This is a genomic window from Pseudomonas knackmussii B13 (assembly GCF_000689415.1).
Taxonomy (GTDB): Bacteria; Pseudomonadota; Gammaproteobacteria; order Pseudomonadales; family Pseudomonadaceae; genus Pseudomonas; species Pseudomonas knackmussii.
On sequence record NZ_HG322950.1, the window covers coordinates 4,853,483 to 4,908,764 of the forward strand.

Genomic DNA, 55,282 nt, shown 5'->3' on the forward strand with positions numbered 1-55,282 from the left:
TACTGACCGCCCGCGACCTGACCCGCCACTACGAGATCTCCCAGGGCCTGTTCAAGCCGACCGCCCTGGTGCGCGCGCTCAATGGCGTGTCCTTCGAGCTGGAAGCCGGCAAGACCCTCGCCGTGGTTGGCGAATCCGGTTGCGGCAAGTCGACCCTGGCGCGCGCCCTGACGCTGATCGAGGAGCCGACCGCAGGCTCGCTGCAGATCGCCGGCCAGGAAGTGAAAGGCGCCAGTGCCGAGCAGCGCAAGCAACTGCGCCGCGACGTGCAGATGGTCTTCCAGAACCCCTACGCCTCGCTCAACCCGCGGCAGAAGATCGGCGACCAGCTCGGCGAGCCGCTGCTGATCAACACCAGCCTGTCGCGCGCCGAACGTCGCGAGCGGGTGCAGGCGATGATGCAGCAGGTCGGCCTGCGCCCCGAGCACTACCAGCGCTACCCGCACATGTTCTCCGGCGGCCAGCGCCAGCGTATCGCCCTGGCCCGCGCCATGATGCTGCGGCCCAAGGTGCTGGTGGCGGACGAACCGACCTCGGCGCTCGACGTGTCGATCCAGGCGCAGGTGCTCAACCTGTTCATGGACCTGCAGCAGGAGTACGGCACCGCCTACGTCTTCATCTCGCACAACCTGGCGGTGGTCGAACACGTCGCCGACAGCGTGCTGGTGATGTACCTCGGCCGCCCCGCTGAAATGGGGCCGGCGCACAAGCTCTACGAGCGCCCGCTGCACCCCTACACCCGCGCCCTGCTGTCGGCCACCCCGGCAATCCACCCGGACCCGAACAAGCCGAAGATCCGCATCCAGGGCGAGCTGCCCAATCCGCTCAACCCGCCGAGCGGCTGCGCCTTCCACAAGCGCTGCCCCTACGCGACCGAGCGTTGCAAGGCGGAAGTCCCGGAACTGCGCCTGCTCGACGAACGCCAGGTGGCCTGCCACCACGCGGAGCAGTTCCTCGGCTAGGCAACGCCTGGGCTGAGTGTCTAGTCCTGAAATAGGTTTACACCTCTCAGGCCATGCTCCAGACCTCAGAACGCCCGATGCACCGCATCGGGCGTTTTGTATTTCAGGGCCAGGTGAGGGCGCTCGCGGTTATAGATGTCGACGGCTTCACGCACCATGCGGCGCGCCTGCGCGAGGTCGGCGGGAGGATGCTCCAGCAACTCGTTCTTCAGGATGCCGTTGACGCGCTCAGCCAGCGCATTCTGGTAACAGTCGTAGCCGTCGGTCATCGAGCAGATTGCTCCGTGCTGCGCGTGCAGGCGTTGGTAAAGCCCCGAGCAGTACTGAATTCCTCGGTCGGAGTGATGCACCAGGGGTTCCTGCGTCGTGCGGCGCCGCAGGGCCTGGCTGTAGGCATGGGCCACCGACTCGGCGTGCAGGCTGTCGTGGACGTGATGGCCGACGATCTTGCGCGAATAGGCGTCGGTGACCAGGCTCAGGTACAGCGGGCCGCTCTGGCTGGGCAGATAGGTGATGTCGGCAACCCAGACGCGCTCCGGCGCATCGGGCAAGACCTGTTGCGGCCCTGGCTTGAGCAGATTGGGATGGCGATGGAACCGGTGAAAACTGTGGGTGGTCTTGTGGTACGCCCGCTTGGGTCGAACCAGCAGGCGGTGCTCGGCCAGCACCCGGAACAGGCGATCGCGCCCAACTCGCAACGCGGCTTCCGCTTGCTGCTGCAACAGATAATGCAGCTTGCGTGCTCCCAGGCGCGGCTGACGCATCCGTACCTGCCGCACGAACTGGGCGATCTGTCGATCCTGCTGGCTGCGCTGATCCGCCGCCCGGTTGCGCTGGTAGTACGCCTGGCGGCTGATGCCCATGAACTGGCAAGCCCTGCTAACACTCAGCGCTTGGACTTGCCTTTGCGTGAGGACTTGCCGGGACGCTTTTTTACGATCGAAACGCCGTAGTCATTCTTCAGCACATTCACCACGGCCTCGAAGAACTGCGCCTTCTGGCTCATCACCTCAAGCTGCTGCTCGAGTTCCTTGATGCGTTGTTCCGGGGTCAATGGCAATTTCGGGGTATTCATATCCGGGCTCCGAGCCTTTCGAAGGGAGGCGCCCTGGTTCCAGTCCTGCCGGCCATGCTTGCGTAACCACACCAGCACCGTCGAGCGGCCCTGGATGCCATAGCGGGCCTGAGCCTCCTTGTAGCTCATTTCTCCTTTTTCGACCTGGTCGACCACCGCCAGTTTAAAAGCCAGCGTGTAATCACGCTGGCTGCGACGAACACCTTCTGCCATCGGGGGCTCTCCTGAAATAAGGGCGAAGGTGTAAACCTTATTCAGGACGGGACAGAGAAACGAAAAAGGCGGCTGGCGCGTATGTGCCAGCCGCCTTTTTTCATGCCCGTCAGAACTTGCCGTGACGCCCCTCGCCGCGGGCGAAGCGCTGCGCGCCGGCCTGCGTCTCGCCACTGCGGATGACCATCAGGCCGCCCTGGAACTCGTTGGCCATCGCCACGTCGAGCGAGTGGTTCCACTGCGTGTAGACGCTGTCGCGGTCGGCGAGCATGCAGCCCTGGGGAAACTCGGCGATCTCCCGTGCCAAGTCCTCGGCCGCGGCGCGCGCCTCGCCCTTGGCCACCACACGGTTGGCCAGGCCCATGTTCAAGGCCTCCTGCGCGGCCACCGGGCGGCCGGTAAGGATCAGGTCGAGCGCCCGTCCCTGGCCAACGAGACGCGGCAAGCGCACGGTGCCACCGTCGATCAGCGGCACGCCGAAGCGCCGGCAGAACACCCCGCACACCGCGTCCTCGGCCATCACCCGCAGGTCGGCGAGCAGCGCCAGCTCAAGGCCGCCGGCCACGGCGTAGCCCTCGATGGCGGCTATCAGCGGCTTGGACAGGTGCATCCGGCTCGGCCCCATGGGCGCGTCACCTTCCATCTCCAGGCGATTGCGCCTTTCACTGTCTTCGGCGACTGCGGTGAGGTCGGCGCCGGCGCAGAAGGTGCCGCCCGCGCCGGTGAGCACCGCGACGCGCGCCTCGGGATCCGCCTCGAAGGCGCGGAAGGCTTCGCTGAGCGCGTCCGCCGTGGGCCGGTCGACGGCATTGCGCGCCGCCGGGCGATCGATGATCAGGGTGGTTACCGGGCCATTCTTCTCGACGATCACACTCATGGCGGACTCCAGGGCTGACGGAAAAAGCGAAGGCCGGCTTGCGCCGGCCTTCCACCTTACTGCGTCGCGTCGCGGGCGGCAGCCCTCTGGCCGTTCCGCCCGTCCGCTTGTCCCGATCAGCCGACGTATTTCTGCAGGTTGGCCATCATCTCGCGCAGCGCCTCGACGTTGTCCGCCGGGTGCACGGCGTCCTCGAAGCTGGTGATCTGCTGCCAGTGGGCAGCCACATCCTCGGCATCGAAGCCTTCGCGCGGATCGAAGCCGAAGCCCAGGCTGCGCTCCCAGCGCACCTTGCCCATCCAGCCGCCGCCGACCTCGAACAGGCCGGAGGTTTCCTGGCACTGCTCGCTGCCCAGGTACACCACCAGCGGGCTGACCAGCTCGGGCTTGAGCTGCTCGAACACCTGCGGCGGGATCAGGCCTTCGGTCATGCGGGTGCCGCCGGTGGGGGCGATGGCGTTGACGAAGATGTTGTTCTTGCGGCCTTCCAGCGCCAGGTTGCGGGTCAGGCCGTAGAGGCCGAGCTTGGCCATGCCGTAGTTGGACTGGCCGAAGTTGCCGTAGATGCCCGAGGTGGACGCAGTGAAGATCACCCGGCCGTAGCCCTGCTCGCGCATCAGCGGCCAGGCGGCGCGGGTCACCTTGTAGGCGCCTTCGACGTGGACCTTGTAGACCAGGTCCCAGTCGGCGTCTTCCATCTTGTGGAAGGTCTTGTCGCGCAGGATGCCGGCGTTGTTCACCACCACGTCGATGCGGCCGAACTCTTCCACGGCCTGGCGGACGATCTTGTCGCCGTCGGTGACCGAGTCATGGTTGGCGATTGCGGTGCCGCCGGCGGCGCGGATCTCCGCGACCACACGGTCGGCCGCCGAGGCGTTGGCGCCTTCGCCATGGGTGCTGCCGCCCAGGTCGTTCACCACCACCTTGGCGCCATGCTTGGCGAACAGCAGGGCGTGGGCACGACCGAGGCCGCCGCCAGCGCCGGTGACGATCACGACCTTGTCATCGAAACGCAGGGCATCACTCATGGTTGGAACTCCGTGGCAGGTAAGTATTTATCGAGTGTCGGGCAAGCGAATTTCGGTCACAACCAAGACGCCGGACCTGAATGGTGCTCGATAACGCGAGGGGATGATGCCGGCGCACCGGCACCCGCCCCACGCGGGTTTCAGGCGCGCTTGGCGAGCGGGGCGAGGCGTTCGCGGAACGCCAGGTAGTGCGCCAGCACCTGCTCCGGGGCCTCGGTCTGCGGGTAGTGGCCGATGCCCTCGAGCATCACCGTGTCCGGCTGGGGAATCAGCTCGCGGTAACGCTCGACCATGTGCGCGCCGGAAATCGGATCGACCGGCCCGTCGATCAGGCGTAGCGGCACGCGGGTCTTCTGCATGGCGCCGACCCAGCGCTCGCGGTGTTCGCGGCGGTCGAGGATGTAGTGGATCAGCCGGTGCATCACCTTCGGCCCGTCGTTGAAGGCGATCAGGCTCCAGAACGCGTCCAGCTCATCGCTGCTGGGCTGGGTGCGCGGACCGAACACCTTGGCGAAGTTGGCGGCCAGCTTGGCGCGGTCGAAGAAGCGTCCGAAGAAGCCGCCCAGCGGACTGAGCAGCAGCTTCTGCGAGAGCACCGCGCGATGCGTCTCGGGGAACAAACCGCCATTGAGGAACACGCAGGAAGCGAGGCGGAATTTTCCGTTCTCGTGCCGCGCCAACAACTCCTGCGCAACGCTGTTGCCGTAGTCGTGGACCAGCAGGTGCACCGGCTCGTGCACGTCCAGGTGCCGCAACAGGGCTTCCTGCAGATCGGCCTGTTCGAGGATGCGGTAGTCATGCTTGCGCGGTTTCGCCGAGTCGCCGAAACCGAGCATGTCGCAGACCATCACCCGGTAGCGCGCGGTCAGCGGCTGCCACAGGTAGTGCCAGTCCCAGGCGGCGGTGGGAAAACCATGGATCAGCAGCAGCGGTTCGCCGCTGCCGGCCGACCAGTAACGGATGGCGTGGCCGTTGAAATCGAAGGTGCTCCCCTGGGCGCGCCAGTCGCCCAGGGGAATGCCGGCCAGGCCCATCACTCGGCGTACCCGGGCATCTGCTGGTCGAGCTTGCGCAGCAGCGCCGGCCAGGCCAGTTGCCCGCCCATGCCCTGCTTGCTGCGGGTGACGCCGGCGACCATCGCCTTGGCGCCATCGAGGATCTGCTGCGGAATGTGGATAAGTTCGACACCACCGCTCTGCGCCATGATCTGCGCCTCGCAGGCGCGCTGCAGGGTGAACATGCCGAGGAAGGCGTCGGCGATGGTCGGGAAGGCGGTGAGCAGGCCGTGGTTGGGCAGGATCATGAAGTTCTTGTCGCCCAGGTCGGCCTGCAGGCGGCCTTTCTCGTCATGGTTCAGCGCCACGCCTTCGTAGCCGTGGTAGGCCAGGCTCGAGAGCACGAACAGCGACTGCTGCGACAGCGGCAGCAGGCCCTGCTTCTGCGCCGAAACGGCGATGCCGGCGGCGGTGTGGATGTGCAGCACGCAATCGACGTCGTCGCGCACTTCATGCACGGCGCTGTGGATGGTGTAGCCGGCCGGGTTGATGTCGTAGGGGCTATCCATCAGCTTCTTGCCGGAGAGATCGACCTTCACCAGGCTGGAAGCGGTGATCTCGTGGAACATCATGCCGTACGGGTTGATGAGGAAATCGTGGGTGCCCGGCACTCGCGCGGAGATGTGGGTGAAGATCAGGTCGTCCCAGCCGTGCAGGGCGATCAGCCGGTAGCAGGCGGCGAGATTCACGCGGGTCTGCCATTCGGCCTCGGATACCTGGTCCTTGACGGAAGGAGCGGGAGTGGCGGCATTCATGGGGGCTGTCCTCATCGGTTGTTGTTGTTCGATGGGGGCAGTCTAGTGAGACGTGGATGACGGAACTGTCGGGGGTCTGACAGTCCCATCCTATGAATGATGAGGAATTCCAGGATGCGTAGGATGGGTTGAGGTACGAAACCCATGCGGCATGGGTTTCGCTCCGCTCAACGCCATCCTAACAAGCTACAGGCAGAGCGCCACGGCCGGCGCCAACAGCAAGTTGAACAACCCGGTAAGGACCATCAGCAGCCCCGCGGTGGAACCTTCCTCGCCACCAAACTCATAAGCCCGGCTAGTGCCGGCACCGTGCGCGCCGACACCCAGCAGCGCGCCGCGGGCGAGGGTCGAGCGCAGCGGCAGCAGCTTCATCAGCAGGCCGCCGGCCAGGGCGCCGAACACCCCGGTGATCATCACGAAGGCAGCGGTTAGCTCCGGCACACCGCCGAGGTCGTGGGACATCTCCATCGCCAGCGGCGTGGTGATCGAGCGCGGCACCAGCGACAGCGCCACCTGGTTGTCCAGCGCCAGCGCATTGGCCAGCGCCCAGGAACTGCCGATGGCAACTGCAGAACCGGCGAACATACCGACTAGCAAGGCCGGCCAGTTGCGGGCGAGCAACGCACGCTGCTGCCAGATCGGCACGGCGAACGCCACGGTGGCCGGGCCGAGCAGCGCCACCAGCCAGTTGGTGTCGCGGGAATAGTCGGCGTACTGCGCGTGCAGCGGGATCGCAACGGCGAACAGCAGCGCGGGGACGAACACGATGGGCGCGAATCCGTACCAGCGCACGCGCTGGTAAAGCTGACGGCTGAACAGGTAGCCGCCCAGGGTCAGCGCCAACCAGAACAGGGCTTGCTTATCGAGACTCATGGCGCAACCTCCAGCGGTACATCCCTTCGACCGACAGCGCGGTGACCAGCATCACCAGCAAGGTGCTGCACATGATCACCAGGAGAATCTTCCAACCCTCGCTGCGCAGCAGCGGGCCATAGTCCAGCAGGCTCATCAGCGCCGGGATGAAGAACAGCAGCATCTCCGCCAGCAGCAGACCGGCGCCGCCCTGCAGCAGGCTCGGGCGGATCGCCCCGCTGGCGAACAACGCGAGCAGCAGGCCCAGGCCGATCACCCCGCCCGGCAGCGGCAGGCCGGCGGCCTTGGCCAGCCATCCGCCGAACCACCAGATGGCGGTCAGTGCTGCGAGTTCGAGGCTCAGACGAGCGATGCGACGGATCATTTCGGGTGCCTGCCTGGCATGGGTTCGGGATGGCGTTCAGGATAAGTCCGGGGCTACCATCCCCAAAACGAATTGTTCGAATCGGAGTCATTCCAGAATGGAATTCCGCCAGCTACGCAGCTTCGCCGAAGTGGTGCGCCAGGGCAGCTTCACCCAGGCGGCGGTGCGGCTGCACGCCAGCCAGTCGGCGATCAGCAAGCAGGTCGCCCAGCTGGAGCAGAGCCTGCGCGTGCAACTGCTGGAGCGCAGCGGCCCGCACGTACGCCTGACCGCCGCCGGCGAAGTGGTGCTGCGCCGCGCCGAAGAAATGCTGCGCCTGCAACGCGAGCTGCGCACAGAACTCGACGACCTCAGCCAGATGAAGCGCGGCGAGCTGCGCCTGGGCCTGCCGCTGCTCGGCGCCGACGCCCTGTTCGCCTGGCGCTTCGCCGAATACCGCAAGCGCTATCCACATATCCAGGTGCATCTGGTGGAAGGCGGCAGCAAGAGCCTGGAGCAGGCGCTGCACGCCGGCGAACTGGAATTGGCCGGAGCGCTCACCCCGAACGATCCGGGTTTCGACTGGCAGCCCTTCTGCAACGAGCCGCTGGATGCGCTGCTGCCGGCGGAGCACCCGCTCGCCGGGCGCGACAGCATCGTCCTCGGCGAGTTGGCCGACACCCCCTTCCTGCTCTATCAGCAGAGCTTCACCCTCAACGACCGCCTGCTGCGCGCCTGCCACGAGGCCGGCTTCGAGCCCCGCGAAGGCGGCCGCAGCGGCCAGGCGGACTTCCTCGGCGCGCTGGTTGCCGCCGGACAAGGGGTGGTGTTGCTGCCGAGGGCAGTGGCGAAGGAAGTGGAAAGGCCGGGGGTGAAACGGGTGCTGCTGAGCGAGCCGGACCTGCGCTGGGACATCTGCTTCATGTGGCGCCGCGGCGCCTATCTATCGCACGCGGCAAAGGCGTGGCTGGCGCTGCTGGAGGAGTTTCCGTTGCATCCGCGCCCGTGAAGCCTGCGGTGTACTGCCCTTCGTAGGAGCGGACCTTGTCCGCGAAATCGCGCGTATGGCGCGCTCCGTCGGGGAAACACCGTGCTTGGCCATTCGCGGATGAGATCCGCTCCTACAGACTGCGCGGCGACTTAGACCAGCTCAGGAAACTCCGCCATCAACCGCGGCCACTCGCGCTGCGCCTCGACATCGCCCGCGAGCAGTTCGAACCCGGCGAACTCGAAAGCCGGCGAAACCGTGCAGCCCACCAGCACGTAATCGCCCAGGCAGCGTGCCGCCTGCCAGGCGTAGGCAGGCACCGCGCGTTGCGGCAGGCTGCCCGCGCCCACCGGTCCGAGGATTTCGCGACAAACTTCGGCTTCCGACGCCTCCGCCACCAGCAGTTCGAGCGAACCGCCCTCGTGCCAGTGCCAGAGTTCGTCGGCGTCGACCCGGTGCCAGCGGCTCACCGCACCGGCGGGCAGGAGAAAGAAGATCGCCGAGGATTGTGGCCGGCCCGACGTGTCTGCCAGGCGCGACTCGAAGACGCGGCGATAGAAGCCGCCCTCCGGATGCGGGGCGAGCTGCAGGGTCTCGATCAGTTGGCGGGCGCGCGGGTGCATCAGCCTTTCAGCGCGGCAATGAAATCGGAGATCCAGGGCTCGGCGTCGGTTTCCGGGGTGACCGTCTCGCTGGCGTCCAGGCGCAGCATCGGCAGCACTTCACGCACGCCAAGCTCGCCATAGAGCTCGCGCACCTGCTCGCCGCCGCCACAGAAGGTGTCGCCGTAGCTGGAGTCGCCCAGGCCGATCACCCCGCCGGGCAGGCCGCGCCAGTTCGGCAGGCGGTCGCGGATGGCGTAGTACAGCGGCTGGATGTTGTCCGGCAGCTCGCCCAACCCGGTGGTAGAGGTTACGGTCAGGAAGGCCTGCGGGTCGGCGGCGACCAGCGCTTCCAGCGTGGCGCGCGGCTCGAACCAGGTTTCCAGGCCGGCGGCTTCCAGCAGGCGCTTGGCGTGGCGCGCGACCTCTTCGGCGGTGCCGTAGACCGACCCGGACAGAATGGCGACTTTCATAGGGACTCCAATGGCGTACAAAGGCGGCCATTATGACGCAATCGAGCCGCGGCGACCCGGCAGAGAATTGTACGAGCCCGGAATAAAATTGTACAAAACACAAATCTCGTACAAGAAAATTTATCCAAGATTATCGATTCGCTGACAAAATGCGCCAGCATTCAAGGAGTTTCACCCTTTTTGATGCGGCATTGGGCGCAAAACGATTTGTACAAATCTTCTTGCTGGTATACGTTTTATCCCCAGTAAGCCGCTAGGTCTTTCACCTTCGATAACGGAAATCGCATGGCCTCGAGTCTCCCTCCGATACTCATCACCGGCGCCAGCCAGCGCATCGGCCTGCATTGCGCGCTGCGCCTGCTCGAAGCCGGCCAGCCGGTGATCGCCAGCTACCGCAGCGAGAAGCCCGGCGTGGCGCAGCTGCGCGAGCACGGCGCGACCTGCCTGCAGGCCGATTTCGCCGACGAAGCCGGCATCCTCGCCTTCATCGAACAGGTGGAGGCCCACACCGACAGCCTGCGCGCGATCATCCACAACGCCTCGGACTGGGTACGCGAGACGCCCGGCCACGAGGCCGACGCCTTCCGCGAGCTGTTCAGCGTGCACATGCTCGCGCCCTACCTGATCAACCTGCACTGCGCGCCCTTGCTGGAGCGCTCGCAGCCGGCTGACATCATCCACGTCAGCGACGACGTGGCGCGCAAGGGCAGCGCCAACCGCATCGCCTACAGCGCCAGCAAGGCCGGCCTGGATAACCTCACCCTGTCCTTCGCCGCGCGCTTCGCGCCGAAGATCAAGGTCAACGGCATCGCCCCGGCGCTGATCCTGTTCAACGAAGGCGACGACGACGCCTATCGCCAGCGCACCCTGGCCAAGTCGGCGCTGGGCATCGAGCCCGGCGCCGAAGTGATCTACCAGAGCGTCCGCTACCTGCTGGACAACCCTTACGTCACCGGTACTACCCTGACCGTCAACGGCGGGCGCCACCTCAAATGAGCGCCCTCCCGGCGCGAGGAAAACGAAGAACATGAGCGACTCACTGTCCGCGCACTACCGCGAGATACTCCTGGGCCTGGGCGAAGACCCCGCCCGCGAAGGCCTGCTCGACACGCCCAAGCGTGCGGCCAAGGCCATGCGCTACCTGTGCCACGGCTACGAATTGAGCCTGGAGGAGATCGTCAACGGCGCGCTCTTCGCCTCGGACAACGACGAAATGGTCATCGTCCGCGACATCGAGCTCTACTCGCTGTGCGAACACCACCTGCTGCCCTTCATCGGCAAGGCCCATGTGGCGTACATTCCCACCGGCAAAGTGCTGGGCCTGTCGAAGGTGGCGCGCATCGTCGACATGTTCGCGCGCCGCCTGCAGATCCAGGAGAACCTCACCCGGCAGATCGCCGAGGCGATCGAGCGCATCACCGGCGCCGCCGGCGTGGCGGTGGTGATCGAGGCCCAGCACATGTGCATGATGATGCGCGGCGTGGAGAAGCAGAACTCGCAGATGTTCACCTCGGTGATGCTCGGCGCGTTCCGCGAGTCGGCCAACACCCGCCAGGAATTCCTGCAACTGATCAAGCGGAGCCATTGAAATGACGCAGCTGGAGCCGGGCATGGCGAGAATCCGCATCAAGGATTTGCGCGTGCGCACCTACATCGGCATCAAGGAGGAGGAAATCCTCAACAAGCAGGACGTGCTGATCAACCTGACCATCCTCTATCCCTCGCAGGAAGCGGTGCAGGTCAACGACATCGAGCACGCGCTGAACTACCGCACCATCACCAAGGCGATCATCGCCCACGTCGAAGAGAACCGCTTCGCGCTGCTCGAACGCCTGACCCAGGAGCTGCTCGACCTGGTCATGGCCCACCCGGCGGTGCACTACGCCGAGGTCGAGGTGGACAAGCCGCACGCCCTGCGTTTCGCCGAGTCGGTCTCCATCGCCCTCGCCGCCCGCCGCTGAACCGGCCGGCGGCATCGGCCGCGCGGGCGTTGCTGGCGCCCGTTCCGGCTCTTAGAATCTGCCCAGCCCCGAATCGCCCCTTCCGACCTCCCGCGACGACGCGCTAGCAGAAGAGCCCGAGCCATGAGCAAGCCAGAACATTCGATCACCGACCTCAGCCAGGAACAACGCACCGAACTGGAGGCCGCGGCCTTCCGCACGCTGGTGCAGCACCTGCGCAACCGCAAGGACGTGCAGAACATCGACCTGATGAACCTGGCCGGCTTCTGCCGCAACTGCCTGTCCAAGTGGTACAAGGCGGCCGCCGACGACATCGGCCTGGAACTGAGCGCCGAACAGGCCCGCGAAGAGATCTACGGCATGCCGTACGCCGAATGGAAGGCCAAATACCAGAAGGAAGCCTCGCCCGAGCAGCAGGCCGCCTTCGACACAGCCAAGAAGCATTGACGAGTTCGCCTTGATGACCCTCACCGATTTCCGCGCGCGCCTGCGCAGCGAGCAACACCTGTTCACCGATACCCTGGCATTTATCGCCGAGCACTACAGCTACACCCCGAGCGCCTTCAGCAACGGCGCGGTGGATAACCCCGCCGGGCAGAACGAAGGCTCCTGCAAGACCCTGGGCTTCGCCATCCTCGAAGGCCTGAGCCAGGAGGAAACCCTGCTGGCCTTCGGCGAGCATTACCGCGCGGTCCGCGAGACCCCGGAAGGCACCGACCACGCCAACATCCGCGCCCTGCAGACCACCGGCCTGGCCGGCGTGCGCTTCGAGCGCCAGCCGCTGTCGCGCCGCGGCTGAGGCCGAGCCGAAACGAAAGAGCCCCGAACATGCGGGGCTTTTTCTTGGGTGGTGGATACCGGGATCTCCCTCCCTGTAGGAGCGAGCTTGCTCGCGAACCGCACGGCACGATGCTCCCTGTAGGAGCGGCCCATGGCCGCGATCGCGAGCATGGCGCTCGCCGACAGGTTGGAATCGGTGCGGGGATTTTCGCGGATTAATCCGCTCCCACAGGACGCCGCCGCCCACCCAGGAAAAAGCCCCGACCAGCGGGGCTCCGTCCTGCACGCCGGCACTTGGGGGCCGTTACAGGGAATCGAGGTAGCGCTCCACGTCCAGCGCCGCCATGCAGCCCGCGCCGGCCGAGGTGATGGCCTGGCGGTAGACGTGGTCGGCGACGTCGCCGGCTGCGAACACGCCTTCGATGTTGGTCGCGGTGGCGTTGCCATCACGGCCGCCGTTGACTACCAGGTAACCGTCCTTGAGCGCCAGCTGACCTTCGAAAAGCGAGGTGTTCGGCGTGTGGCCGATGGCGACGAACAGGCCGTCGACCTTCAGCTCGTCGCTGCTGCCGTCGTTGTGGCGCAGGCGCACGCCGGTGACGCCCATGTCGTCGCCCAGCACTTCTTCCACCTGGGCGTTGACCTGCAGGACGATCTTGCCCTCGGCCACCCGCGCACGCAGCTTGTCCTGCAGGATCTTCTCGGCACGGAAGCTGTCGCGACGGTGCACCAGGGTGACCTTGCTGGCGATGTTGGCCAGGTACAGCGCTTCCTCGACCGCGGTGTTGCCGCCGCCGACTACCGCCACCTCGCGGTTGCGATAGAAGAAGCCGTCGCAAGTCGCGCAGGCCGAAACACCCTTGCCCATGAACGCCTCTTCCGACGGCAGCCCGAGGTAACGGGCGCTCGCGCCGGTGGCGATGATCAGCGCGTCGGCAGTGTAGGTGCCGCTGTCGCCTTTCAGCACGAAGGGCTTGCCGGCCAGGTCCACGGCGTTGATGTGGTCGAAGACGATCTCGGTCTCGAAGCGCTCGGCGTGCTCCTGCATGCGCTGCATCAGCGCCGGGCCGGTCAGGCCATGGGGATCGCCCGGCCAGTTGTCGACTTCGGTGGTGGTGGTCAGCTGGCCGCCGGCCTGGATACCGGTGATCAGCAGCGGCTTGAGGTTGGCGCGGGCGGCGTAGACGGCAGCGGAATATCCGGCGGGACCGGAACCCAGGATGATCACGCGGGCATGGCGAACTTCGGACATGACTGACTCCTCGTCGGAAAGAAAAGGGAGCTGCCGAGTACCTGGGGGAAGGTAGGAAGCAGTGGCAGCTCCCGCTAAACGCACAATCGCGAGGAGGACAGCATCGAAAGGAGAGGACGATGCTGCCGTGGGCTAACCCATGGGCAAAGACTGACAGAATTTCCCTACAACCCCTTTGAGATATGTCAGGGACTTTCCGGATTGCCGGTCGCCTCGGTCGCGACTGAAACTGTGGCGCAGCGTACTGCCTGGGCGCAGATCGGCGAAATGCCGAAATTCAATGCCGACAATAGAGCTCCGCTATTCCAGACCCAGGGCCGACTAGACTCTAGGAGCCCCCTCCGACCTGCACTCTCGGAATGACCCTACGCGCGCGCCTTCTCTGGCTGTTCCTTCCCCTGCTCGCCGCCAGCCTGGCGGGGGTCTGGCTGCTCTCCGGCTGGATCCTGCTGGACCGCTTCGACCGCAACGACCGCCAGCGCCTGTATGACGACGTGCGCATCCTCAGCGCCCGCCTGGACTTCGAGAAGAAGCGCTACCTGGACATAGTGCGGACCTACGCCTGGTGGGACGCCAGCTACCGCTACATGAACCACCCGACGGAATCCTTCGTCGAGGAGAACCTCGACCTGGACCTGATCGGCCACCTGGGCTTCGACTTCGTGGTGTTCCTCGACACCAAGGGCCAGCGCGCCGGCGAACGATGGAATCAGCAGCGCCTCGAGAATCACAGCGCGCTCGACGGCTCTTCGCCGCCCCTCGCCCAGCTGCAGAATGACATCATGCGCAAGGTCATGACCCTTGGCGCATTGGAAATGACGGCAGGCCCGGGGCATAGCCTGAGCCAGTGGCTGCAAATCGACGGCGTACCGCTGATGCTGATGAGCGTCCCCATCAGCGATAACACCGGCCTGGCGCCGCCGCGCGGGGCCCTGGTCGCCGGGGTCGTGTTCGACGACGAGCGCCGGCAGCGTCTGGAAGAACAGCTCGACGCCCAGTTGCAACTGCTGCCCGGCACGCCGCCCGGGGAAGGTTGGCGCGCCCTGGGCACCATCGGCCCCAACGGCACCACGCTGGTCGGCCCGCGCGAGCTGGCCAACGGCAGGCAGCGCGGCGCCCTGCTCTACCTCGATTCCCGAGGCGAACCGCAATTTCGCGTCGAGATCAGCCAACTGCGCCAGGCCTACGAGCAGGGTCGCGAGGCAATCCAGCTATTCCTCGGCATGGCGCTGCTCATCGTCCTTGCGGCGCTGCTGCTGGCCTATATCGCCCTGGAACTGTGGATCATCCGCCGCGTCCAGCGGGTCAACAGCGAAGTGGCGGCCATCGGTGGCGAGTCAGCCCCGGCCCGCCTGAGCGACATGGGCCACGACGAGATCGGCCAGTTGGCCGGCGAGCTGAACCAGATGCTCGCGCGCCTGGAACGCAGCGAGGCACGTGACCGGGTCATCCTCGAAAGCATCCGCGATGGCTATTTCGAGACCGACGGCCAAGGGAACGTCATGCAGGTCAACGCCGCCTTCTGCCGCATGCTCGGCTACAGCGTCGAAGAGGTGGTCGGCCGCTCCTATCGCCAGTTGCTCGACCCACAGGACATCGAGCGCGCCCGCGACCTGCGCGAGCAGGTCCTGCAGGGCGAAGCCGAGACCGGCTTCATCACCCCGATCAAACACCGCGACGGGCGCCGCATCAGCTTCGAGACCCGCGTCTCGCCGGTGCTCGACGCCCAGGGCCAGTTCGCCGGCATGCGCGGCATCCTGCGCGATATCAGCCTGCAGGTGGCCTACCAGCAGCGCCTGCTCGACCTCGCCTACCGCGACACCCTCACCGGCCTGGGCAACCGCAAGGCCTTCTCCGAGCAATTGCCGCAGGCGCTGCAGCGTTGTGCCCCAAAGAGCAACGTGGCGCTGCTGTATATCGACCTGGACCACTTCAAGCCGGTCAACGACCAGTTCGGGCACGCGGCCGGGGACGCCGTGCTGGCGGAGGTCGGCAAGCGCTTGCGGGAAAGCCTGCGCCAGCCCGACCTGGCGTTCCGCCTGGGCGGCGACGAGTTCGCCGTGCTCGTCGAGAACGCCGACACCACCACCGCGGATCGCCTGGCCGCGCGCCTGCTCGAGAGCCTCAACGCCGACTACCATGCCGCCGGCCAGTGCCTGGACTTCCTCTCCGCCAGCATCGGCATCGCCCTCTATCCGGGCGACGCGGGCGAAGCCGAAGCGCTCATCCAGGCCGCCGACAGCGCCATGTACCAGGCCAAGCTCGAGCGCAATCGCTTCGCCCGGCACACACCATCCTGAGGCGCGTCTAACGACCGGCAATACAGCCGGCTCGCGGCGCTGCGGGCTCCCTGCTAAGGTCGCAGCCTGGATTTCCAAGGAGATGCTTCATGTCGACCCTGAGCGGCCCGCAATACCTCGGCGAAGGCCTGAAACTGATGATGCGTCCGGGCCTGCGCCTGTTCGTGCTGCTGCCCCTGACGGTGAACGTGCTGCTGTTCGCCGGCCTGATCGGCTTCGCCGTGAGCGAATTCCGTCACTGGGTGGACTGGTTCATGCCGAGCCTGCCGCATTGGCTGGACTTCCTCGAGTACATCCTCTGGCCGCTGTTCGTCCTGCTGGTGCTGCTGATCCTGTTCTTCGGCTTCAGCCTGGTGGCGAACCTGATCGCCTCGCCGTTCAACGGTTTCCTCGCGGAAAAGGTCGAAGTAGTGGTGCGCGGCAAGGACGAGTTCCCCGAATTCAGCTGGAGGGAACTGGCCGCCATGGTGCCGCGCACCGTCGCCCGCGAAATGCGCAAGCTGGGCTACTTCCTGCCGCGCGCGATCGGCCTGTTCATCCTCAGCCTGATCCCCGGCGTGAACCTGATCGCCACCCCGCTGTGGCTGGTGTTCGGCGTGTGGATGATGGCCGTGCAGTACATCGACTACCCGGCAGACAACCACAAGCTCGGCTGGCACGAGATGCTCGCCTGGCTGCGCAGCAAGCGCTGGAGCTGCATGGGTTTCGGCGGCGTGACCTACCTGGGCCTGCTGATCCCGGTGGTGAACCTGGTGATCATGCCTGCCGCCGTGGCCGGCGCAGTGCTGTTCTGGGTGCGCGAAGAGGGCGATAAAGCGCTCGTCAAATGAGCGCGCCTCCGGGCGGCGCTTCGGCGCCGCCCGCACGACATCCTGACTATTCGATGGCGATGCTGATGGTGTGCGGCACCTTTTCGCCGCGCCGCGCCGAGGCGCGCATCTGGAAGACCTGCACGCGGTATTCCCCCGATGCCGGCAGCGCGCCGCTCCAGTCCGTGCCGACGCTGCCGCTGCCCAATGCCTCCGCCTCGCCGGGCTTGCTGCCCGGGGCGAACACGTTGAAGTTGGCGTTACTGCTGCCGCTGATCTTCACCGTCATCCGCTGGCCCGCCTTGGCCGACAGGGTGTATTCGATGCTGTCGTAACCGCCGAAAGTCCCTTTGAGCTGCGCGTTGCTGGCGCCCTTGGCGAAGTGCACCGGCACCGTCGTGACCTTGTCGGCGCCCAGCGCGATGGGCGAGAACAAGGCGATGAGCATCGAAAGGAACAATGACTTCTTCATGGTCCGGGCTTCCCTGGGCTGTATGAAGGCGCTGCGGCCAGGAACGCTCCTGGCTGCCTGGACTCCCCAGCGTAGCCAAGGAGTCCGGGCCTGGCGACGACCGCTCAGGCGGTGAAGCGCAGGGCGGCGGTCAGGTCACCCATGGGCAGCTGGCCGCGGGAAATCATGGCGTCGTCGCGCAGCTTCAGGCCGTCGAGCTTCTCCAGGTCGAACACCCGGGTGATAAGCCGCAGGATCGATGCAGTGTCGTAGACCGTATGGTCCACCGTGCCCTTGCGCGCGAAGGGGGATACCACCAGCGCCGGCACCCGCGAACCGGGGCCCCAGCGGTCGCCCTTGGGCGGCGCCACGTGGTCCCACCAGCCGCCGTTCTCGTCGACCGTGATGACGATGACCATGTTCGCCCACTGCGGGCTTTCCTGCAGGTGCTTCACCGCGCGCACGATGTGCCGGTCGCCGCTGGCGATGTCGGCGTAGCCCGCGTGCATGTTGAGGTTGCCCTGCGGCTTGTAGAAGGTCACCGCCGGCAGCTTGCCGTCACGGGCGTCGGCGAAGAATCGGTTGCTCGACGGATCGTCGCCCAGGCCAGCGTCGCGCAGGCGCCGCGCACGCTCCTCGGCATGTTCCGGGCCCTGCTGGACGAAGTAGTTGAACGGCTGGTGGTGGTACTGGAAATTCGGGATCTTCGGGATGCCGCCGGAGTTCTTGTACTGCTCCAGCGTCGCCGCCCAGGCGCCGGCGTACCAGGCCCAGTCGATGCCCTTGCGGCTCAGCTTGTCGCCGATGTGCTCGTGCTTCTGCGGCACCATCACGTTGGGTTGATCCGGTAGCGCGTAGTCCGGGCGCTGCGGATCGCGCTGCACCGTCGGCCAGTACGGCGGCATCATGGTATTCACGGCGAAGCCGTCCGGCGTCAGTGCGCTCGGCCCGAATTTCGGTGCGCCACCCGTAACGCTGGCTGGCGAGCCTTCCTGCGGCTTGAGCCGCGGATCTGCCGGGTCGTCGCTCATCAGCTCGGCGATCTGCGTACGGGCCGGCGAATTTCGCGCATCCGGATACACTGGCGGAGCCGCCGCGATCAGGTACTGGTGGTTGAGGAAGGAGCCGCCGAAGGCGCCCTGGAAGAAGTTGTCGCAAAGCACGTACTCACGCGCCAAATCCCACAGCCGCAGGCTGTATTGCGTCTGCGCGTAGTAGCCCATGGGCAACGCGCCGGAGTCGGCCCAGGCGACGAACATGTCATTGCGGCCGCCGTTGATCTGCATCTGGTTCTGGTAGAACACGTGCCAGAGGTCGCGGGTCACCAGGCCCAGCGGCAGGTCCTCGCCCTGCGGCCCCTTGAGTGCGAAGGGCGCGTTCGGCAGGTTCTCCTGGTACTGCACGCCCTCGGCGTAGCTCACGCCTTCCAGGGTCTGGCCGAGTTGCAGCACACCCCCATAGACCTTGGGCAGTTTTTCCAGGACGCTCCCATCGCGGTCGCGCTGCTGGTAGCCCTCGGGCTTGAGCGAGGAGAGCGGCTTCTCCACCCCGGGGAAGTCACCGAACAGGTTGTTGAAGCTGCGGTTCTCGGCGTAGATCACCACCACCGTCTTGATCTGCTCGCGCAGCGTCTTGTCCAGTTCCGCGCCGTTCAACTCGCGTGCGGCCTCGGCGGCCTGGGCCGGGCTTTCGCCGACCAACCCGACCAGCGCGGCGCCCGCACCGAGCGCGGCGGCGCCGCCGAGGAAGCGCCGGCGGCTGGCGTCGGGCAAGGCGTCCGGGTTGTCGTTGGCAGCGTTGTCGTTGTCGTGCTTGTCGCTCATCGCGCAGTCCCCCAAGGCCATTGATCGGCGGCACTCTAGCAGCGCTTTGTGACGACGCGGCTAACCCGCGCGTTTCAAGAGCCCGGCCAGCACCGTCATATGGATGTCACCCGAAGTTCACATCGGCTACATGACGGCAACGGACACTGCCTCAATGAGCACGACTCCCCTGCGCATCGCGCTGATCAGCGAAACCTTCCCGCCGGAAATCAATGGCGTGGCCAACACCCTCGGGCGCCTGGCCAGTGGCCTGATGCAACTCGGCCATCGGGTGCAGGTCGTCCGCCCGCGGCAGAGCGTCGACGACGGCCGCCACAGCGACGACGAACTGCTGCTGACCCGTGGCTGGCCGCTGCCCGGCTACCCGGGCCTGCAATGGGGCCAGTCGTGCCTGCACAAGTTGCTGCGGCACTGGCGACGCCTGCGCCCGGACGTCCTCTACATCGCCACCGAAGGCCCGCTCGGGCTGGCCGCGCTGCGTGCCGCCAAGCGCCTGCGGATTCCGGCACTGAGCGGCTTCCACACCAACTTCCAGCAGTACAGCGCGCACTACGGACTGGGTCCGCTGACGCGCCTGGTGACCGCTTACCTGCGCTGGTTCCACAACCGCACGCTGCGCACCCTGGTGCCCAGCGCCAGCCAGGCGCTGGAGCTGGAACGGCGTGGTTTCGCCCATGTCGTGCAACTCGCTCGCGGGGTGGATGGCCGACTGTTCCAACCCGGTCGCCGCGACGATGAGTTGCGCCGCCAATGGGGCTTGGGCGAACAGGACATCGCCGTGCTGCATGTCGGTCGCCTGGCCGCGGAGAAGAACCTCGGCCTGCTCGGCCGCGCCTTCCGCCAGTTGCGCGCGGCGCACCCGAATCTGCACATGCGCCTGATCGTGGTCGGCGATGGGCCGCAACGTGCGCAACTCGCCCAGGAACTGCCGGATGCACTGTTCTGTGGGTTGCAACGCGGCGAGGAACTGGCCCGCCACTACGCCAGCGGAGACCTGTTCCTCTTCCCCAGCCTTTCGGAAACCTTCGGCAACGTGGTGCTGGAAGCGCTCGCCTCCGGGCTGGCAGTCGTGGCCTATGACCAGGCCGCAGCCGGCCAGCACATCCGCCACGGTCACAATGGCGTGCTTGCCCCACCGGGCGACGAGGCCGAGTTCATCGATGCCGCCAACTGGTTGCTCGAAGACCGCGAACGCCTGCGCCGGGTGCGCCTGAATGCGCGCCAGCACGCCGGCCGCCTGGAGTGGTCGGGCATCGTCGAACGGTTCGAGGGTTACCTGCTCGACGCCAGCCATCGGCTCCCGGGCGCTGCGGTGGAACCGCAAGCCGCGCCGGGCGCCGACGTCGCGCGCAAGTGAATCAGGCGAAGGGCTTGGGCTCGGCGGCGAACGACAAGCTCATCGCTCCGGCGCCCAGGTTGATGCCGCCGGTGGGGCTGAGCATTGCCAGGTGCACGGCGATACCGCGCTCGCGGCAAGCGCTCTCCAGCGCATCGAAACCCGGCAGGTCGCGCAGCGCCGATGGATCGCCGGCATAGCTCAGGCACATGTGCGGCGCCAGCAACTCGCCCGCCTCGACCCGCGCACGGGCGAAGTTGAGCAGGCGCTCGGCGGACTTCTCGTAGTTCGGCGAGACCGAAACCGGCTTGTCCTCGCCCTGCACCAGGCTCAGCACCGGCTTCATGTCGAGCATCGAACCTATGCCGAGGAAGGCGCCGCGCAGGCGGTCGCCGATGCTGCTGCGGTCGCCCTTCTGGAAGCCGCGGCGGCGGATGTGGCCCAGGTCGCTGGCGACCAGGAAGGTGTTCATCTGGTTGCTCAGTTGCTCCAGACGGGTGCGGATGGCGTTCGGATGGCTGTCTTCGCCGAGCAGGCGTACGCCTTCGGCGACCAGCACGGCCAGGCCGGCGAAGACCGTCTGGCTATCCACCACGCGCAGGGCGAAGGGGCCGTTGACGCCGGCGGCGGTGCGCCGTTCGCGGTAGTTCTGCAGCAGGCCGAAGGAAGCCTGGGTGGCGTTCTCGAAGATCGGGCTGCGGGCGCTGCTGACGGTCAGGCAGATGACGTAGTCGAAGTCGGTGACCAGTTGCTCGAGGAACCACTCCTGGGTTTCGGCGGGGGTCAGCGGCACGCTGCCGTCTTCCGGCGCGACCTTGGGCAGGTCCTCGGAATAGAAGCGCAGGGTGGTGTCGGGGTCGCGGTCATCGATGATCCGCTTCTCGCCCACTTTGATGCCGATGGGCAGGACGCGGATGTTGTTGGCAGCGAGGAATTCGGGGGGCAGGTCGCAGGTCGCATCGACCACCAGGCCAATCCGCATGGCTTACTCCTTTTGGCCGCTGGCCGGCCTATTGTTGTGTGATCGCGGTCATAACAATGCCCGTTTCCGACCTTTAAGTCAGCACATCGGAAGGCGTGCGTAGGAAAAGTTTTGTAAACGCGTCAGTAAAATTCCCGACCCTATGACAAAAGAAACCGCCCAGGGGAAAAAACCCTTGGGCGGTTTTGTCATTCCGTGTCGATCAGGCCAGCGACATCAGCGCATCGCGACTGAACGGCTTGATGTCTTCCAGGCGACCGTCACGCACTTTCAGCGCCCAGTCCGGATCGACCAGCAGCGCACGGCCGACGGCTACCAGGTCGAACTCCTGCTTGTGCAGACGCTCCAGCAGACCCTCGATACCGGAGGGTTGCGCGACCTCGTCGGTCTTGCCGAAGAAGGCCAGGAACTCGCTGCCGTCCAGGCCGACGTTGCCCACGGTGATGGTCGGCTTGCCGGTGAGCTGGCGGGTCCAGCCGGCGAGGTTGAGGTCGGAACCGTCGAACTCCGGAATCCAGAAGCGGCGAGTCGAGCAGTGGAAGATGTCGACGCCGGCTTCGGACAGCGGCTGGAGGAAGGCGTCCAGCTCTTCCGGGGTCTGCACCAGGCGGGCGCTGTAGTCCTGCTGCTTCCACTGCGAGAAGCGGAAGATGATCGGGTAGTCCGGGCCCACGGCTTCGCGCACCGCGCGGATCAGCTCGATGGCGAAGCGCGAACGGTTGGCCAGGCTGCCGCCGTACTCGTCGGTGCGCTTGTTGCTGCCGTCCCAGAAGAACTGGTCGATCAGGTAGCCGTGGGCGCCGTGGATCTCCACGCCGTCCATGCCGATGGCCTTGGCGTCGCGAGCGGCCTGGGCGAAGGCGGCGATGACTTCCTGGATGTCCTCTTTGGTCATTTCATGGACCAGCACCTGGCCGTCCTTGACCTTGCCGCTCGGGCCGTAGCCGGGGACGCTGGCGTCCGGCTCCACGCCCAGCCGGCGCACCGAGCCGACGTGCCAGAGTTGCGGGACGATCTTGCCGCCCTCGGCATGCACGGCGTCGACCACTTCCTTCCAGCCGGCCAGGGCGTCTTCGCCATAGAAGCGCGGCACGTTCGGGTAGCCGTTGGCGGCCTTGTGGCCGACGGTAGTGCCCTCGGTGACGATCAGGCCGACACCGGCGGCGGCGCGACGGCGGTAGTACTCGACCACCTGCGCGTGGGGCACGCCGTTGGGGCTGAAGTTGCGGGTCATGGGGGCCATGACCACGCGGGTCGGCAGCTCCAGGTTGCCCAGGCGGAAGGGCTCGAACAGGCTCTCTACGGATGCGCTCACGAAGGTTCTCCAGGACGTCCAGGCGACCGGTCGTCTCGTACTGTGGGTGAAGGGTTTCAGGCCTTGAGCACCCGCTCCAGGCGGGCAATGAAGGCTTCCATGGGCTTCAGCGATGCACTCACTTTCAGCCGCGACAGCACGCCCTGCCAGGCATTGCTGACGAAGTCGGCGAGGTTGTCGCAGTGTTCGTCGGCCGGCAGTTCGCCCGCCTGTTGCGCCTCGTGCAGGCAGGCGCGGAGGATGTCCGTGCCACGCTGCAGGATGTCGTCGACCTTGGCGGCGAGCGCCGGCGACAGCTCGGTCAGCTCGAAGCTGAGGCTGCCGATGAAGCAGTGGTACTCGAGCTTTTCCTTGCGCGCGAAGTGCGCCATCAGCTCGCCGTAGTAGCTCAGGATCCGCGCGCGCGGCCCCAGCGCCGGATTGCCGAGGGCCTCGGCGTAGCGCTGCAGGCGCGGGCCGTAGAGGTGTTCCAGGGCCTGCAGGGCGAAGTCTTCCTTGCTCTCGAAGTAGTGATAGAAGGAGCCCTTGGGGATGCCGGCGGCCTGGACGATGTCCTGCACGCCGGTGCCGTGGTAGCCGCAGCGGGTCATCGCCAGGGAGCCCTTGGCGAGGATCAGGTCACGCTTGTCGAGTCGGATGCTGTTCATGGGCGCAAGAATATGACCGGTCGTCTCGCCCCGCCCAGCACTATTGATATCGGTGATTGAGCCCCACAGCGTGCTCAGCGCTCGGTGGTGTCTTCGGGCAGCAATTCCGCCACGCACTCGCGGAGCAGATCGCGCAGACGTGCAACGCCCGGCTCGGGTTCGGACTCGGCGCGGTGCAGGCACAGGCCGAGCGGCTGCAGGGTCGGCAGGCCAAGGCTTTCGGCATCCAGCACGACGACCCCTGAAGGCAGGCCGAGCGGCGTGCGCAGGCCCACACCCAAGCCAGCGGCCACTGCCGCCCAGATGCCGGAAAGCCCGGCACTGGTGAAGGCCACGCGCCAGGCGATGCCCGCGCGATCGAGCGCAGCCGTAGCCGCGCTGCGCAATAGACAAGGGGCCTCCAGCACCACCAGCGGCAACGGCCGTTCGCCTGCCCAGGCCTGACCTTCGACAGAACCGATCCAGCACTGCGGCACGGCACCCAGGTGCTCCAGGTGCGCAGTCCGTTCGCCGGTGTCCCAGGCCAGGGCCAGATCGAGTTCGCCGTTGCGCACGCCACGCAGCAACTCCTGGTTGCGCGCGGTGCGCACCTCGATACGCACCTTTGGATGAGCCCGGGCGAAGCGGCCGAGCAACGCCGGCAACAGCGTCTCGCCGAAGTCTTCCTGCATGCCCAGGCGCACTCGCCCTTCGAGTGCTGCGCCACGCAACGCGCTGGCCGCCTCGTCGTTCAGTTCCAGCAGGCGGCGGGCATACGCCAGCAGCGTCTCGCCCGATTCGGTGAGCGCCATGCCCCGCCCTTCGCGGCGCAGCACCGGCGTGCCGGCCTGCTCCTCCAGCTTCTTCAACTGCGCACTGACGGCCGAGGTCGAGCGCCCCAGGCGATCCGCTGCGCGGGCGAAGCTGCCCAGCTCTATGCCGGTGACGAAGGTGCGGAGCACGTCGAGATCGAAGTTCACCCGGGCCATTTCAACAATCCTGCTTTATCGAACTATCAGTTAAATATTTCCCGATTTTCGGGACAAAACTGACGCGCTAGCCTGACTTCGTCAAGTCACCCAAGCAGGAGAACCCAGCGATGTCCCTTCCACCCCAAGCAACCTCCCGCCTGCAGCAGCAGGCACCGAAGCTGGCGCAGCTCACCGAACAAGTGCTTTTCGGCGACGTCTGGCAACGCAACGAACTCTCGCCGCGCGAACGCAGCCTGGCGACGGTCGCCGCGCTGGTGGTGCTGGGTCGCGGCGAACAGTTGCCCTTCCACTTCGAGCTGGCGCAACGCAACGGCCTGTCCCGCGAGGAACTGGTCGAACTGATCACCCACCTGGCCTTCTATGGCGGCTGGCCCGTCGCCGCCTCGGCCCTCAACCGCCTCGACAGCCAGGAGGAATGACGCCATGCCCTTCGCCCGCATCGCCCTGCACAAAGGCAAGTCGCCCGAGTACCTGCGCGCCCTCGCCGACAACGTCTACCGCGCCCTGCACGAAGCCTACGACGTACCGGCCAACGACCGCTTCGTGATGATCCACCAACTCGATCCCTGGGAATTCCACTACGACCGCAACTACCTGGGCGGGCCGCGCTCGGACGATTTCGTGCTGATCGCGATTACCGCCGGACGCCCGCGCGATACGCCGACCAAGCAGGCGTTCTATCGGCGACTGGTGGAGTTGCTCGGCGAGAGCCCCGGCATCGCCGGCGAGGACGTGATGGTGCAGGTCACCACCAGCAGCAGCGAGGATTGGTCGTTCGGCGGCGGACGCATGGGCATCTTCGCCCTGCCGGCCGAGAACGGCTGAACGCAGGCGGCGATTCGCGGGAAAGAAGGAATTCCGGCGGGAAGGGCATGCGCGCCACGCCCGCCGGCAGAGAGTCAGCCCAGGGCTTTCTCGATGGCCTGGATCAGCGCCGGGTCTTCCGGCGTGGTGCGCGGGCTGAAGCGGTGCAGGACGCGGCCGTCGGGCGCGAGGAGGAACTTCTCGAAGTTCCAGGTGATGTCGCCGGGGAATTCGGCGCCCTCGCCGGCGAGCAGGCGATACAGCGGATGCCGCTCCGAACCGTTCACATCGAGCTTGCCCGACATGGGGAAGCTGACGCCGTAGTTCAGCGAGCAGAACGACTGGATCTCCGCCTCGCTGCCCGGCTCCTGGCCGGCGAACTGGTTGCACGGCAGGCCGAGCACCACGAAGCCGCGATCGCGATATTGCTGATAGAGCTTTTCCAGCCCGGCGTATTGCGGGGTCAGACCACACTTGGAGGCGACGTTCACCACCAGCACTACCTTGCCCTTGAGCGGGGCGAGCGGCAGATCCTTTCCGTCGAGGCCATGCAGAGTCAGATCGTGAAAAGCGCTCATGGAGTACTCCTTGAAGATGATTCGGCACAGCGAAGTGCCCTGCGTCCGGCCGGACAATCGGTCCGCGCGACGCATCCCAGTCGGTTCGGGAAAAAAGACCCTGCGTCCGTGCATGCGAAAGGCGCCCGCAGGCGCCTTTCGTGGATGAAGCTTAGCAGCTTCGACCGGGCTTCATCGGGCCATCAATCGACCCGACGAAATACAGTCCCGGCAATCAGTGGTGGTGACCACCTTCGCCGTGGATGTGACCGTGGGCGACTTCCTCGGCGGAAGCTTCGCGGACGTTCACTACCTTCACCTTGAAGTTCAGGCGCTGGCCGGCCAGCGGGTGGTTGCCGTCGACGGTGACGTCGTCGCCGTCGATGTCGCGGATGGTGACGATCTGCATGCCGCCGTCCGGAGCGGAGGCGTGGAACTGCATGCCGACTTCCAGTTCGTCGACGCCTTCGAACATTTCGCGGCTCAGGGTCGCGACCAGCTCGGCGCTGTATTCGCCGTAGGCGTCGCCCGGCTCGATGGAAACTTCCAGTTCGTCGCCGACCTGCTTGCCTTCCAGGGCCTTCTCCAGGCCGACGATGATGTTGCCCGCGCCCTGCAGGTACACCAGGGGAGCGCCGCCAGCGGAGCTGTCGATGACCTCACCTGCATCGTTGGTCAGGGTATAGTCGATGGAAACCGCCTTGTTGGCTGCGATCTGCATGGTGAAGAACCTTTCCGAAAAAGAAGTAGAGCGCGCAAGTCTACGCCGGCCCGGGGACGAAAGCGACCCGAGGGCAGACGGATGGCCCGCCCGCGAGCCCCCGCGGCTGCTTGACTTCCGTCAGGACGAGGACGGCCACTGGGTGGCAGTGTTGTCCTGCGGCCATACCCAGCATCTGCGCCACGAGCCACCGTGGCAGTCGCGGCCCTGGGTGCTCGATCCGACGCAGCGTGCCGCCCAGATCGGGCAGCCCTTCCCCTGCGGTTGGTGCGCACGCGAAACCGACCCGACGACAAAGGAATGAGGTGAAGATGACGGCGCGCAACATCCTGGTGATCAACTGCGGCAGCTCGTCGATCAAGTTCGCCCTCGCCTGCGAGGCTCGTGAGGGTTTCATTCTCCACGGCCTGGCCGAACGCTTGGGCGAACCCGGCGCCGTGCTCGCCTGGCAGCAGGGTGACTTGCGCGACAGCATCGACCTGCAGGGCGCCGGCCACGAAGCCGCCCTCGCCCACCTGCTGCCGCTGGTGGAGAAAGCGCTGGACGGCCCGCTGCACGCCATCGGCCATCGCGTCGTGCATGGCGGCGAGCGCTTCACCCAGGCTTGCCGCATCGACGCCGAGGTCCTTCGGGCGATCCGCGACACCGCGCCCCTGGCGCCGCTGCACAACCCGGCCAACCTGCTCGGCATCGATGCCGCCATGGCGCTTTATCCACAGCTGCCGCATATCGCCGTGTTCGACACCGCCTTCCACCAGAGCCTGCCACCGCGCGCTTACCGCTACGCCGTGCCGGAGCCGCTATATAGCGAGCAGCACGTGCGCCGCTATGGCTTCCACGGCACCAGCCACCGCTACGTCTGCCATCGCGCCGCCGAGATCAGCGGCCTGGCCCTGGGCGACAGCAACTGGCTGTCCGCGCACCTGGGCAACGGCAGCTCGACCTGCGCCATCGCCAACGGCCAGAGCCGCGACACCAGCATGGGCCTGACCCCGCTGGAGGGCCTGATGATGGGCACCCGCAGCGGCGACGTCGATCCGAACCTGCACAGCCACCTGGCGCGCACCCTGGGCTGGAGCCTGGAGCGCATCGACCACATGCTCAACCACGACAGCGGCCTGCTCGGGCTGTCCGGCCTGTCCAACGACATGCGCACCCTGGAGCACGCCCGCGACCAGGGCCACGCCGGCGCCGCGCTGGCCATCGAAGTGTTCTGCTATCGCCTGGCCAAGTCGCTGGCCGCCATGACCTGCGCCCTGCCGCGGCTGGACGGCATCATCTTCACCGGCGGCATCGGCGAGAACTCGCCGCTGGTGCGCAACCTCACCGTGCGCCACCTGCATGTGCTGAACCTGGAACTCGACGGCGAAGCCAACGCCCGCTGCGTGCGCGGCGTCGAAGGGCCGATCCACCTCGCCGGCCACCCGCGGGTGCTGGTGATCCCGACCAACGAAGAACGCCAGATCGTCCTCGACACCCTGGCCGTGCTCGGCTGAAGATTGCGCCTTCGCCCCACAAGGGCAGCTCGAACCCGAACGGCTTAAGGAGCCCGGATGCACACCTTCTTCATCGCCCCAACCGGCTTCGGCGTCGGCCTCACCTCGATCAGCCTCGGCCTGATCCGCGCCCTGCAGCGCGCCGGCCTGAAGGTCGGCTTCTACAAACCCATCGCCCAGCCGCAACCCGGCGACGACGGCCCGGAGCGCTCCAGCGAGCTGGTCGCCCGCACCCACGGCCTGAAACCGCCGACACCGATGCCACTGAGCAAGGTCGAACGCATGCTCGGCGACGGCCTGCTCGACGAGCTGCTGGAAAACATCATCCGCGAGTTTCAGGCGACCGCCGAAGGCCAGGACGTGATGATCGTCGAAGGCATGGTTCCGACCCGCCACGTCAGCTACGCCGCGCGCGTCAACTTCCACCTTTCGAAGAGTATCGACGCAGAGGTGATCCTGGTTTCCGCGCCGGAGAACGAGACGCTCAACGAGCTCTCCGACCGCCTCGATATCCAGGCCCAGCTGTTCGGCGGCCCGCACGACCCGCAGCTGCTCGGGGTGATCCTCAACAAGGTCCGCGATATCGACGAAGAAGGCCGCCCGCTGGAAGGCGAAGCCGGTGCGCAACGCTACGCCCAGCGCCTGCGCGAACATTCGCCGCTGATGCGCAATGGCGACTTCCGCCTGCTCGGCTGCATCCCCTGGCAGGACGACCTGAACGCCCCGCGCACCCGCGACGTCGCGGAGTTGCTCAATGCCGGCGTGATCAATGCCGGCGAATATGAACAGCGGCGGGTGCAGAAGATCATCCTCTGCGCGCCCTCGGTGCCGAACATCGTCCACCTGCTCAAGCCCGGCGTGCTGGTAGTGGTGCCCGGCGATCGCGACGACGTGATCCTCGCCACCTGCCTCGCCGCCATGAACGGCGTTCCGCTCGCCGGCCTGCTGCTGTGCAGCGGCCTGGCACCGGACGCACGCATCATGGAGCTGTGCCGCAGCGCCCTGCAGGGCGGGCTGCCGGTGCTCTCGGTGAACACCGGCTCGTTCGACACCGCCGGCGACCTGACCGGGATGAACAAGGAAATCCCGGTGGACGACCGCGAGCGCTCCGAGCGCGTCAGCGAGTACGTCGCCGGGCACATCGACTTCGACTGGCTGCGCCAGCGCTGCGGCGCGCCGCACGAACCTCGCCTGTCACCACCGGTATTCCGCTACCAGTTGACCCAGCGCGCGGCCCAGGCCCACAAGCGCATCGTCCTGCCCGAGGGTAGCGAGCCGCGTACCGTGCAAGCGGCAGTGATCTGCCACGCCCGCGGCATCGCCCGCTGCGTGCTGCTGGCCAAGCCCGATGACGTACGCGCGGTGGCGCAGATGCTCGGCATCGCCCTGCCGGAGGACCTGGAGATCATCGATCCGGACCAGGTCCGCAGCCGCTACGTCGAGCCCATGGTGGCGCAGCGCAAAGGCAAGAACCTGAACGCGCCCATGGCCGAGCAGCAGCTGGAAGACAACGTCGTGCTGGGCACCATGATGCTCGCCCTCGACGAAGTGGACGGCCTGGTTTCCGGCGCCATCCACACCACCGCCAACACCATTCGCCCGGCGCTGCAGCTGATCAAGACCTCGCCCGGGTACAACCTGGTGTCCTCGGTGTTCTTCATGCTGCTGCCCGACCAGGTGCTGGTGTATGGCGATTGCGCGGTGAATCCCGACCCTTCGGCCAGTGACCTGGCGGAGATCGCCGTGCAGAGTGCCGAGTCCGCGCAGGCCTTCGGCATCACGCCGCGAGTGGCGATGATCAGCTACTCGACGGGCGAGTCGGGAAGTGGCGCGGATGTCGACAAAGTGCGGGAAGCAACACGCATCGCGCAGGAAAAACGCCCCGATCTGTTGATTGACGGACCCTTGCAGTATGATGCCGCCGCCATCGCCAGCGTCGGCCAGCTGAAGTCCCCCGACAGTCCGGTGGCCGGCCGCGCGACCGTGTACGTGTTCCCCGACCTGAATACCGGGAACACCACCTACAAGGCGGTACAGCGCAGCGCCAACTGCATAAGCATCGGCCCGATGCTGCAAGGCTTGCGCAAGCCGGTGAACGATCTGTCTCGCGGCGCCCTGGTGGAAGACATCGTCTACACCATTGCTCTCACCGCGATCCAGGCCGACACGCAACACCCATGAACCCAGGAGGGCCGCTCCGCCGAGCGGCCCAGGCCAACGCCGGCACAGGAAGGTGCCACCCGAAACGCCAAGGGGCCGGGACCCCAACCACGCGCGGCGACTCCGCCGGCGCCCATGTACAAGGAACGCTCGATGCTCAATTTCCTTCCCCACGCCCTGCGAGGTTCGCTGGCCGGCCTGCTGCTGGTGATCAGCACCCTGTGCTGGTGCCTGCCGCTGCTCAGCATGTCCCTGCTCAAGCTGGTGCTGCCCTTCTCCGCCGCGCAGTCGGCTCTCAGCAAGCTGATGAGCCTGATCGCCGAGGGCTGGATCGCCTGCAACAAGGGCTGGATGAACCTGGTGCAACGCACCGGCTGGCAGGTCCAGGGCCTGGAAGGTCTGCACTACGACCATTCCTACCTGGTCACCAGCAATCACCAGAGCTGGGTCGACATCCTCGTCCTGCAGTACCAGCTGAACCGCCGCATCCCGCTGCTGCGCTTCTTCCTCAAGCAGGAGCTGATCTGGGTCCCGGTGATCGGCCTGTGCTGGTGGGCGCTGGATTTCCCCTTCATGAAGCGCTACAGCAAGGCCTACCTGGCCAAGCACCCGGAGAAAAAGGGCCAGGACCTGGCGACCACGCGCAAGGCCTGCGCCAAGTTCAAGCGCATCCCGGTGTCGGTGTTCAACTTCCTCGAAGGCACCCGCTTCACCCGCGCCAAGCACGACGAGCAGCAATCGCCCTTCCCGCACCTGCTCAAGCCCAAGGCCGGCGGCATCGCCTTCGTCCTCGACGCCATGGGCGAGCAGCTGCGCACGCTGGTCAACGTCACCATCCACTATCCGGACGGCAGCCCGACCTTCTGGTGCCTGCTCTCCGGCCGCCTCAAGCGCGTGGTGGTGCGTTTCGAGGAGCTGGAGATCCCGCGCCAGTTCATCGGCAAGAGCTACGACCAGGACGAGGGCTATCGCGCAGAGTTCCAGCAGTGGGTGAACCAGCTGTGGGAGCGCAAGGAGCAACTGCTGGCGCAGCTGCACCGCGAGTACCCGGCCAGCGCCTGAGGATTTTCTGGATTCCCGCGTTCGCGGGAAGGACGCAACGGATTCGACCAGTCGTCATCCCCGCGGACGCAGGGACCCAGCAAACAGCACAAACGAAGAAGCCCGCCAATCGGCGGGCTTTTTCATGCAGCGCTATTACTGGTACTGCTGCTGCGGCGCGGCGGTGCCCTGGGCGCCCGGCAGGGCTTTCAGGTTCACTTCGACGCGACGGTTCTGCGCGCGGCCATTGGCGTCGGCGTTGCTGGCGATCGGCTGGTCCGGGCCCATGCCGCGGGTGCTTACGCGGGTGCCATCGACGCCTTGCGAGGTCAGGTAGGCGGCCACGCTCTGCGCACGGCGCTGCGACAGGTCCATGTTGTGCTGGCGACTGCCGGTGCTGTCGGTGTAGCCGACGATCTCGATGCTGTTCTGGTTGAACTGCTTGAAGGAGTTCGCCAGGTTGTTCAGCGGGGTGTAGAAGGACGGGGCGATGTTCGCCGAGTCGGTGGCGAAGGTGATGTTGCCCGGCATGATCAGCTTGATGTCGTCACCCTGGCGCTGCACCTCTACACCGGTGCCCTGCATCTGCTGGCGCAGTTGGGCTTCCTGCTTGTCGGCGTAGTAGCCGTAGCCGGCACCGGCCAGGCCGGCGACGGCGGCGCCGATCATCGCGCCCTTGCCACGGTTGTCGTGGTTGATCGCGGCACCGGCGACAGCGCCGGCCAGCGCGCCCAGACCACCGTACTTGGCAGCCTTGCTGACACCGCCTTCCTGCGGCACCTGGGTGTTCGGGTCGTAGGGATTCTGCGCGGCGCAACCGGCCATGAGAGCGAGGACGGTGGCGGCAGCGACCATCGAGAGACTACGTGGGGTGAACATGAAGGACGACTCCTCGAATTGCGGTACGCCCGTTCTCGGGCGGCAGGTTAGAGCACAAGGTGTGCAAAAGATTCCATAGGAAAATTAAGCGCGAATGAAGGGATTTTCCCGCATCTCGTCGCCAAGACGGGTATCCGGGCCGTGGCCGGTAACGACAGTGGCCTCCTCGTCCAGGCTGTACAGGCGCTGCTTGATCGAGCGCTCGATGGTGGCGTAGTCGCCACCCCACAGGTCGGTGCGGCCGATACCGCGGCGGAACAGGGTGTCACCGGCGATCAGCAGCTTTGCACCGGGGAACCAGAAGCTCATCGAGCCCGGCGTATGCCCCGGCGTGTGCAACGCCACGCCGCAGCCGCAGGCCAGCTCCTCGTCGTCCTTCAGCCACTGATCCGGCGACGGCACCGGCTTGTAGGGCACGCCGAACATGCGGCACTGCATTTCCAGGTTGTCCCAGAGGAACTGGTCGCCCTGGTGTAGGTGCAGGGTCGCGCCGGTCTTCTCCTTCATCTGCCCGGAGGCCAGGAAGTGATCCAGGTGCGCGTGGGTGTGGATGATGCTGACCACCTTCAGGCCCAGGGCCTCCAGGCGAGCCAGGATCAGCTCGTGGTCACCGCCCGGGTCGACCACGATGGCCTTCTTAGTCACCGGGTCGCCGATGATGGTGCAGTTGCACTGCAACGGGCCGACGGGGAAGGTTTCGCGGATCAGCGCGGGCTGGGCGGCGTCCATGGGGAGGTCCTGAAAAGTGAGACAAGGCGCGAAGCGTGACGGCAAAGCCGCATCACTTCAACTCCTCCAGACTCCGGACGTGCGAACGGCGAGCCCCGCCACGCCAGCGGCGACGCGTCACAGACGAGGAAAAGCCGTCGAGCAGGTTCGAAGTTTTTCCCGTCGCCGCAACTGGTTTCAGTCGCCGCGATAGTCGGTGGGCAGCTTCCCGGTCCACTTGCGGAAGGCGCGGCGGAAGTTCGACGGATCGTTGAAGCCGAGCAGCAAGGCGATTTCGTAAAGCGGCAGGTGGGTGGTCGTCAGGTATTGCACGGCCAGGCGCTTGCGCACGTCGTCGAGCACCTGCTGGTAGGTGGTGCCCAGGCTCGACAGGTGCCGGCGCAGGCTGCGCCCGCTGGTGTGCAGCTCGCGCGCCGCGCTGTCCAGGTCGGGGAACTCGCCGGGCCGCGCCAGCAGCAGGCGGCGGATGCGGGTCAGCAGGCCTTCCTGCACGTCGATGCTGGCGAGCAGGGCTTCGCACTGCTGTTCGCACATCTGCACCGTCGCCGGGTTGGCCAGGGCCATCGGCCGGGTCAGGTATTCGTGGGGCAGACTGATGAAGTGGTATGGCTGGTCGAAGGCCACTGCGCAGCCGAACACCTCGGCATAGCGCTCGGCATAAGCCGGCGCGGAGAACGCGAAGCCGACCTCGACGCCCTGCAACGGCTCGCCGACCAGGAAGCGCGCGATGGTGTGCAGGCTGGTCATCAGGCCTTCGCTGGCGAAGCGCTGCATCGGCCCCAGCGGAATCGACTCGCTGGCGCGCAACTGCGCACGGCCATGCTCTTCGATCCGTTCCAGGTCGAAGGCCAGGCCGAGCACACGGTAGTACTTCAGGGCGAAGTCGATGGCCCGCTCCAGGTTGGCGCTGGAGAGCACCGCGTAACCGAGGATGCCGTGGGTGGAGACGTTCAGCCGCTGCCCCAGCAACAGGCCGAAGGCAGGCTCGCCGCAGTGCGTCAGGGCAGCGCCGGCGAGCAGGTTGAAGTCGATGAAGGACAGGCGCCCGGCCGGGCTCTGCAGCACCTCGGGGCGCACGCGGGCCAGTTCGAGCAGGCGCTGGCGCGGCACGCCGAGCTCCTCGGCGAGATCCAGCAAGGCCTGGGCATAGGCCACCGGAACGAGTTCGGCGGTGAAGGTGAGCGGTTGCTTCATGGCTTTTTCTTGTTATCGCCACTGGCCGGATATGACCGAAATGTTGGCAGAAGATAACCTTGTGACACTAGTCCGGCAAGCCCAAAGTAGCTGCCATGGACACCCACAACAATGGAGCCGTCATGGCCAGCACGACCCCCGCAGGACTGGAAATCAAGCCCCGGCACATGGACTTCGAGCTGCCCGATCCCCTGCCGCGCCACTGGCACGGCGGAGACGCCTTCCGCTCCCATCTGTTCGACGCCATGTCGGTGCTCTTCCCCGACGGCGAGCGCTTCTTCATCGACTCGGTGCGCAACTTCCGCGAGCAGATCAGCGACCCGGTGCTCAAGGAGCAGATCCGCGGTTTCATCGGCCAGGAAGGTCACCATAGCCGCGAGCACCTGACCTACAGCCAACGCCTGCGCGACCTCGGCTATGACATCACGACCATCGAGAAGCGCGCCCAGGCGCGCATCCGCTTCACCCAGAAGAAATTCCCCGCAAAGCGCCAGCTGGCTGCGACCGCCGCGCTGGAGCACATCACCGCGATCATGGCCAACGGGCTGTTGACCGACCCACGCACCATGGAAGGGGCAGATCCGGTGATGCAACGCCTGTGGCGCTGGCACGCCCTGGAGGAAACCGAGCACAAGGCGGTGGCCTTCGACGTCTACAACCAGGTCTGCGGCAACCGCGACCTGCTGCGCCGGGCAATGCGCATGGCGACCTTCTTCTTCGTCCTCGATACCTTCCGCGGCCTGGTGCACATGCTCAAGAAGGACGGCCTGCTGTGGAACTGGCGGGTCTGGCGCGACGGCCTGAAATGGAGCTGGGGCAAGCACGGCGTGTTCCGCCCGCTGGTGCGCGAATACCTGGACTTCTTCAAGGACGACTTCCATCCCTGGCAGCACAACAACCTCGACCTGCTGTACCAGGTGCGCAAGGAATACGACCCGCAGCCGCTGGCCCATGCGGGCTGATTCCCCTCCTCCGTCGACGCCCCGGACTGCCGGGGCGTTGTCATTTCAGGAGCCTTGCCTCTCGTAGGAGCGAGCTTGCTCGCGAATCGCCCGACACGAATGCCTAGTCTGTAGGGCGAATAACCCCGAAGGGGTTATCCGCCATTTTCGTGCCGGGCGGCGGCGCATAACCGCGAACGCGGTTATGCGCCCTACGGGTGGATCGGCGCGGGGCTTTTCGCGGACGAATCCGCTCCGACGCCGGACAGCCCTCGTCGCGAGCAAGCTCGCTCCTACAGGGCGGGCGCAACGAAAAAAGCCCCGGACACCCCGGGGCTTTTTGCATCGTTCATCCACGTCAAGCGTGCAGGAAGCGCAACGCATCCGCAGCCGACTCCTGGGGAATCTCCTCCATCGGCACATGCCCGACTCCCGCGTAGGTCTTCACCTCGATGCCCGGCAAGTCGCGCTGCCATAGCGGCACGTGGCGCGGCGAGATCCAGCGGTCGCGCTCACCCCACATCAGCAGCGTCGGCGCCTTGATCCGCGCGACTCGCTCCGGGGCGGTCGGCAGCTCCTCGCGGTTGGCCTTCACCAGCACGCGGAAGATATCGATCATCGCCCGCCGATTCCCCGGGCGGCGGCTGATGTCGTAATAGCGGTCGACCACCCCCGGCTGGATGCGCCTGGCGTCGCCGTAGACTTCCTTGATGCCCTGGGCCACCAGGGCGCGCGGCATCCAGGCCGGCATCAGCAGGCCGGCGCCAGGCAGCACCGCGCTGGCGATCATCAGCGGCACCTTCTGCATGTAGTAGCCGGCCGGATCGACCAGGATCAGCCGCTCGACCCGCTGCGGATGCTGCGCCGCGTAGTTCCAGGCGATGTAGCCGCCGAGCGAGTTGCCGGCGACGGACACCCGGTCAAGGCCCAGGCGATCGAGGAACTGGGCGAACACCCGGACCAGGCGCTCGCCGCTGTATTCGCGATCACGCCCGGCACCGGTCAGGCCGAAGCCCGGCACGTCCAGGCGAACGATACGGAAGTGCCGGCCCAGTTCGGCCACCCAGCCGTCCCAGGTATGCAGTGAAGCCATCACCCCGTGCACCATCACCAGCACCGGTTTGTCGTGGCTGCCTACGTCGCGGTAGTGGATGCGGAACCCATCCACTTCGATGAAGCGCGAGCCGGTTTCCGGCGCGGCGTAGCGGGCGATCAGGGCGTCCAGCGGCAGGGCGCCGAAGCCGAAGCGGGCGAAACCGGCCGCCAGCGGCGGCTGCAGGGCGTAGGTAGCGGACATGGGGCACTCCGGTGCTTGTTGTTCTTGAGGCCCGATCACACCACAGCGCGACGCACGACGCGCCCAACCTAGGGCTGGGGCGCAGACCTGCAGAGGCTGTTCACCAGCAGGTCGCCGAGCACCCGCTTGACCTCGCCGATGTCGTGCCCGGCAGGGTCGCCGAGCAGCTCGTGGGAGGCCGACTCCATCGCCCAGAGCAGCGCCAGGTAGGTCAACGGCGCATGCTGCAAGCCATCGGCGAGGAAGCGCTCTTCGAGCAGCGCCTGCAATTCGCGCAGTGCCTCGCGGCGATGGCCTGCCAAGGGCGAGCCGGCGCGCAGCGCTTCCTCGTGCATCAGGCGGATGATCGGCCCCACGGCCAGGTGATAGTCGAAGAAGCGCTCGATCATCGCGCGCAGCCAGGCCTCGCTGCTGCCGGCGACGGTACGCATCTCGCGGAAGCGCATGAGCAGCAGCTGCACCGCCGTGCGGTAGATGCCTTCGAGCACGTCGAGCTTGCCGTCGAAGTACTTGTAGAAGGTGCGCCGCGACACCTTGGCCGCCGCCAGCAGGTCGTTCACCGTGGTCTCGGCCAGGCCCCTGGCGACGAACACCGGGATGCTCGCCAGCTGGATGTTGGCGCGTTGCAGATGGTTGACCAGCGGCCCCTCGGCGTTACCTTCCTGGCGGGCCAATGCTCCGTAGCCACCCAAGTCCTCGAACACCGCCAGCACCGCTCCGGATTCCTGTCGCGTCATGTCCCCTCCACCCAACCAAGGCGCGGGGTGACGGCGACCGCGCCCGTCGCTAACCTAGCCTTCCGCCCTTCGCGCAAGGAAAGCCCGTTCGTGCCGAACCTATCACGCCGCCTGCTCTGGCCGCTGGCCATCCTTTTGCTGGTTGTCGGCCGCAGCGCCCTGGCTAGCGGCGAGCTGTACTACCTCGGGCAACCCATTCCGGATATCCAGCGCGCCTGGACCAGCGAGGACTACCAGAAGCTGATCGATGCCCTGCAGGCGCTCGACAAGACCCAGGCCAACGCCCTGCCCCGGCGCAGCGGCGAGTTCACCGGGCCGATCTACCAGCGCATGGTCAGCGAAGACAACTTCCGCCCGCAGATGAACATCTACGCGCCGCTGGAGTTGCGGCAGAACGAGGCGCGCGAAGTGCTGTTCAAGCTCAAGGAGCTGATGCGCCTGTACTTCGACTTCCGCGCCGCGATGCAGCCCTACGGCGCCGAGGCGCTCGGCCTGATGAGCTACTCGCTGCGCGAACAGGCGATCCTGTTCAATCTGACCGTCGAATTCTGGATGACCCTGGCGCAGAGCGAGCAGCGCAACCCGGTGCGCCTGAAGGGCATGCAGGAAGCCAAGGCGGCGGCTTCGATGCTGACCAGCAGCGCCCTCGACTACCTGGGGCTGACCGCGCAGTTCGAGCGCCAGGACCTGGTGCTCTACAGCGCCGAGCTGTCCAAGCAGATGCCCGAACTCTTCGTCCACCTGCCCGGCGAGGTGCGCGGCCAGATGCTGGCTCGCGTGCAGCAGTTCGCCGAGCAGCATCCCTACCCCGAAGTGCGCGGCAACATGCATGACCTGCTGCCGGTGCTGCAGAACATCCAGGCCGATGTGCAGCGCCAGCTGGCGGCCCCAGTCAAGGGTGCGGCGGCACCGCCGACCCTGGACCTGAGCGCACCCAAGGAATAAGCGCGGGATCTAGCGCAGCAGGCCCAGGCTCTTGGCTCGCGCCACAGCCTGGGTGCGACGCTCCACGCCCAGCTTGTCGTTGATGTGGCGGGCGTGGCTCTTCACGGTGTGCAGCGAGATGAACAGCCGCTCGCTGATTTCCTGGTTCGAGCAGCCCTGGGCGATCAGCTCAAGCACCGCCAGTTCGCGGCCGCTCAGGCAGTCGGCCTGGGCCACTCCGCGTTCGCTTTGCTCCGGCAGGCGCTCCTGCAGTGCGCGTTGCAGCGGACAACTGGCGCGGCCGGCGAGTTGTTCGCGTAGCCACTCAGGTTCCTGGGTCAGCAGCACCTGCAAAGGCAGCAAAGCGCCGCCAACCGCGGCTTGCAGGCAGTTGCCCAAGGCCTCGCGCGCTTCGCTTTCGCGTCCGCCCTGCAGCAGCAAGAGCACCAGCAACGCCTGTGCATAACTCGCTGGCAGCGTGGTGCCGGCCTGCTGTGCAGAAGCCGTCAGGGTGCGCAGGCGGCGCTCGGCTTCTTCCGTGCGCCCTTCCAGACCGGCCAGCAGCGCCCGCAGCAACTCGATGCAGTAAGGCAACTGCGGATTGCATTCCGGCGGGGTGGCGGGCTGTTCGCCCGAATAGGTTTCCCCCAGGCGCTCGAGCCAGGCGCCGGCCAGTTCCAGCTGGCCCTGGGCGAGCCACAGCTCGCACTTCACCAGGGTGATGACCGAGAGGTAGTAGACCGGCGGCACGTCCCAGACGTGCATCAGCCGCTCGACCTCCGCCAATTGGGCGAAGGCCTGGGTGAAATTGCCCTGGCGCCCTTCGAGGCTGGCCAGTACCGCGTAACCGATGACCAGGTTGACGTCGCGGCAGCCGCGCCCTTCTTCGATGCCGGCGCGCAGCCATTTGCGCGCGTCCTCCGCCTGCAGGCTCAGGCAGCGCAGGTAGCCCTGGTAGACCAGCAAACGTCCGCGCAACGCGCATAGCGTCTGTGCGCGGGCAAACCATTCAGTCGCGCCAGCCCCTGCTCAAGTTCGGACTCGGCCCTTCGTACCTCGCCACGCGCCTGCAGCACGCGGGCGCGGTCGTAATGCACCAGCGCCTCGAGCAACGGATTGCCGACGCGCTGCGCCAGCTCCAGCGCCTCGCGGTTCAGGCCGCGCGCGCGCCACGAATCGCCACGGACGATGGCCAGGTTGGCCAGGCTGGAGAGGCACATCAGGCGCGGTCCGGAACGCTCCGCAGGCAGATGTTCGATAGCCTCTGCGCAGTGCCTTTCGGCGAGTTCGATGTCGCCCCGTCCTCGGGCGATGATCCCCGCCAGCGCTTGCCACTGGGCCAGCAAATCGCGCTGTGTGGCAGCGTCGGGAGCCGGCAGGAAGCGCGCCAGCTGCGCGGCCAATTCTTCGGCAGCGTCGAGTTGGCAGGCCAGCGCCAGCGCCCAGCCGTACAGCACCACCAGTCGCGGGGCGCTGGCCAGCAGGCTGTCGGGGAGGTCCATCTTCCAGCGCAGCAGGGTGGCGACGTTCTGTTCGGCGAGCAACTGCTCTTCGGAAAGACTCTGCACCAGGCTGGCCGCAACTTCCGGATGGCCGGCACGCAGGGCCTGGTCGACCGCTTCGTCGAGCAGCCCGCGGGAACTGAACCAGCGGCACGCGCGCAGGTGCAGCGCCGCCGCGGAAGGACCGGCCGCCGGCAGATCGCGGGTCAGCAGCAGGTCGGAAAACAGGTGGTGATAGCGGAACCAGACGCCCTGGTCGTCCAGCGGCACGAGGAAAACCTGGTGACGCTGCAGGTGGCGCAGGATCTCCGCACTTTCATGGCTGTCGAGCAGGACGTCGCACAGCTCGGCGCAGAAGCGCTCGAAGCGCGCGGTCTGCAGCAGGAATGCCTGGACCTCCGCGGACTGCTTGTCGATCACCTCTTCCAGCAGGTAGTCGCGGATTAGCTCTTCGGCACCGGTGAGCGGGACTTCGCAGCCCTGCGCGGCCCCTTCGGGATGCGCCAGCAGCCAGAGGCGCAATCCGGCAATCCAGCCTTCGCTGCGTTCGATCAGGCGCTCGATGACTTCGCCACTGACTCGCGAGCCGCTGGCGGTAACCAGTTCGAGCATTTCCTCGGCGGTCAGGCGCAGGTCCTGCTCGTTGAATTCGAGCAACTGGCGCGACAGGCGCAGGCGCGCCAAGTGCCAGTCCGGCCGCTGGCGACTGGTTATCAGCAGCACCAGGCCGGCGGGCATGTGGTTGAGCAGGAACTGCAGGCAGCGGTCGAGGACCACGCCCTGTGCCAGGTGATAGTCGTCGAGCACCAGCAGCAGCGGCGTCTTGGCGCTGAGCTGTTCCGCCAGTTCGTCGAGCAGGCCATCCAGCCAAGCTTCGAAGGCGAACGGCTGGTGGCGCTGGCGCATCTTCAGGATGGCCAGGGCGTCATCGCCCAGGCTCGGGAAGTATTGACGCAGCCCTTCCAGCAGGCGTTCGAGGAATCGCCCAGGGTCGCAGTCGCGCGCGCTCAGGCCGAGCCAGAGGCTGCGCCAACCGTCGTCGAGGGATTCGCAGAATTCGATGGCCAGGGAGCTCTTGCCAAAGCCGGCCGGCGCCGAGACCAGCAGCAACCGCCCATCGAGCCCGGTGCGCATGCGTTCGCACAGGCGCGGGCGATAGACGTCCCCCGCCGGCAGCGGCGGGCGATAGAAACGGCTGCCGATCGCAGGTGCAGACGCCTCCTGGCGGATTGGCAGAGTCGAGAAGTCGGTCATTGCGCCTGGCTCTTGCTCTAGCTCTTCTAATGGAACATCAGTCGCCGAGACTAGTCGCTTGCCCAGTCCATTTGAAGTCGAATTTGTTACCTGTCGCGGCGCTTTTCCACTCATTTCTTCAGAACTTGCCTACAAACGCACGCCACCTTCAAGTAACTGAACCGACTAGACAAGCAGAAATTCCCTCATTCGATAAGGAAATAGCGCCCTATCAGTAGGTCCGGATCGTCTACGGAAATCAGAATCCTGGCAAATGACAGCCGAAAAAAAACCGGCCCGAAGGCCGGTTTTTCAGCAAGTGACCTCGCCCTTAGCGCACGCCGTCCTGACGCAGCGCAGCCGGGGTGAAGTCGCTTTCCGAGGCGGTGTAGTTGAAGTCGTAGGCCGACTTCTCCTCGTTCTTCAGGCCCAGCACCAGGTAACGGCCGGACAGCAGGTCGTACAGGGTCTCGGCGGTGTACCACGGCACCTGGTGGTCGTAGTAGTACTGCGAGAAGGCCTCGGCCACGCGCCACAGGGTGCCGCGACCGTCGTAGTGGTCGATCTCCACGGCTTGCCAGGTGTCCTCGTCGATGTAGAAGTCACGCTTGGCGTAGATGTGGCGCTCGCCCGGCTTCAGGGTCGCAGTCACGTGCCATACGCGGTGCAGCTCGTAGCGGGTCAGGTCCTGGTTCAGGTGGCCGGGTTTGACGATGTCGGCGTACTTCAGCTTCGGATCGTCGAGCTTGTAGTTGTTGTACGGGATGTACAGCTCCTGCTTGCCGATCAGTTTCCAGTCGTAGCGATCCGGCGCGCCGTTGTACATGTCCAGGTTGTCGGCGGTACGCAGACCGTCGGCGGCGGTGCCGGGGCCGTCGTAGGAAACCTGCGGGGCACGACGCACGCGGCGTTGGCCGGCGTTGTAGAGCCATGCCAGGCGCGGTTCCTTGACCTGGTCGAGGGTCTCGTGGACCAGCAGCACGTTACCGGCCAGGCGTGCCGGCGCGGTGACTTGCTGCTTGAAGTAGAACAGCACGTTGCTCGGCTTGCTCGGGTCGTAGTCCTTCAGGTCGGTGCGGAAGACGAATTCGTCCTGGAAGTACACCGGCGAGAAGGTGCCGTTGACCTGCGGGGTCATCTGGGTCACCAGACGGCGCACGTGGCCGCCACGGTAACGGGTGATGTGGTTCCAGATGACTTCCAGGCCGCTTTGCGGAATCGGGAAGGGGTTGGCGGTCTGGAAGTTCTGCAGGCCGTTGCCGCCTTGTACCAGGGTGGCAGTGGTCGCGTTCTTCTTGGTCGCTTCCAGCACGGCGTCGGGCATGGTCGCGGTGCGGTGCGACGGGTACACCGGCATCTTGTAGGTGTCGGGGTAGCGCTGGAACATGGCCAGCTGGCCGGGGGTCAGCTTGTCCTTGTACTTGTCGGCGGTCTGCGCAGTGATGGTGAACAGCGGTTTTTCACTGGCGAACGGGTCGGAGAGGAAACCCTTGCTGTCGGCGGTGCCGGCAGTCTTGGACAGGCCGCCAGTCCAGGCCGGGATGCTGCCGTCGGCGTTGCCGGCCTTCTCGGCGCCCACCGGGGTCAGGGTGCTGCCCAGCTTGGCGGCGTCGCCGGCGGATACCGCCGCGAACACCTGGGTGGCCAGCAGGCTCAGAGCCAGTGCGCTGGTCTGCAGCAGAATTCTTTTTGTTCTCATTATCGCGTCGTCCTCGAGTGGGTCGTTACTGCTCGCGCGGCCTCCGTGGTGCCGCACTCGCGATCTCCGGTCTGCTATGGGCCCGCCGGCTCGCGCCGGCGGGCGTTTCGCTTAGAAGTTCATGCCAACGCTGAGCGCGACGTAGTCGCGGTCGTCGACGGTGGAGTACTTGCCGTCGAAGTAGTTGGTGTAGGAGAGGCTGGCGGTGTAGGTGTTCAGGTAGTCGGCATCCACACCCAGGCTGATGGCCTTGCGGCCTTCCTCGAAGTTGCCGCCCGGGCCGGGGGAGTAGCCGTCGACATCGTGCGACCAGGCCACGTTCGGCTTCAGGTTCACGCCGGCGAAGACGTCGTTGTAGTCCCAGATCGCGCGAGCGCGGTAGCCCCAGGAGTCGGCGGTGGTGAAGCCTTCGCTCTCGCAGTTGCGGCTGACGTTGTTGGCGTTGGTAGTACCCAGGGTGCTGGCGTTCAGCGCCTGGCAGGTCGGCGCGCCGTTGAGGGTGCCGGCCAGCGGGCCGGGGCCGAACACCGGGTCACGACCGTAGCGCGCCTTGGACTGGCTCTCCAGGCCACCGACGTGGGTCCAGCCCACTTCGCCGACCAGGGTCAGACGTTCCGCGCCCATCACCTGGTCGATGAACTGGGTGAAGGTGGTCTGCAGCTGGGTGATTTCCTTGCGCTCGTAGCCGTGGATGTCCTGGCCGGCCTGGCCGTTGAGCACCGAGGCGTTGCTGTAGACGTGGTTGCCGCCGATGGCCACCGGGTCCAGACCCGCGTAAAGGATGTCGGTGGTGTTCAGCTGCACAGGAGCGTTCGGCCGGTAGCTGATTTCACCTTGCCACGCGGTGCCGGTGGGCAGCGTGGTGGAGAAGCTCAGGCCATACAGGTGGATGTCTTCCGGATACTCGATGAAGTAGCTGGAGTTACCCGCCATGGCCACTGCACCAGCTTGCGCGGCCAGCGTCGGGCTGATCGCCGCCAGGCTGGTGATGCGGCTATTGATGGCGTTGACCTTGGCGACCGACGCACCGCTGCCGCTGAAGATCGGCAGGCGGGTGTGGTAGTTCATGTAATAGCCGCCGAACTCGGTGTTCAAGGCATCGGCGAAGTACTTCAGCGACAGGCCGTACTGGCCGCTGTCGCGGGCATCGCGATCCGGGCCGCGCGGCACGATCACACCTTCGCCGTAGGCCGACTGGGTCACCGCCAGGTTCGGGCCGAGCAAGCCGTTCAGGGCGTTGATCGAGGCGCGGTTGTTGCTCAGCACCGCCAGGTTGTTGGAGCAACCGTCGGCAACCACGTCAGGCTGGGAGAAGAAGGTGCCGCAGTTGTCGACCACCGTCTGGTCCCACTCCAGCTGGTAGAAGCCTTCGGCGGAGAGGTTGTCGGTGAGGTTCTGCGACAGATAGAACATGTTCACCGGCACCAGGGCTTCCTTGATCTCGGAGCCCGGGCGGCGGAAGGCGGAGACGTCCACCGGGTTGATCACGCTGATGCCGTTCTGGATGAAGGTGCTCTCACCCCAGTTCACCACCTGCTTGCCCAGGCGCACGTTACCCGGCAGTTCGCCGATGGTGTACTTGTGGTAGATGAAGGCATCCAGCAGTTCGGCGCCCTTGCCTTTGGCGGCGGTCTTGCGGCCGCTGTCCTCGATCGGCTTGAAGTTGGTGTCGTCGTCCTCGACGGCCATGTCGTACCAGTACTTGCCGCGCAGGAAGACGCCGGTGTCCTGGTATTTCAGTTCGAGGTCATGGATGCCCTTGAAGATCTTCGAGAAGGCGTCACCGGACTTGTAGTTCAGGTGGCCGTCGTCGGAGGTCTGCGACAGCCCCTTGCCGCCGTTGTTCACCCCGATCAGGTTCTTGTTCGGGTTCTGGGTCGACCAGCTGGCCCCGATGGACAGCGAGGAGTCGAAGGAGCCCTCGATTTCCCCAATGTTGAAAGTCACCGCGGAAGCCGGGGCGGCGAGCGAAGAAGCCAGGCTGACGGCCAGCGGCAAACGCGCCAGGCGCCAGATTTTCCTCATTGTTGTCATCGACGCTACTCCATGTGTTTTTTGTTATGAGTGGCGCCGACTATAGCCAGCCCCCCGATACCCTTGATCCCTCGAAAGTGTGATTTCGCACTCGAACCGGTCAGCGAGGCGCGGACTAGAGGGGGCGGCGATTGCAACAGAAATGAAACGGGCCGCGCCAAGCGCTTGCTTGGGCGGCCCGTGGGCTGTGGCGGGGCTCAGACGGTAGAGAGGAACTCGCTGCCGGACTCCTGCCAACGGGCGATATCGACGCGAATGCGCTTCTTGTCGAGCTTGCCGACGCTGGTCTTGGGAACTTCAGTAACAACGGCGATCTGCGACGGAATCGCCCACTTGTTGATATGGCCCTGCTCGACGAAAGGCTTGAGGTGTTCCTTCAGGCCCTTGGCGTCCAGCTGCTGGCCATCGACGAGCACCAGCAGGGCGAACGGACGCTCGCCCCACTGCGGGTCGGGTACGCCAACCACCGCTACTTCACGTACCGCCGCATGGCGGCTGATGAGGTCTTCCAGCTCCAGCGAGGAGAGCCACTCGCCGCCGGTCTTGATGACATCCTTGATGCGGTCGCGGATGTCGATGTAACCCATGCCGTCGAGCGTCGCGACGTCGCCGGTGTGCATCCAGCCGCCGGCCCACAGCTCTTCGCTCTTCTCCGGCTCGTTGAAGTAGCCCTGGGTCAGCCAGGGCGCACGCAGTACCAGCTCGCCCTGGGTCTCGCCGTCGTGCGGCTTGAGCTCGCCGTGCTCGTCCATGATGGCGGCGTCCACCATCGGCACCGGCACGCCGGCCTTGATGCGATAGGTGGTGCGCTCGTCCTCGCTGCCGGCCATCAGCTCGTCGTTGAGGTAGGCGCAGGAAATCAGCGGGCAGGTTTCCGACATGCCGTAGGCGGCGGTCAGCTGCACGCCACGGGTCTTGGCCGCCTCGTAGAGCGCACGGTTCAGTGCGCTGCCACCGATGATCACCTTGAGCCCGCCGAAGTCGTGGCCCTTGGCGCTGGGCGCGTTGAGCATCATCTGCAGGATGGTCGGCACGCAGTGGGAGAAGGTCACCTGCTCCTCGCGGATCAGCCGGCAGAGCATGTCCGGCTCGTAACGGCCCGGGTACACCTGCTTCACGCCGAGCATGGTCGCCACGTACGGCACGCCCCAGGCATGCACGTGGAACATCGGGGTAATCGGCATGTAGACGTCGGCGTTACCCATCAGGCGGATGCTGTCCAGGCTGCCGATGGTCGAGGCCATGGCCAGGGTGTGCAGCACCAGCTGGCGATGGGTGAAGTACACGCCCTTGGGATTGCCGGTGGTGCCGGTGGTGTAGAAGGTGGTCGCCACCGAATTCTCGTCGAAGTCGGGGAAGGCGTAGCGCGGGCTGGCTGCGGCGAGCAGCGCCTCGTATTCGCCGACGCAGTCGGGCAGCGGGCTGCTCTTGTCCGCGCCGTCGGTCAGCAGAAGGGTCTTCTGCACCGTGGTCAGCTGGCTGGCGATGCCCTGGTAGAGCGGCACGAACTCGGCGTTGACCAGCACGAAGCGGTCCTCGGCGTGGTTCATGGTGTAGAGGATCTGGTCCGGCGAGAGGCGGATGTTGATGGTGTGCAGTACCGCGCCGATCATCGGAATGGCGAACATGCACTCCAGGTAGCGGTGGCTGTCCCAGTCCATCACGGCGACGGTATCGCCGGCCTTCACGCCGGCTTCGCTGAGCACGTTGGCCAGGCGCGCGACCCGCTCGTTGAAGGTGGCGTAGTCGTAGCGCACCAGATCCCGGTAGACGATCTCGCGGCTGCGCTCGTAGCGCGCCCCGGAGAGCAGCAGGCTCTTGATCAGCAGGGGGTACTGGTAGGCATTGCCCGCGGCGGGGAGGAGTCGGGTCTTGAGCATCGTCGGCTTACCTGTCGGATCTTGTACGGGAGAAAGAATGCTGCCGACTCTAGGGCCCAGACCATGACCGTTCATCCATCCAAAGAGTGATTTGCGGGTGACTCTTTGGCGCGATCCGGTCACGCGGTAGAATCGCCCCCGCCCGGTCGTTCACGACCGTCCCCAGAACAAAAGCCAAGAGGTAGTTTTGCCATGTCCGAAATCGTCATCGTCAGCGGCGCCCGTACTCCCATGGGCGGTTTCCAGGGCAGCCTGGCCGCGGTGTCCGCCGTCGACCTGGGTGCCATCGCCATCCGCGAAGCGGTCGCCCGCGCCGGTATCCAGGCCAGCGATGTCGAGGAAGTGATCATGGGCTGCGTGCTGCCCGCCGGCCTCAAGCAGGGCCCGGCCCGCCAGGCCGCGCTGAACGCCGGCCTGCCGAGCGCCGCCGGCTGCACCACCATCAACAAGCTGTGCGGCTCGGGCATGAAGGCCGTGATGCTGGCCCACGACCTGCTCAAGGCCGGGACCAACCAGGTGATGATCGCCGGCGGCATGGAGAGCATGTCCAACGCCCCCTACGTCCTGGAGAAAGCCCGCACCGGCCTGCGAATGGGCCACGGCGAGATCAAGGACCACATGTTCCTCGATGGCCTGGAAGACGCCCGCACCGGTCGCCTGATGGGCTCCTTCGCCCAGGAAACCGCCGACCAGTACGGCGTGACCCGTGAAGAGATGGACGCCTACGCCATCGAGTCGCTCAAGCGCGCCCAGGCCGCCATCAAGGACGGCTCGCTGGCCAGCGAAATCGTTCCGGTGACCGTGACCACCCGCAAGGGCGAGGTCGTGGTGAAGGACGACGAACAGCCGCTGACCGCCAACCTGGACAAGATCCCGGGCCTGAAGCCGGCCTTCAAGAAGGACGGCACCATCACCGCCGCCAACGCCAGCTCGATCTCCGACGGCGCCTCCGCACTGGTCCTGATGACCGCCGAGGAAGCCGCTCGCCGTGGCCTCAAGCCGCTGGCCAAGATCGTCGGCCACGCCACCCAGAGCCAGGACCCGAGCGAGTTCACCCTCGCCCCGATCGGCGCGATGACCAACCTGTTCAAGAAAACCGGCTGGAACAAGGACGACGTCGACCTGTTCGAGATCAACGAAGCCTTCGCCATGGTCACCATGCTGGCCATGCGCGAACACGGCCTGGACCACGCCAAGGTCAACGTCTACGGCGGCGCTTGCGCCCAGGGCCACCCGGTCGGCTCCACCGGCTCGCGGATCATCATCACCCTGATCAACGCCCTGCAGAAGAAAGGCGGCAAGCGCGGCGTGGCCTCGCTGTGCATCGGCGGCGGCGAAGCCACCGCGGTAGCCATCGAACTGCTGTAAGGCTGTTACCGGTAACGCGAAGGGCGCGGCCAGTTGGCCGCGCCCTTTTCGTTTCAGCCGGTGGCACTGGCCGCATGCGGCGCGGTGCGCGGGAACACCAGGGCGGCGAGGAAGGTAACAACGCCGAGCACGGCCAGCAGCAGGTAGAGCCCGCCCAGCCCCTGGCGCGGCTCGACGTAGGCGATCAGCGGAATGGCCGCCGCGCTGGCACCGAAGGACACGAAGTAACGCAGGGCGAACACCCGCGCCTGCCACTGCGGCGCGACGAAGTTGGCGACCATCGCGTCGTTCACCGTTACCTGGCCGAACACCACGAACATGAACAGCGCGCCGCACAGCGCCACCGACCAGCCCTGGGCGTAGGCCAGCGCCACCAGCAACGGGGCCTGGCACAAGGTCATCAGCAGGAACGGGCCCTTGAGGCTGAAGCGGTCGAGCAGGCGCCCCATGGTCAGCTGCGCCACGGCGCCGAAGGCGTAGGCCAGGCTGATCACCACGCCGAGGCTTTCCGGCGAGGCGAGCAGGTCGTGCAGGCGCACCTGGAACAACCGTGGATAAGTCACGGTGCTGGCGTTGAACACTACCCCGCCGGTCAACGTCACCAGCGCAAGCACGCCGAACACCAGGCGCATCGAAACCGCCTGCCCGCCCTTGCCGCGCGGCGCGCTGTGCTTCACCTGCACCGGCGCCTCCTGGCGAACCTGCCAGGCGAAACCCAGCCCGACCAGAATGGCCAAGGCGCCGGGCAGGATGAATGCCGCTCGCCAGCCGAAATGCGCGGTGAGGAAGCCGGTCAGCAGCGCAGCGAAGGCCACGCCGAGGTTACCCCACATGCCGTTGATACCGATTTCGTGGCCGCGATTCTGCGCGTGCGCCACCAGCATCGCGGTGCCCACCGGGTGGTAGATGGCGGCGAAGACGCCGACCAGCGTCAACCCCAGCGCGAGCATCGTGGTGGACTGGCTCAGCCCGGTGAACACCGCAGCCGCGCCAATACCGAGGAAGAACAGCAGCAGCATGTGCCGGCGATCCCACTTGTCGCCCAGCCAACCGGCCGGCAGCGAACAGGCGCCAAAGGCGATGAAGCCACCCAGCGAAAGGCCGATCAGCTCGGCGTAGCTCTTGCCGAAGCTCTGCGACATGCCCAGCACCGCGGCGGGGAAGATCAGCATGAACATGTGGTCGAGCACGTGGGCGGCGTTGACGTAGCGGATGATGGTGCGGGGAAGGCTCATGATGGGCTCGCGCTTTCTGGCAGTTGTCCGGCCATGCTAGGTTGGCCGCCATCCGCATATCTGACAGAAAAGTCATCGGACCGGACATGCTCATCGACTACCCCTTCGGCGAGCGGCTCACCGCCATCGCCCGCGACTACCAAGACGGCGCCCACGTGGAGCCGCATCGGCACAGCCAGGCGCAGCTGCTCTACGCCGCCGAAGGGCTGATGCGCCTGGTCACCAGCCAGGGTGCCTGGGTCATTCCGCCGACCCGCGCGGTGTGGATTCCACCGCAGGTCGAGCACGAGATCTTCATGTCCGGCGCGGTGCGCATGCGCACGCTCTATCTCGCGCCCAAGTTCGAACCGGCAGGCCTGGAGGGTTGCTGCGTCCTGGCGGTGACACCGCTGCTGCGCGAACTGATCCTGCGTGCCATCGACGCCCCGCGAGGTGAGGCGGCCGAACTGGTGGAGCGCCTACTGCTGCTGGAGATCGCCAGCCTGCAGCACCTGCCGCTGGCCCTGCCCTTCCCCGCCGACCGCCGCCTGCGCGGCATCTGCCTGGCGCTGCTGAAGCGCCCGGAGCATCCGCACACGCTGGAGGACTGGGGACTGGAAGTGGGCGCCAGCTCGCGCACCCTGGCGCGGCTGTTCCGCCTGGAACTGGGCATGAGCTTCCAGGAGTGGCGCCAGCAACTGCGCCTGACCGAAGCGCTGCCGCGCCTGCTGGCCGGCGCCAGCGTGCAGCGCATCGCCGCCGAGCTCGGCTACGGCAGCGCACGCGCCTTCAGCGCCATGTTCAAGCGCCTGGTCGGGGAGAACCCAAGGGAATACGTGCAGGGACTGAAGAAGGAACAGCTTTCGTAGGAGCGGATCTTATCCGCGAAAACCCATGCACCGCTGCGCCCCCTGTAGGAGCGGGCCATGCCCGCGATCGCGGACAAGGTCCGCTCCTACAGGAGATGGACGTTCCCGCTCAACGCAGCGAGGTAAACGCCAGCTTGACGCCCAGCGCCACCAGCACCGCGCCCATCAGCCGATCGAACCAGTGCCCCATGCGGGCGAAGCCGGCGCGCACGCGCTGCTGGCTGAACAGCAGCGCGACGAAGCTGAACCAGACCGCCGTGGCGCAAGCCAGGTAGACCCCGTAGCCAGCCTGGATCGCCAGCGGCGTGTGCGGGTTGATCACCACGGTGAACAGGGAGAGGAAGAACAGCGTCGCCTTCGGATTGAGGCCGTTGGTCACGAAGCCGCTGACGAAAGCACCGCGCGAGCTGCGATCCACCTGTTCAAGCAATGCCTGCTCGGCACCAGCCGGCGCCGGGCGGGCACGCAGGGCCTTGATGCCGATGTAGAACAGGTAGGCTGCGGCGGCCCACTTGAGCACGTTGAACAGCATGATCGACTGGGAAACGATCAGGCCGATGCCGAGCAGCGAGTAGGTGACATGGATGAAGATGCCGCAGCCCACGCCCAGCGCCGTCCAGGTGCCGGCGCGGCGGCCGTGGGTCACGCTTTCGCGCACCACCACGGCGAAGTCCGGCCCCGGGCTGGCCACCGCCAGCAGGTGGATCAACGCCACGGTAAGAAATTCCGTCCAGTACATGCTGCCTCCGCACATCGGCAAGAAAACCGTTTAGGCTGGCCACCTTACGCCCGCCCCGCTTTCCGCAAAAGGTACAGCTACAGATGAACAGTGCCCGCGCCGTCTTCCTCGACACCGCTTCCCTCGACCTCGGCGACCTCGACCTGCAGCCGCTCCGCCAGGCCTTCGGTGAACTGGTCACGCACGCCGCCAGCACCCCGGACCAGGTCGCCGCTCGCCTGCAGGGCGCCAGCGTGGCAATCAGCAACAAGGCGCCGATCAATGCGGACACCCTCGCGCAATGCCCTGACCTCAAGCTGATCCTGGTTACCGCCACCGGCACCAACAACATCGACCTGGCCGCCGCCCGCGCGCGCGGCATCGCCGTGTGCAACTGCCAGGGCTACGGCACCGCTTCGGTGGCCCAGCACGCCCTCCTGCTGCTGCTCGCCCTGGCCACCCGCCTGCCCGACTACCAGAGCGCGATCCGCGCCGGCCGCTGGCAGCAGGCCACGCAGTTCTGCCTGCTGGACTTCCCCATCGTCGAACTGGAGGGCAAGACGCTCGGCCTGCTCGGCCATGGCGAACTGGGCAGCGCGGTAGGCCGCCTGGCCGAAGCCTTCGGCATGCGCGTGCTGCTAGGCCAGTTGCCCGGCCGCCCGCCGCGTGAGGACCGCCTCGCGCTCGACGAGCTGCTCCCGCAGGTCGATGCGCTCAGCCTGCACTGCCCGCTCACCGAGCAGACCCGCGGCATGCTCGGCCAGCGCGAACTGGACCTGATGAAGCCCGGCGCCTTCCTGATCAACACCGCACGCGGCGGCCTGATCGACGAGCAGGCCCTGGCCGATACCCTGCGCCGCGGCCACCTCGGCGGCGCCGCCACCGACGTTCTCAGCGTCGAACCGCCCAAGGATGGCAACCCGCTGCTGGCCGGCGACATCCCGCGCCTGATTGTCACCCCGCACAATGCCTGGGGCAGCCGCGAAGCCCGCCAGCGCATCGTCGGCCAGGTGGCGGAAAACGCCGCAGCCTTCTTCGCCGGCCAGCCGCTGCGCCAGGTCAACGCCTGATGCTGCACCTGGTTTGCGGCGACTACGCGGCCGAGGTCCTGCGCGCCGCCATGGCCAGCGGCGCCCTGCCGCCGGCACCGATCCGCGTGATGCCGGACGATCTCGCAGTCGGGCCGCTGCACAGCGTCGATACCCCGCCTTGCCTGGAGCGCGCACGCTTCTGGCACCAACTTGGCGGCGAGGTCCTGGCCGATCGAGCAATCGCCACCGAACTGAGCGCCGACGCCCAGTGGCTGCGCGCCCCCGATGCCGAGCGCCTATGCCTCTGGCATGGCGACAGCACCAGCGAGCAGTTGCTGCTGCGCCGGGTCTGTGCCTTGCTGCCTGCGAAGGTCGAGTTGTATGCCGTGGCCGGCGGCACGGGCGAATGCCGCAGCACCACGCGCCGTGCCATCTCCATGCTTGCCCAGGGCGAGCTGGCGGCCCTGTCGGTCGAGCTTCTCGATGCGACTCAGCGTGGCCGGCTTGGCGCGGAGTGGTGCCACTGGCGCGAGCGCGACGACACCCTGCGACTCTGGCTGGACGGCCGCCTGCAAGGCGCCGATTACGCGCTCATCGACAATGCCCTGCTGGCTGAATGCTCCGCCGAATGGCGCCCGGCGCGACACCTGATCGCACCGGTCATGGCTGGAGTGGATGGCCTCTTCGTCACCGACCTGTTGAGCCTCTGGCGCCTGCGACAACTGGCCGTCGAAGGCCGCCTCGAGACCCGTGGTACCGGCCCCTGGGACGACCTGGAGGCGCGCCTCGCCTAGGCTGTGAAGGCGCAGGCCTGCTAAGCTTGCGCCCTTTTTTCGAGGAGGCCGCATGTCCAACGCCCCCACCAGTGAGGTGCTGCTGCGCCAGATCGAACGCCTCGGCGGCCATGTCCTGCTGGCCGGCCTGCCTGCCGACGACCTGCTCGGCGAGCTGCCCCAGGCGCAAGGCTGGAGCTGGCACGCCGGCGAGCAACGTCTGCTCGAGGCACGCTTCCCCGGCCGCTGCCATTTCGGCGTGACGCCGCCGCCCGGCCCGTTCGAAGCCGCGGTGCTGTTCCTCCCCAAGTCCCGCGAACTGACCGACTATCTCCTGGCCGCGCTGGCCAGCCAGGTGCCACACGGCCACCTCTACCTGGTCGGTGAAAAACGCGCAGGCGTCGAACGCGCAGCCAAGCAACTCGGCACCCTGGCGAAAGCCGCCAAGCTCGACAGCGCGCGCCACTGCCAGCTCTGGCACGCCAGCATCGGCGAAGCGCCGCCCGCCCCCGACCTGCATGCCCTGGCCCAGCGCTACAGCCTGCCGCTGGCCGATGGCGAGCTGCAGGTGCTGACCCTGCCCGGCGTGTTCAGCCATGGTCGCCTGGACCGCGGCAGCGCCCTGCTGCTCGAGCACCTCGACGGCCTGCCGACAGGCCACGTGCTGGACTTCGGCTGCGGTGCCGGCGTGCTGGGTGCAACACTCAAACGACGTTATCCACAGAGCCGCCTGACCCTGCTCGATGTCGACGCCTTCGCCATCGAGAGCAGCCGCCTGACCCTGGCCGCCAATGGCCTGGAAGGCGACGTGATCGCCGGCGACGGCATCGACGCGGCTCCCACCGAACTGGCCGCGATCGTCAGCAACCCACCCTTCCACCAGGGTGTGCACACCAGCTACGAGGCCACCGAGCGCCTGCTGCGCGAAGCGGCGAAGCACTTGCGCCCAAGCGGCGAACTACGCCTGGTGGCCAACAGTTTCCTGCGCTATCCGCCGCTGATCGAGGAACACCTCGGAGCCTGCCGCAGCCTCGCCGAAGCCGACGGCTTCCGCATCTACAGCGCGCGGCGCGCCTGAGCCACCGATTCATTCCGGGCGCCACCAGCGCCCGCCAGCCGAGAACTCCCGTGAACAGCAATCTGAATGACGCTCCGGCGTCGGCGCAGCAAAGCGCTCCCCACCTCAAGCGCGCGCTCAAGCCGCGCCACCTGAACATGATCGCCATCGGCGGCTCCATCGGCACCGGCCTGTTTGTCGCCTCCGGCAGCACGGTGGCCACCGCCGGCCCGGGCGGCGCCCTGCTGGCCTATGCGCTGATCGGCGTCATGGTGTTCTTCCTGATGACCAGCCTCGGCGAGATGGCCGCCTACATTCCCGATTCGGGGTCCTTCTCGACCTACGGCAGCCGCTTCGTCGACGACGGCTTCGGCTTCGCCATGGGTTGGAACTACTGGTACAACTGGGCGGTGACCATCGCCGCGGAACTGGTCGCGGCGCAGCTGGTGATGAACTTCTGGTTCCCCGACGTTCCAGGCATCTACTGGAGCGCCGGCTTCCTCGCCATCATGTTCCTGCTCAACGTCTTCTCGGTGAAGGGCTTCGGCGAGGCCGAGTTCTGGTTCGCGCTGATCAAGGTGGTCGCCGTGGTGATCTTCATCGGCATCGGCCTGGCCAGCATCGTCGGCATCATGCACGGCATCGACGCGCCCGGATTCAGCAACTTCACCACTGGCGACGCGCCCTTCGTTGGTGGCCTGCAGGCGATGATCGGGGTGGCGATGATCGCCGGCTTCTCGTTCCAGGGCACCGAACTGATCGGGGTCGCCGCCGGCGAGTCGGAGCACCCGCACAAGTCGATCCCCAAGGCGATCCGCCAGGTGTTCTGGCGAATCCTGATGTTCTACATCCTGGCGATCTTCGTCATCGGCATGCTGATTCCCTACACCGATCCCAACCTGCTGAAGACCGACAGCAGCGACATCAGCACCTCGCCGTTCACCCTGCTGTTCCAGCGCGCCGGCCTCGCGGCCGCAGCCGGGGTGATGAACGCGGTGATCCTTTCGGCGATCCTCTCCGCCGGCAACTCCGGGATGTACGCCTCGACCCGCATGCTCTACATGATGGCCGTGCACGGCCAGGCCCCGCGCGTGTTTGCCCAACTGTCGAAGAGCGGTGTGCCGCGCCAGGCGCTGCTGGCCACCACCCTGGTCGGCGCGCTGTGCTTCCTCACCAGCTTCATCGGCGACAAGACCGTCTACACCTGGCTGCTGAACACCTCGGGCATGTGCGGCTTCATCGTCTGGCTGGGCATCGCCGCCTCGCACTACCGCTTCCGCAAGGGCTTCCTGGCACAGGGCGGGCGCCTGGAGGACTTGCCCTACCGCGCCAAGTGGTTCCCCTTCGGCCCGCTGTTCGCCTTCAGCCTGTGCCTGGCGATCACCCTCGGGCAGAACTACCAGGCCTTCATCGGCGAGCGCATCGACTGGGCGGGCCTGGCCGCCACCTACATCAGCCTGCCGCTGTTCCTGGCGATCTGGTGGGGCTACCGGCTCAAGCACGGCAGCCGCTTCGTGCGCTACGAGGAAATGGACGTCCGCGCCGGCGACGACGACTGACCGGCGCGCCTTGCCCTCCCTGCCCGAGTTGGGCAGAATGCGCGCCGTCCTAGGGGAGTAGTCTCCCGCGAGCGGCCTGCGGCCCTCGCCCGGCGCGCGTCAACATACTTGGCCCACAGGCCATGGCGCGTGCGACCCTCGGCCCGTCTCCCGGGCCGAGGGTTTGACAAGACCTATGACACGAGCGATCCGGCCCGGGGCGGGCGGATGGCACGTGTCATGGTGCTCTGTCGACCCGCCCCCAAGGAAAAAGCCTGATGGAATCCCTCTTCGTCCCGATCCTCGTGGTCGCCCTCGCCGAAATCGGCGACAAGACGCAACTGCTCGCCCTCGTCCTCGCCGCGCGCTTCCGCAAGCCCTGGCCGATCATCGCCGGCATCATCGCCGCCACCCTGGCCAACCACTTCGTCGCCGGCGCCGTCGGCAAATGGGTCTCGACCTTCTTCTCCGAAGCCACGCTGAGCTGGCTGCTGGCCGCGTCCTTCCTCGCCGTGGCGGCCTGGACGCTGATTCCGGACAAGCTGGACGACGACGAAGGCGGCGGCCTGAAGAAATTCGGCCCCTTCCTCACCACCCTGATCGCCTTCTTCCTCGCCGAGATGGGCGACAAGACCCAGGTCGCCACCGTGATGCTCGCCGCGCAGTACCCGCATTTCTGGCTGGTCGTGGCCGGCACCACCATCGGCATGTTGCTGGCCAACGTGCCAGTCGTCCTGGCCGGCAACTTCGCCGCCGAACGCCTGCCGCTGGCGCTCATCCGCCGCCTGGCGGCCAGCGCCTTCGCCGTGCTCGGCCTGGCTGCAGCCTGGCACGCGGCGAAGCTCTCCGGGTTGTTCTGAGGTTTCTTACGCTAACCACCGGCGGTCGGGCCAATGCCCGGCCGCCGCACCAGCTCCTAGACTGTCGGCCGTCGCCCCCTGCTGAAGGAAACAGCCATGACCGACAAGGACCTCAAGCGCCTGGCGCGCCATCACATCGACCTGAGCTGGAACAA

General features: G+C 66.4%; 54 protein-coding genes, 1 pseudogene and 1 riboswitch (2 of these 56 cut by a window edge). Of the genes and pseudogenes, 26 read left to right on the forward strand and 29 right to left on the reverse strand.

Translation table 11 applies throughout. The features are described 5' to 3' along the window. On the forward strand, positions 1 to 962 hold the 3' portion of the coding sequence (locus PKB_RS22685) for a peptide ABC transporter ATP-binding protein (RefSeq protein WP_043254732.1). Its footprint begins 10 nt before the window's first position; the window shows 962 of its 972 coding nt (coding positions 11-972); its start codon lies off the left edge, out of view; the stop codon is at positions 960 to 962. Positions 963 to 1,027: 65 nt separating this feature from the next. Here the strand turns inward: PKB_RS22685 and PKB_RS29340 are convergent. The 7 genes from PKB_RS29340 to PKB_RS22725 all read right to left on the reverse strand — a co-directional run bounded on the left by PKB_RS29340 (position 1,028) and on the right by PKB_RS22725 (position 7,202). Further along, positions 1,028 to 2,250 (reverse strand): IS3 family transposase gene (locus tag PKB_RS29340; RefSeq protein ID WP_156958003.1). Its coding sequence is split into 2 segments (ribosomal slippage): positions 1,028 to 1,899 and positions 1,899 to 2,250, totalling 1,224 coding nucleotides; the frame shifts between segments, so codons are not numbered across the junction. A 109-nt stretch (positions 2,251 to 2,359) separates the two neighbouring features. Further along, positions 2,360 to 3,127, reverse strand: coding sequence for a crotonase/enoyl-CoA hydratase family protein (locus tag PKB_RS22700; RefSeq protein WP_043254734.1), 768 nt, complete (start codon positions 3,125 to 3,127; stop codon positions 2,360 to 2,362). 116 nt (positions 3,128 to 3,243) lie between these two features. After that, positions 3,244 to 4,155 (reverse strand): SDR family oxidoreductase, encoded by a 912-nt coding sequence (locus PKB_RS22705; RefSeq protein WP_043254736.1) that lies wholly within the window; start codon positions 4,153 to 4,155, stop codon positions 3,244 to 3,246. 140 nt (positions 4,156 to 4,295) lie between these two features. Beyond that, entirely contained in the window at positions 4,296 to 5,189 is an 894-nt protein-coding gene (locus tag PKB_RS22710) for an alpha/beta fold hydrolase (RefSeq protein WP_043254738.1), read from the reverse strand. Next, positions 5,189 to 5,965, reverse strand: a complete 777-nt coding sequence (locus PKB_RS22715; protein WP_043254740.1) for a class II aldolase/adducin family protein — start codon at positions 5,963 to 5,965, stop codon at positions 5,189 to 5,191. The genes PKB_RS22710 and PKB_RS22715 overlap by 1 nt, the downstream gene beginning before the upstream one ends. 186 nt (positions 5,966 to 6,151) lie before the next feature. After that, positions 6,152 to 6,838, reverse strand: a complete 687-nt coding sequence (locus tag PKB_RS22720; RefSeq protein WP_043254742.1) for an LrgB family protein — start codon at positions 6,836 to 6,838, stop codon at positions 6,152 to 6,154. After that, the gene (locus tag PKB_RS22725) at positions 6,825 to 7,202 is read right to left on the reverse strand and encodes a CidA/LrgA family protein (RefSeq protein WP_043254745.1); all 378 of its coding nucleotides are present in this window, start codon (positions 7,200 to 7,202) and stop codon (positions 6,825 to 6,827) included. Before PKB_RS22725 ends, PKB_RS22720 begins: the two co-directional genes overlap by 14 nt. Before the next feature lie 97 nt (positions 7,203 to 7,299). On the opposite strand from PKB_RS22725, the gene PKB_RS22730 reads away from it, so the two are divergent. Beyond that, positions 7,300 to 8,190: a LysR family transcriptional regulator gene (locus tag PKB_RS22730; protein ID WP_043254748.1), complete on the forward strand. Its 891-nt coding sequence runs from the start codon at positions 7,300 to 7,302 to the stop codon at positions 8,188 to 8,190. Positions 8,191 to 8,321: 131 nt separating this feature from the next. On the opposite strand, the gene PKB_RS22735 is transcribed toward PKB_RS22730, so the two are convergent. Beyond that, positions 8,322 to 8,792 carry a cupin domain-containing protein gene (locus tag PKB_RS22735; RefSeq protein WP_043254749.1) on the reverse strand — a complete coding sequence of 157 codons (471 nt, stop codon included), beginning with the start codon at positions 8,790 to 8,792 and terminating at the stop codon, positions 8,322 to 8,324. Next, complete coding sequence (locus PKB_RS22740; RefSeq protein ID WP_043254752.1) at positions 8,792 to 9,244, reverse strand: flavodoxin; 453 nt, start codon at positions 9,242 to 9,244, stop codon at positions 8,792 to 8,794. Before PKB_RS22740 ends, PKB_RS22735 begins: the two co-directional genes overlap by 1 nt. Positions 9,245 to 9,529: 285 nt before the next feature. On the opposite strand from PKB_RS22740, the gene folM reads away from it, so the two are divergent. From folM to PKB_RS22765, 5 genes are all read left to right on the forward strand, one after another. Further along, a complete protein-coding gene (gene folM / locus PKB_RS22745) occupies positions 9,530 to 10,240 on the forward strand; it encodes a dihydromonapterin reductase (RefSeq protein ID WP_043254753.1) in 711 nt (236 codons plus the stop codon). Positions 10,241 to 10,271: 31 nt separating this feature from the next. Continuing rightward, on the forward strand, positions 10,272 to 10,832 hold the full coding sequence (folE, locus tag PKB_RS22750) for a GTP cyclohydrolase I FolE (RefSeq protein WP_043254755.1): 561 nt from the start codon (positions 10,272 to 10,274) through the stop codon (positions 10,830 to 10,832). Position 10,833: 1 nt separating this feature from the next. After that, positions 10,834 to 11,205: a dihydroneopterin triphosphate 2'-epimerase gene (gene folX / locus PKB_RS22755; protein ID WP_043254757.1), complete on the forward strand. Its 372-nt coding sequence runs from the start codon at positions 10,834 to 10,836 to the stop codon at positions 11,203 to 11,205. Positions 11,206 to 11,328: 123 nt separating this feature from the next. After that, entirely contained in the window at positions 11,329 to 11,652 is a 324-nt protein-coding gene (locus PKB_RS22760) for a DUF1244 domain-containing protein (RefSeq protein WP_043254758.1), read from the forward strand. Positions 11,653 to 11,665: 13 nt separating this feature from the next. Continuing rightward, on the forward strand, positions 11,666 to 12,004 hold the full coding sequence (locus PKB_RS22765) for a HopJ type III effector protein (RefSeq protein WP_043254760.1): 339 nt from the start codon (positions 11,666 to 11,668) through the stop codon (positions 12,002 to 12,004). A gap of 285 nt (positions 12,005 to 12,289) precedes the next feature. On the opposite strand, the gene trxB is transcribed toward PKB_RS22765, so the two are convergent. Next, entirely contained in the window at positions 12,290 to 13,237 is a 948-nt protein-coding gene (gene trxB / locus PKB_RS22770) for a thioredoxin-disulfide reductase (protein ID WP_043254762.1), read from the reverse strand. 359 nt (positions 13,238 to 13,596) lie between these two features. On the opposite strand from trxB, the gene PKB_RS22775 reads away from it, so the two are divergent. Together PKB_RS22775 and cysZ are read left to right on the forward strand one after the other, a co-directional pair. Beyond that, a complete protein-coding gene (locus PKB_RS22775) occupies positions 13,597 to 15,537 on the forward strand; it encodes a sensor domain-containing diguanylate cyclase (RefSeq protein WP_043254763.1) in 1,941 nt (646 codons plus the stop codon). 89 nt (positions 15,538 to 15,626) lie between these two features. Next, complete coding sequence (cysZ, locus tag PKB_RS22780) at positions 15,627 to 16,367, forward strand: sulfate transporter CysZ (RefSeq protein ID WP_043254765.1); 741 nt, start codon at positions 15,627 to 15,629, stop codon at positions 16,365 to 16,367. A gap of 46 nt (positions 16,368 to 16,413) precedes the next feature. On the opposite strand, the gene PKB_RS22785 is transcribed toward cysZ, so the two are convergent. Then, positions 16,414 to 16,818 carry a hypothetical protein gene (locus tag PKB_RS22785; RefSeq protein ID WP_043254767.1) on the reverse strand — a complete coding sequence of 135 codons (405 nt, stop codon included), beginning with the start codon at positions 16,816 to 16,818 and terminating at the stop codon, positions 16,414 to 16,416. Between the two features lie 104 nt (positions 16,819 to 16,922). After that, positions 16,923 to 18,620, reverse strand: coding sequence for an acid phosphatase (gene acpA, locus PKB_RS22790; protein ID WP_043254770.1), 1,698 nt, complete (start codon positions 18,618 to 18,620; stop codon positions 16,923 to 16,925). 154 nt (positions 18,621 to 18,774) lie between these two features. On the opposite strand from acpA, the gene PKB_RS22795 reads away from it, so the two are divergent. Then, positions 18,775 to 19,977, forward strand: a complete 1,203-nt coding sequence (locus tag PKB_RS22795; protein ID WP_043254772.1) for a glycosyltransferase family 4 protein — start codon at positions 18,775 to 18,777, stop codon at positions 19,975 to 19,977. Between the two features lies 1 nt (position 19,978). Here PKB_RS22795 and PKB_RS22800 read toward each other — a convergent pair whose 3' ends face one another. The 4 genes from PKB_RS22800 to PKB_RS22815 form a co-directional block, all read right to left on the reverse strand. After that, a complete protein-coding gene (locus PKB_RS22800; RefSeq protein ID WP_043254774.1) occupies positions 19,979 to 20,938 on the reverse strand; it encodes a DegV family protein in 960 nt (319 codons plus the stop codon). Positions 20,939 to 21,140: 202 nt separating this feature from the next. Then, positions 21,141 to 22,253: an NADH:flavin oxidoreductase gene (locus tag PKB_RS22805; protein ID WP_043254776.1), complete on the reverse strand. Its 1,113-nt coding sequence runs from the start codon at positions 22,251 to 22,253 to the stop codon at positions 21,141 to 21,143. A gap of 56 nt (positions 22,254 to 22,309) precedes the next feature. After that, entirely contained in the window at positions 22,310 to 22,900 is a 591-nt protein-coding gene (locus PKB_RS22810) for a TetR/AcrR family transcriptional regulator (protein WP_043254777.1), read from the reverse strand. Between the two features lie 74 nt (positions 22,901 to 22,974). Next, on the reverse strand, positions 22,975 to 23,868 hold the full coding sequence (locus tag PKB_RS22815) for a LysR substrate-binding domain-containing protein (protein WP_043254778.1): 894 nt from the start codon (positions 23,866 to 23,868) through the stop codon (positions 22,975 to 22,977). A gap of 110 nt (positions 23,869 to 23,978) precedes the next feature. Here PKB_RS22815 and PKB_RS22820 point away from each other — a divergent pair, with 110 nt between their 5' ends. Then, the gene (locus tag PKB_RS22820; protein WP_043254779.1) at positions 23,979 to 24,290 is read left to right on the forward strand and encodes a carboxymuconolactone decarboxylase family protein; all 312 of its coding nucleotides are present in this window, start codon (positions 23,979 to 23,981) and stop codon (positions 24,288 to 24,290) included. A 4-nt stretch (positions 24,291 to 24,294) separates the two neighbouring features. Next, entirely contained in the window at positions 24,295 to 24,696 is a 402-nt protein-coding gene (locus PKB_RS22825; RefSeq protein ID WP_043254781.1) for a tautomerase family protein, read from the forward strand. 74 nt (positions 24,697 to 24,770) lie between these two features. Here PKB_RS22825 and PKB_RS22830 read toward each other — a convergent pair whose 3' ends face one another. Continuing rightward, on the reverse strand, positions 24,771 to 25,253 hold the full coding sequence (locus PKB_RS22830) for a glutathione peroxidase (RefSeq protein ID WP_043254782.1): 483 nt from the start codon (positions 25,251 to 25,253) through the stop codon (positions 24,771 to 24,773). Positions 25,254 to 25,467: 214 nt separating this feature from the next. Beyond that, positions 25,468 to 25,953, reverse strand: a complete 486-nt coding sequence (locus PKB_RS22835) for an FKBP-type peptidyl-prolyl cis-trans isomerase (protein WP_043254784.1) — start codon at positions 25,951 to 25,953, stop codon at positions 25,468 to 25,470. On the opposite strand from PKB_RS22835, the gene PKB_RS22840 reads away from it, so the two are divergent. The 4 genes from PKB_RS22840 to PKB_RS22855 all read left to right on the forward strand — a co-directional run bounded on the left by PKB_RS22840 (position 25,922) and on the right by PKB_RS22855 (position 30,671). Continuing rightward, complete coding sequence (locus PKB_RS22840; RefSeq protein ID WP_084166829.1) at positions 25,922 to 26,257, forward strand: DUF3565 domain-containing protein; 336 nt, start codon at positions 25,922 to 25,924, stop codon at positions 26,255 to 26,257. The genes PKB_RS22835 and PKB_RS22840 overlap by 32 nt on opposite strands. 7 nt (positions 26,258 to 26,264) lie before the next feature. Then, positions 26,265 to 27,449 (forward strand): acetate kinase, encoded by a 1,185-nt coding sequence (locus PKB_RS22845; RefSeq protein WP_043257674.1) that lies wholly within the window; start codon positions 26,265 to 26,267, stop codon positions 27,447 to 27,449. A gap of 57 nt (positions 27,450 to 27,506) precedes the next feature. After that, entirely contained in the window at positions 27,507 to 29,630 is a 2,124-nt protein-coding gene (gene pta, locus PKB_RS22850) for a phosphate acetyltransferase (protein WP_043254788.1), read from the forward strand. 132 nt (positions 29,631 to 29,762) lie between these two features. Next, positions 29,763 to 30,671 carry an acyltransferase gene (locus PKB_RS22855; protein WP_043254791.1) on the forward strand — a complete coding sequence of 303 codons (909 nt, stop codon included), beginning with the start codon at positions 29,763 to 29,765 and terminating at the stop codon, positions 30,669 to 30,671. A gap of 135 nt (positions 30,672 to 30,806) precedes the next feature. On the opposite strand, the gene PKB_RS22860 is transcribed toward PKB_RS22855, so the two are convergent. The 3 genes from PKB_RS22860 to PKB_RS22870 all read right to left on the reverse strand — a co-directional run bounded on the left by PKB_RS22860 (position 30,807) and on the right by PKB_RS22870 (position 33,452). Continuing rightward, entirely contained in the window at positions 30,807 to 31,529 is a 723-nt protein-coding gene (locus PKB_RS22860) for a YiaD family glycine zipper/OmpA-like lipoprotein (RefSeq protein ID WP_043254793.1), read from the reverse strand. 84 nt (positions 31,530 to 31,613) lie between these two features. Continuing rightward, positions 31,614 to 32,258 (reverse strand): MBL fold metallo-hydrolase, encoded by a 645-nt coding sequence (locus tag PKB_RS22865; protein ID WP_043254795.1) that lies wholly within the window; start codon positions 32,256 to 32,258, stop codon positions 31,614 to 31,616. 177 nt (positions 32,259 to 32,435) lie between these two features. After that, entirely contained in the window at positions 32,436 to 33,452 is a 1,017-nt protein-coding gene (locus tag PKB_RS22870; protein ID WP_043254797.1) for an AraC family transcriptional regulator, read from the reverse strand. Between the two features lie 122 nt (positions 33,453 to 33,574). On the opposite strand from PKB_RS22870, the gene PKB_RS22875 reads away from it, so the two are divergent. Continuing rightward, positions 33,575 to 34,414, forward strand: coding sequence for a metal-dependent hydrolase (locus tag PKB_RS22875; protein ID WP_043254799.1), 840 nt, complete (start codon positions 33,575 to 33,577; stop codon positions 34,412 to 34,414). 337 nt (positions 34,415 to 34,751) lie between these two features. Here the strand turns inward: PKB_RS22875 and PKB_RS22880 are convergent, their stop codons facing one another. After that, the gene (locus PKB_RS22880; protein ID WP_043254801.1) at positions 34,752 to 35,690 is read right to left on the reverse strand and encodes an alpha/beta fold hydrolase; all 939 of its coding nucleotides are present in this window, start codon (positions 35,688 to 35,690) and stop codon (positions 34,752 to 34,754) included. 68 nt (positions 35,691 to 35,758) lie between these two features. Next, positions 35,759 to 36,427: a TetR/AcrR family transcriptional regulator gene (locus PKB_RS22885; RefSeq protein ID WP_043254804.1), complete on the reverse strand. Its 669-nt coding sequence runs from the start codon at positions 36,425 to 36,427 to the stop codon at positions 35,759 to 35,761. Between the two features lie 90 nt (positions 36,428 to 36,517). Here PKB_RS22885 and PKB_RS22890 point away from each other — a divergent pair, with 90 nt between their 5' ends. Beyond that, positions 36,518 to 37,372, forward strand: coding sequence for a hypothetical protein (locus tag PKB_RS22890; protein WP_043254807.1), 855 nt, complete (start codon positions 36,518 to 36,520; stop codon positions 37,370 to 37,372). A 9-nt stretch (positions 37,373 to 37,381) separates the two neighbouring features. Here PKB_RS22890 and PKB_RS22895 read toward each other — a convergent pair. From PKB_RS22895 to PKB_RS22910, 4 genes and pseudogenes are all read right to left on the reverse strand, one after another. Then, positions 37,382 to 40,107, reverse strand: a pseudogene (locus PKB_RS22895) (winged helix-turn-helix domain-containing protein). A gap of 310 nt (positions 40,108 to 40,417) precedes the next feature. Further along, a complete protein-coding gene (locus tag PKB_RS22900; RefSeq protein ID WP_043254810.1) occupies positions 40,418 to 41,785 on the reverse strand; it encodes a DUF1329 domain-containing protein in 1,368 nt (455 codons plus the stop codon). Between the two features lie 111 nt (positions 41,786 to 41,896). Beyond that, on the reverse strand, positions 41,897 to 43,819 hold the full coding sequence (locus tag PKB_RS22905; RefSeq protein ID WP_043254811.1) for a DUF1302 domain-containing protein: 1,923 nt from the start codon (positions 43,817 to 43,819) through the stop codon (positions 41,897 to 41,899). A gap of 197 nt (positions 43,820 to 44,016) precedes the next feature. Continuing rightward, positions 44,017 to 45,699 (reverse strand): fatty acid--CoA ligase, encoded by a 1,683-nt coding sequence (locus PKB_RS22910; RefSeq protein ID WP_043254814.1) that lies wholly within the window; start codon positions 45,697 to 45,699, stop codon positions 44,017 to 44,019. A gap of 192 nt (positions 45,700 to 45,891) precedes the next feature. Here PKB_RS22910 and PKB_RS22915 point away from each other — a divergent pair, with 192 nt between their 5' ends. Further along, positions 45,892 to 47,067 (forward strand): acetyl-CoA C-acyltransferase, encoded by a 1,176-nt coding sequence (locus PKB_RS22915; RefSeq protein WP_043254816.1) that lies wholly within the window; start codon positions 45,892 to 45,894, stop codon positions 47,065 to 47,067. Positions 47,068 to 47,120: 53 nt separating this feature from the next. Here the strand turns inward: PKB_RS22915 and PKB_RS22920 are convergent, their stop codons facing one another. Then, positions 47,121 to 48,302, reverse strand: a complete 1,182-nt coding sequence (locus PKB_RS22920) for an MFS transporter (RefSeq protein WP_043254818.1) — start codon at positions 48,300 to 48,302, stop codon at positions 47,121 to 47,123. Between the two features lie 86 nt (positions 48,303 to 48,388). Between PKB_RS22920 and PKB_RS22925 the strand changes: the two genes are divergently transcribed. After that, positions 48,389 to 49,150 carry an AraC family transcriptional regulator gene (locus PKB_RS22925; RefSeq protein ID WP_043254820.1) on the forward strand — a complete coding sequence of 254 codons (762 nt, stop codon included), beginning with the start codon at positions 48,389 to 48,391 and terminating at the stop codon, positions 49,148 to 49,150. Positions 49,151 to 49,259: 109 nt separating this feature from the next. Here the strand turns inward: PKB_RS22925 and PKB_RS22930 are convergent, their stop codons facing one another. Then, positions 49,260 to 49,889: a LysE family translocator gene (locus PKB_RS22930; protein ID WP_043254822.1), complete on the reverse strand. Its 630-nt coding sequence runs from the start codon at positions 49,887 to 49,889 to the stop codon at positions 49,260 to 49,262. Between the two features lie 83 nt (positions 49,890 to 49,972). Here PKB_RS22930 and PKB_RS22935 point away from each other — a divergent pair, with 83 nt between their 5' ends. The 6 genes from PKB_RS22935 to PKB_RS22960 form a co-directional block, all read left to right on the forward strand. Continuing rightward, positions 49,973 to 50,938: a 2-hydroxyacid dehydrogenase gene (locus PKB_RS22935; protein ID WP_043254824.1), complete on the forward strand. Its 966-nt coding sequence runs from the start codon at positions 49,973 to 49,975 to the stop codon at positions 50,936 to 50,938. Further along, on the forward strand, positions 50,938 to 51,693 hold the full coding sequence (locus tag PKB_RS22940) for a DUF1835 domain-containing protein (RefSeq protein WP_043254826.1): 756 nt from the start codon (positions 50,938 to 50,940) through the stop codon (positions 51,691 to 51,693). Before PKB_RS22935 ends, PKB_RS22940 begins: the two co-directional genes overlap by 1 nt. A 52-nt stretch (positions 51,694 to 51,745) precedes the next feature. Beyond that, positions 51,746 to 52,750 carry a class I SAM-dependent methyltransferase gene (locus tag PKB_RS22945; RefSeq protein WP_043254827.1) on the forward strand — a complete coding sequence of 335 codons (1,005 nt, stop codon included), beginning with the start codon at positions 51,746 to 51,748 and terminating at the stop codon, positions 52,748 to 52,750. A 62-nt stretch (positions 52,751 to 52,812) separates the two neighbouring features. Beyond that, positions 52,813 to 54,288 carry an amino acid permease gene (locus PKB_RS22950; protein WP_043257677.1) on the forward strand — a complete coding sequence of 492 codons (1,476 nt, stop codon included), beginning with the start codon at positions 52,813 to 52,815 and terminating at the stop codon, positions 54,286 to 54,288. Between the two features lie 33 nt (positions 54,289 to 54,321). Next, a riboswitch (yybP-ykoY riboswitch) is annotated at positions 54,322 to 54,453 on the forward strand. Positions 54,454 to 54,545: 92 nt separating this feature from the next. Next, positions 54,546 to 55,127 carry a TMEM165/GDT1 family protein gene (locus PKB_RS22955; protein ID WP_156958068.1) on the forward strand — a complete coding sequence of 194 codons (582 nt, stop codon included), beginning with the start codon at positions 54,546 to 54,548 and terminating at the stop codon, positions 55,125 to 55,127. 96 nt (positions 55,128 to 55,223) lie between these two features. Continuing rightward, positions 55,224 to 55,282 carry the 5' end (the start) of a ketosteroid isomerase-related protein gene (locus PKB_RS22960; RefSeq protein WP_043254831.1) on the forward strand. Its footprint extends 385 nt past the window's final position, so the window shows 59 of its 444 coding nt (coding positions 1-59); its start codon is at positions 55,224 to 55,226; its stop codon lies off the right edge, out of view.

Coding starts and splice junctions, on each gene's coding strand:
- PKB_RS22700 (WP_043254734.1), bottom strand. CDS start 3,127: ATGAGTGTGATCGTCGAGAAGAATGGCCCGGTAACCACCCTGATCATC.
- PKB_RS22705 (WP_043254736.1), bottom strand. CDS start 4,155: ATGAGTGATGCCCTGCGTTTCGATGACAAGGTCGTGATCGTCACCGGC.
- PKB_RS22710 (WP_043254738.1), bottom strand. CDS start 5,189: ATGGGCCTGGCCGGCATTCCCCTGGGCGACTGGCGCGCCCAGGGGAGC.
- PKB_RS22715 (WP_043254740.1), bottom strand. CDS start 5,965: ATGAATGCCGCCACTCCCGCTCCTTCCGTCAAGGACCAGGTATCCGAG.
- PKB_RS22720 (WP_043254742.1), bottom strand. CDS start 6,838: ATGAGTCTCGATAAGCAAGCCCTGTTCTGGTTGGCGCTGACCCTGGGC.
- PKB_RS22725 (WP_043254745.1), bottom strand. CDS start 7,202: ATGATCCGTCGCATCGCTCGTCTGAGCCTCGAACTCGCAGCACTGACC.
- PKB_RS22730 (WP_043254748.1), top strand. CDS start 7,300: ATGGAATTCCGCCAGCTACGCAGCTTCGCCGAAGTGGTGCGCCAGGGC.
- PKB_RS22735 (WP_043254749.1), bottom strand. CDS start 8,792: ATGCACCCGCGCGCCCGCCAACTGATCGAGACCCTGCAGCTCGCCCCG.
- PKB_RS22740 (WP_043254752.1), bottom strand. CDS start 9,244: ATGAAAGTCGCCATTCTGTCCGGGTCGGTCTACGGCACCGCCGAAGAG.
- folM (WP_043254753.1), top strand. CDS start 9,530: ATGGCCTCGAGTCTCCCTCCGATACTCATCACCGGCGCCAGCCAGCGC.
- folE (WP_043254755.1), top strand. CDS start 10,272: ATGAGCGACTCACTGTCCGCGCACTACCGCGAGATACTCCTGGGCCTG.
- folX (WP_043254757.1), top strand. CDS start 10,834: ATGACGCAGCTGGAGCCGGGCATGGCGAGAATCCGCATCAAGGATTTG.
- PKB_RS22760 (WP_043254758.1), top strand. CDS start 11,329: ATGAGCAAGCCAGAACATTCGATCACCGACCTCAGCCAGGAACAACGC.
- PKB_RS22765 (WP_043254760.1), top strand. CDS start 11,666: ATGACCCTCACCGATTTCCGCGCGCGCCTGCGCAGCGAGCAACACCTG.
- trxB (WP_043254762.1), bottom strand. CDS start 13,237: ATGTCCGAAGTTCGCCATGCCCGCGTGATCATCCTGGGTTCCGGTCCC.
- PKB_RS22775 (WP_043254763.1), top strand. CDS start 13,597: ATGACCCTACGCGCGCGCCTTCTCTGGCTGTTCCTTCCCCTGCTCGCC.
- cysZ (WP_043254765.1), top strand. CDS start 15,627: ATGTCGACCCTGAGCGGCCCGCAATACCTCGGCGAAGGCCTGAAACTG.
- PKB_RS22785 (WP_043254767.1), bottom strand. CDS start 16,818: ATGAAGAAGTCATTGTTCCTTTCGATGCTCATCGCCTTGTTCTCGCCC.
- acpA (WP_043254770.1), bottom strand. CDS start 18,620: ATGAGCGACAAGCACGACAACGACAACGCTGCCAACGACAACCCGGAC.
- PKB_RS22795 (WP_043254772.1), top strand. CDS start 18,775: ATGAGCACGACTCCCCTGCGCATCGCGCTGATCAGCGAAACCTTCCCG.
- PKB_RS22800 (WP_043254774.1), bottom strand. CDS start 20,938: ATGCGGATTGGCCTGGTGGTCGATGCGACCTGCGACCTGCCCCCCGAA.
- PKB_RS22810 (WP_043254777.1), bottom strand. CDS start 22,900: ATGAACAGCATCCGACTCGACAAGCGTGACCTGATCCTCGCCAAGGGC.
- PKB_RS22815 (WP_043254778.1), bottom strand. CDS start 23,868: ATGGCCCGGGTGAACTTCGATCTCGACGTGCTCCGCACCTTCGTCACC.
- PKB_RS22820 (WP_043254779.1), top strand. CDS start 23,979: ATGTCCCTTCCACCCCAAGCAACCTCCCGCCTGCAGCAGCAGGCACCG.
- PKB_RS22825 (WP_043254781.1), top strand. CDS start 24,295: ATGCCCTTCGCCCGCATCGCCCTGCACAAAGGCAAGTCGCCCGAGTAC.
- PKB_RS22830 (WP_043254782.1), bottom strand. CDS start 25,253: ATGAGCGCTTTTCACGATCTGACTCTGCATGGCCTCGACGGAAAGGAT.
- PKB_RS22840 (WP_084166829.1), top strand. CDS start 25,922: ATGGAAACCGCCTTGTTGGCTGCGATCTGCATGGTGAAGAACCTTTCC.
- PKB_RS22835 (WP_043254784.1), bottom strand. CDS start 25,953: ATGCAGATCGCAGCCAACAAGGCGGTTTCCATCGACTATACCCTGACC.
- PKB_RS22845 (WP_043257674.1), top strand. CDS start 26,265: ATGACGGCGCGCAACATCCTGGTGATCAACTGCGGCAGCTCGTCGATC.
- pta (WP_043254788.1), top strand. CDS start 27,507: ATGCACACCTTCTTCATCGCCCCAACCGGCTTCGGCGTCGGCCTCACC.
- PKB_RS22855 (WP_043254791.1), top strand. CDS start 29,763: ATGCTCAATTTCCTTCCCCACGCCCTGCGAGGTTCGCTGGCCGGCCTG.
- PKB_RS22860 (WP_043254793.1), bottom strand. CDS start 31,529: ATGTTCACCCCACGTAGTCTCTCGATGGTCGCTGCCGCCACCGTCCTC.
- PKB_RS22865 (WP_043254795.1), bottom strand. CDS start 32,258: ATGGACGCCGCCCAGCCCGCGCTGATCCGCGAAACCTTCCCCGTCGGC.
- PKB_RS22870 (WP_043254797.1), bottom strand. CDS start 33,452: ATGAAGCAACCGCTCACCTTCACCGCCGAACTCGTTCCGGTGGCCTAT.
- PKB_RS22875 (WP_043254799.1), top strand. CDS start 33,575: ATGGCCAGCACGACCCCCGCAGGACTGGAAATCAAGCCCCGGCACATG.
- PKB_RS22880 (WP_043254801.1), bottom strand. CDS start 35,690: ATGTCCGCTACCTACGCCCTGCAGCCGCCGCTGGCGGCCGGTTTCGCC.
- PKB_RS22885 (WP_043254804.1), bottom strand. CDS start 36,427: ATGACGCGACAGGAATCCGGAGCGGTGCTGGCGGTGTTCGAGGACTTG.
- PKB_RS22900 (WP_043254810.1), bottom strand. CDS start 41,785: ATGAGAACAAAAAGAATTCTGCTGCAGACCAGCGCACTGGCTCTGAGC.
- PKB_RS22905 (WP_043254811.1), bottom strand. CDS start 43,819: ATGACAACAATGAGGAAAATCTGGCGCCTGGCGCGTTTGCCGCTGGCC.
- PKB_RS22910 (WP_043254814.1), bottom strand. CDS start 45,699: ATGCTCAAGACCCGACTCCTCCCCGCCGCGGGCAATGCCTACCAGTAC.
- PKB_RS22915 (WP_043254816.1), top strand. CDS start 45,892: ATGTCCGAAATCGTCATCGTCAGCGGCGCCCGTACTCCCATGGGCGGT.
- PKB_RS22920 (WP_043254818.1), bottom strand. CDS start 48,302: ATGAGCCTTCCCCGCACCATCATCCGCTACGTCAACGCCGCCCACGTG.
- PKB_RS22925 (WP_043254820.1), top strand. CDS start 48,389: ATGCTCATCGACTACCCCTTCGGCGAGCGGCTCACCGCCATCGCCCGC.
- PKB_RS22930 (WP_043254822.1), bottom strand. CDS start 49,889: ATGTACTGGACGGAATTTCTTACCGTGGCGTTGATCCACCTGCTGGCG.
- PKB_RS22935 (WP_043254824.1), top strand. CDS start 49,973: ATGAACAGTGCCCGCGCCGTCTTCCTCGACACCGCTTCCCTCGACCTC.
- PKB_RS22940 (WP_043254826.1), top strand. CDS start 50,938: ATGCTGCACCTGGTTTGCGGCGACTACGCGGCCGAGGTCCTGCGCGCC.
- PKB_RS22945 (WP_043254827.1), top strand. CDS start 51,746: ATGTCCAACGCCCCCACCAGTGAGGTGCTGCTGCGCCAGATCGAACGC.
- PKB_RS22955 (WP_156958068.1), top strand. CDS start 54,546: ATGGAATCCCTCTTCGTCCCGATCCTCGTGGTCGCCCTCGCCGAAATC.